Annotated in this window: 50 protein-coding genes, 1 tRNA gene and 1 pseudogene (2 of these 52 running past the window's edge); 16 read left to right on the forward strand and 36 right to left on the reverse strand. The window is 71.8% G+C overall.

Annotated features, from left to right (window positions below):
• A protein-coding gene (locus Dsi01nite_RS22085) for an adenosine deaminase (protein ID WP_203848115.1) crosses the window boundary here: on the reverse strand, nucleotides 1-592 show its 5' portion. Its footprint begins 479 nt before the window's first position; the window shows 592 of its 1071 coding nt (coding positions 1-592); its start codon is at nucleotides 590-592; its stop codon lies beyond the left edge, outside the window.
• A gap of 17 nt (nucleotides 593-609) precedes the next feature.
• Between Dsi01nite_RS22085 and Dsi01nite_RS22090 the strand changes: the two genes are divergently transcribed.
• Nucleotides 610-1434: a putative RNA methyltransferase gene (locus Dsi01nite_RS22090; protein WP_203848116.1), complete on the forward strand. Its 825-nt coding sequence runs from the start codon at nucleotides 610-612 to the stop codon at nucleotides 1432-1434.
• On the opposite strand, the gene Dsi01nite_RS22095 is transcribed toward Dsi01nite_RS22090, so the two are convergent.
• From Dsi01nite_RS22095 to Dsi01nite_RS22135, 9 genes are all read right to left on the reverse strand, one after another.
• A complete protein-coding gene (locus tag Dsi01nite_RS22095; RefSeq protein ID WP_203848117.1) occupies nucleotides 1426-2106 on the reverse strand; it encodes a DUF4272 domain-containing protein in 681 nt (226 codons plus the stop codon). The two genes, Dsi01nite_RS22090 and Dsi01nite_RS22095, sit on opposite strands and share 9 nt — an antisense overlap.
• A gap of 21 nt (nucleotides 2107-2127) precedes the next feature.
• Nucleotides 2128-2487: a cupin domain-containing protein gene (locus tag Dsi01nite_RS22100; protein WP_203848118.1), complete on the reverse strand. Its 360-nt coding sequence runs from the start codon at nucleotides 2485-2487 to the stop codon at nucleotides 2128-2130.
• Nucleotides 2487-3764 carry a thymidine phosphorylase gene (locus Dsi01nite_RS22105; RefSeq protein WP_203848119.1) on the reverse strand — a complete coding sequence of 426 codons (1278 nt, stop codon included), beginning with the start codon at nucleotides 3762-3764 and terminating at the stop codon, nucleotides 2487-2489. The genes Dsi01nite_RS22100 and Dsi01nite_RS22105 overlap by 1 nt, the downstream gene beginning before the upstream one ends.
• Nucleotides 3761-4465 carry a cytidine deaminase gene (locus Dsi01nite_RS22110; protein ID WP_203848120.1) on the reverse strand — a complete coding sequence of 235 codons (705 nt, stop codon included), beginning with the start codon at nucleotides 4463-4465 and terminating at the stop codon, nucleotides 3761-3763. Before Dsi01nite_RS22110 ends, Dsi01nite_RS22105 begins: the two co-directional genes overlap by 4 nt.
• 2 nt (nucleotides 4466-4467) lie before the next feature.
• Complete coding sequence (locus Dsi01nite_RS22115) at nucleotides 4468-5721, reverse strand: ABC transporter permease (RefSeq protein WP_239136077.1); 1254 nt, start codon at nucleotides 5719-5721, stop codon at nucleotides 4468-4470.
• Nucleotides 5718-6866: an ABC transporter permease gene (locus tag Dsi01nite_RS22120; protein WP_203848121.1), complete on the reverse strand. Its 1149-nt coding sequence runs from the start codon at nucleotides 6864-6866 to the stop codon at nucleotides 5718-5720. Before Dsi01nite_RS22120 ends, Dsi01nite_RS22115 begins: the two co-directional genes overlap by 4 nt.
• The gene (locus Dsi01nite_RS22125; RefSeq protein WP_203848122.1) at nucleotides 6863-8383 is read right to left on the reverse strand and encodes an ABC transporter ATP-binding protein; all 1521 of its coding nucleotides are present in this window, start codon (nucleotides 8381-8383) and stop codon (nucleotides 6863-6865) included. The genes Dsi01nite_RS22120 and Dsi01nite_RS22125 overlap by 4 nt, the downstream gene beginning before the upstream one ends.
• Before the next feature lie 69 nt (nucleotides 8384-8452).
• Nucleotides 8453-9511 carry a BMP family lipoprotein gene (locus tag Dsi01nite_RS22130; RefSeq protein ID WP_203848123.1) on the reverse strand — a complete coding sequence of 353 codons (1059 nt, stop codon included), beginning with the start codon at nucleotides 9509-9511 and terminating at the stop codon, nucleotides 8453-8455.
• Nucleotides 9512-9704: 193 nt separating this feature from the next.
• The gene (locus Dsi01nite_RS22135; RefSeq protein ID WP_203848124.1) at nucleotides 9705-10046 is read right to left on the reverse strand and encodes a hypothetical protein; all 342 of its coding nucleotides are present in this window, start codon (nucleotides 10044-10046) and stop codon (nucleotides 9705-9707) included.
• Between the two features lie 58 nt (nucleotides 10047-10104).
• On the opposite strand from Dsi01nite_RS22135, the gene Dsi01nite_RS22140 reads away from it, so the two are divergent.
• Entirely contained in the window at nucleotides 10105-11031 is a 927-nt protein-coding gene (locus tag Dsi01nite_RS22140; protein ID WP_203848125.1) for a MerR family transcriptional regulator, read from the forward strand.
• A gap of 4 nt (nucleotides 11032-11035) precedes the next feature.
• A complete protein-coding gene (locus tag Dsi01nite_RS22145) occupies nucleotides 11036-12478 on the forward strand; it encodes a glycoside hydrolase family 13 protein (protein ID WP_373318805.1) in 1443 nt (480 codons plus the stop codon).
• On the opposite strand, the gene Dsi01nite_RS22150 is transcribed toward Dsi01nite_RS22145, so the two are convergent.
• The 4 genes from Dsi01nite_RS22150 to trpS are packed head-to-tail and all read right to left on the reverse strand — an operon-like array spanning nucleotide 12475 to nucleotide 15646.
• Nucleotides 12475-12903 (reverse strand): hypothetical protein, encoded by a 429-nt coding sequence (locus Dsi01nite_RS22150; RefSeq protein ID WP_203848126.1) that lies wholly within the window; start codon nucleotides 12901-12903, stop codon nucleotides 12475-12477. The two genes, Dsi01nite_RS22145 and Dsi01nite_RS22150, sit on opposite strands and share 4 nt — an antisense overlap.
• 8 nt (nucleotides 12904-12911) lie before the next feature.
• Nucleotides 12912-14045 (reverse strand): YihY/virulence factor BrkB family protein, encoded by a 1134-nt coding sequence (locus Dsi01nite_RS22155; protein ID WP_203848127.1) that lies wholly within the window; start codon nucleotides 14043-14045, stop codon nucleotides 12912-12914.
• Nucleotides 14046-14049: 4 nt separating this feature from the next.
• Nucleotides 14050-14604 (reverse strand): 2'-5' RNA ligase family protein, encoded by a 555-nt coding sequence (locus tag Dsi01nite_RS22160; protein ID WP_239136087.1) that lies wholly within the window; start codon nucleotides 14602-14604, stop codon nucleotides 14050-14052.
• A 1-nt stretch (nucleotide 14605) separates the two neighbouring features.
• Nucleotides 14606-15646: a tryptophan--tRNA ligase gene (gene trpS / locus Dsi01nite_RS22165; RefSeq protein WP_203848129.1), complete on the reverse strand. Its 1041-nt coding sequence runs from the start codon at nucleotides 15644-15646 to the stop codon at nucleotides 14606-14608.
• A 75-nt stretch (nucleotides 15647-15721) separates the two neighbouring features.
• On the opposite strand from trpS, the gene Dsi01nite_RS22170 reads away from it, so the two are divergent.
• Genes Dsi01nite_RS22170 through Dsi01nite_RS22185 form a run of 4 tightly spaced genes read left to right on the forward strand, consistent with a single transcriptional unit; the run spans nucleotide 15722 to nucleotide 19343 of the window.
• Nucleotides 15722-16315 carry an RNA polymerase sigma factor gene (locus Dsi01nite_RS22170; RefSeq protein WP_239136078.1) on the forward strand — a complete coding sequence of 198 codons (594 nt, stop codon included), beginning with the start codon at nucleotides 15722-15724 and terminating at the stop codon, nucleotides 16313-16315.
• Nucleotides 16305-17591 (forward strand): sialidase family protein, encoded by a 1287-nt coding sequence (locus Dsi01nite_RS22175; RefSeq protein WP_203848131.1) that lies wholly within the window; start codon nucleotides 16305-16307, stop codon nucleotides 17589-17591. Before Dsi01nite_RS22170 ends, Dsi01nite_RS22175 begins: the two co-directional genes overlap by 11 nt.
• Nucleotides 17592-17644: 53 nt before the next feature.
• Nucleotides 17645-18160, forward strand: a complete 516-nt coding sequence (locus Dsi01nite_RS22180; protein WP_239136079.1) for an RNA polymerase sigma factor — start codon at nucleotides 17645-17647, stop codon at nucleotides 18158-18160.
• A complete protein-coding gene (locus Dsi01nite_RS22185) occupies nucleotides 18153-19343 on the forward strand; it encodes a sialidase family protein (RefSeq protein WP_203848133.1) in 1191 nt (396 codons plus the stop codon). The genes Dsi01nite_RS22180 and Dsi01nite_RS22185 overlap by 8 nt, the downstream gene beginning before the upstream one ends.
• A 27-nt stretch (nucleotides 19344-19370) precedes the next feature.
• Here the strand turns inward: Dsi01nite_RS22185 and galE are convergent, their stop codons facing one another.
• Nucleotides 19371-20342 carry a UDP-glucose 4-epimerase GalE gene (galE, locus tag Dsi01nite_RS22190; protein ID WP_239136080.1) on the reverse strand — a complete coding sequence of 324 codons (972 nt, stop codon included), beginning with the start codon at nucleotides 20340-20342 and terminating at the stop codon, nucleotides 19371-19373.
• An 85-nt stretch (nucleotides 20343-20427) separates the two neighbouring features.
• Here galE and Dsi01nite_RS22195 point away from each other — a divergent pair, with 85 nt between their 5' ends.
• Nucleotides 20428-21210: a hemolysin family protein gene (locus Dsi01nite_RS22195; RefSeq protein WP_239136081.1), complete on the forward strand. Its 783-nt coding sequence runs from the start codon at nucleotides 20428-20430 to the stop codon at nucleotides 21208-21210.
• A 12-nt stretch (nucleotides 21211-21222) separates the two neighbouring features.
• Here Dsi01nite_RS22195 and cysN read toward each other — a convergent pair whose 3' ends face one another.
• The 9 genes from cysN to Dsi01nite_RS22240 form a co-directional block, all read right to left on the reverse strand.
• Entirely contained in the window at nucleotides 21223-22512 is a 1290-nt protein-coding gene (cysN, locus tag Dsi01nite_RS22200; protein WP_203848136.1) for a sulfate adenylyltransferase subunit CysN, read from the reverse strand.
• Nucleotides 22512-23420, reverse strand: a complete 909-nt coding sequence (gene cysD / locus Dsi01nite_RS22205) for a sulfate adenylyltransferase subunit CysD (protein ID WP_203848137.1) — start codon at nucleotides 23418-23420, stop codon at nucleotides 22512-22514. Before cysD ends, cysN begins: the two co-directional genes overlap by 1 nt.
• 19 nt (nucleotides 23421-23439) lie before the next feature.
• Nucleotides 23440-24279 (reverse strand): 3'(2'),5'-bisphosphate nucleotidase CysQ, encoded by an 840-nt coding sequence (locus tag Dsi01nite_RS22210; RefSeq protein ID WP_203848138.1) that lies wholly within the window; start codon nucleotides 24277-24279, stop codon nucleotides 23440-23442.
• Entirely contained in the window at nucleotides 24279-26327 is a 2049-nt protein-coding gene (locus Dsi01nite_RS22215; RefSeq protein WP_308442081.1) for a sugar transferase, read from the reverse strand. The genes Dsi01nite_RS22210 and Dsi01nite_RS22215 overlap by 1 nt, the downstream gene beginning before the upstream one ends.
• 134 nt (nucleotides 26328-26461) lie before the next feature.
• Entirely contained in the window at nucleotides 26462-27049 is a 588-nt protein-coding gene (gene pth, locus Dsi01nite_RS22220) for an aminoacyl-tRNA hydrolase (RefSeq protein WP_203848139.1), read from the reverse strand.
• A gap of 156 nt (nucleotides 27050-27205) precedes the next feature.
• Entirely contained in the window at nucleotides 27206-27832 is a 627-nt protein-coding gene (locus Dsi01nite_RS22225) for a 50S ribosomal protein L25/general stress protein Ctc (protein WP_203848140.1), read from the reverse strand.
• A gap of 328 nt (nucleotides 27833-28160) precedes the next feature.
• A complete protein-coding gene (locus Dsi01nite_RS22230) occupies nucleotides 28161-29141 on the reverse strand; it encodes a ribose-phosphate diphosphokinase (protein WP_203848141.1) in 981 nt (326 codons plus the stop codon).
• 33 nt (nucleotides 29142-29174) lie between these two features.
• The gene (gene glmU / locus Dsi01nite_RS22235; RefSeq protein ID WP_308442082.1) at nucleotides 29175-30644 is read right to left on the reverse strand and encodes a bifunctional UDP-N-acetylglucosamine diphosphorylase/glucosamine-1-phosphate N-acetyltransferase GlmU; all 1470 of its coding nucleotides are present in this window, start codon (nucleotides 30642-30644) and stop codon (nucleotides 29175-29177) included.
• A gap of 44 nt (nucleotides 30645-30688) precedes the next feature.
• Nucleotides 30689-30763: transfer RNA gene (locus Dsi01nite_RS22240), tRNA-Gln, on the reverse strand.
• Between the two features lie 229 nt (nucleotides 30764-30992).
• Here Dsi01nite_RS22240 and Dsi01nite_RS22245 point away from each other — a divergent pair.
• A complete protein-coding gene (locus Dsi01nite_RS22245) occupies nucleotides 30993-31985 on the forward strand; it encodes an acyl-CoA desaturase (RefSeq protein ID WP_203848142.1) in 993 nt (330 codons plus the stop codon).
• A 92-nt stretch (nucleotides 31986-32077) separates the two neighbouring features.
• Entirely contained in the window at nucleotides 32078-32680 is a 603-nt protein-coding gene (locus tag Dsi01nite_RS22250; RefSeq protein WP_203848143.1) for a TetR/AcrR family transcriptional regulator, read from the forward strand.
• A 30-nt stretch (nucleotides 32681-32710) separates the two neighbouring features.
• Here the strand turns inward: Dsi01nite_RS22250 and Dsi01nite_RS22255 are convergent, their stop codons facing one another.
• From Dsi01nite_RS22255 to Dsi01nite_RS22275, 5 genes are read right to left on the reverse strand one after another with little or no spacing between them, the layout of a single operon-like run.
• Nucleotides 32711-33193 carry a DUF4383 domain-containing protein gene (locus tag Dsi01nite_RS22255; RefSeq protein ID WP_203848144.1) on the reverse strand — a complete coding sequence of 161 codons (483 nt, stop codon included), beginning with the start codon at nucleotides 33191-33193 and terminating at the stop codon, nucleotides 32711-32713.
• Nucleotides 33194-33213: 20 nt separating this feature from the next.
• Complete coding sequence (locus tag Dsi01nite_RS22260; RefSeq protein ID WP_203848145.1) at nucleotides 33214-35016, reverse strand: ABC-F family ATP-binding cassette domain-containing protein; 1803 nt, start codon at nucleotides 35014-35016, stop codon at nucleotides 33214-33216.
• Entirely contained in the window at nucleotides 35017-35967 is a 951-nt protein-coding gene (locus Dsi01nite_RS22265) for a 4-(cytidine 5'-diphospho)-2-C-methyl-D-erythritol kinase (RefSeq protein WP_203848146.1), read from the reverse strand. It abuts the gene before it with no gap.
• A gap of 30 nt (nucleotides 35968-35997) precedes the next feature.
• Nucleotides 35998-36837, reverse strand: a complete 840-nt coding sequence (gene rsmA / locus Dsi01nite_RS22270) for a 16S rRNA (adenine(1518)-N(6)/adenine(1519)-N(6))-dimethyltransferase RsmA (protein ID WP_203848147.1) — start codon at nucleotides 36835-36837, stop codon at nucleotides 35998-36000.
• Nucleotides 36834-37691, reverse strand: coding sequence for a TatD family hydrolase (locus tag Dsi01nite_RS22275; protein WP_203848148.1), 858 nt, complete (start codon nucleotides 37689-37691; stop codon nucleotides 36834-36836). Before Dsi01nite_RS22275 ends, rsmA begins: the two co-directional genes overlap by 4 nt.
• Before the next feature lie 81 nt (nucleotides 37692-37772).
• Between Dsi01nite_RS22275 and Dsi01nite_RS22280 the strand changes: the two genes are divergently transcribed.
• Nucleotides 37773-38993: a hypothetical protein gene (locus Dsi01nite_RS22280; protein WP_239136082.1), complete on the forward strand. Its 1221-nt coding sequence runs from the start codon at nucleotides 37773-37775 to the stop codon at nucleotides 38991-38993.
• Nucleotides 38994-39379: 386 nt separating this feature from the next.
• On the opposite strand, the gene Dsi01nite_RS22285 is transcribed toward Dsi01nite_RS22280, so the two are convergent.
• From Dsi01nite_RS22285 to Dsi01nite_RS22295, 3 genes are all read right to left on the reverse strand, one after another.
• Nucleotides 39380-39871: a MarR family transcriptional regulator gene (locus tag Dsi01nite_RS22285; protein WP_203848149.1), complete on the reverse strand. Its 492-nt coding sequence runs from the start codon at nucleotides 39869-39871 to the stop codon at nucleotides 39380-39382.
• Between the two features lie 24 nt (nucleotides 39872-39895).
• Nucleotides 39896-41080: a PP2C family protein-serine/threonine phosphatase gene (locus tag Dsi01nite_RS22290; protein WP_203848150.1), complete on the reverse strand. Its 1185-nt coding sequence runs from the start codon at nucleotides 41078-41080 to the stop codon at nucleotides 39896-39898.
• A 100-nt stretch (nucleotides 41081-41180) separates the two neighbouring features.
• Complete coding sequence (locus Dsi01nite_RS22295) at nucleotides 41181-42794, reverse strand: dolichyl-phosphate-mannose--protein mannosyltransferase (protein ID WP_373318806.1); 1614 nt, start codon at nucleotides 42792-42794, stop codon at nucleotides 41181-41183.
• Here Dsi01nite_RS22295 and rsmI point away from each other — a divergent pair.
• Nucleotides 42749-43609 carry a 16S rRNA (cytidine(1402)-2'-O)-methyltransferase gene (gene rsmI / locus Dsi01nite_RS22300; RefSeq protein WP_373318807.1) on the forward strand — a complete coding sequence of 287 codons (861 nt, stop codon included), beginning with the start codon at nucleotides 42749-42751 and terminating at the stop codon, nucleotides 43607-43609. The genes Dsi01nite_RS22295 and rsmI overlap by 46 nt on opposite strands.
• 66 nt (nucleotides 43610-43675) lie before the next feature.
• On the opposite strand, the gene Dsi01nite_RS22305 is transcribed toward rsmI, so the two are convergent.
• Nucleotides 43676-44638 carry a hypothetical protein gene (locus tag Dsi01nite_RS22305; protein ID WP_203848152.1) on the reverse strand — a complete coding sequence of 321 codons (963 nt, stop codon included), beginning with the start codon at nucleotides 44636-44638 and terminating at the stop codon, nucleotides 43676-43678.
• A 108-nt stretch (nucleotides 44639-44746) separates the two neighbouring features.
• On the opposite strand from Dsi01nite_RS22305, the gene metG reads away from it, so the two are divergent.
• Nucleotides 44747-46510 (forward strand): methionine--tRNA ligase, encoded by a 1764-nt coding sequence (metG, locus tag Dsi01nite_RS22310; protein WP_203848153.1) that lies wholly within the window; start codon nucleotides 44747-44749, stop codon nucleotides 46508-46510.
• Between the two features lie 10 nt (nucleotides 46511-46520).
• On the opposite strand, the gene Dsi01nite_RS22315 is transcribed toward metG, so the two are convergent.
• Nucleotides 46521-48740: an ATP-binding SpoIIE family protein phosphatase gene (locus Dsi01nite_RS22315; RefSeq protein WP_203848154.1), complete on the reverse strand. Its 2220-nt coding sequence runs from the start codon at nucleotides 48738-48740 to the stop codon at nucleotides 46521-46523.
• Between the two features lie 769 nt (nucleotides 48741-49509).
• Here Dsi01nite_RS22315 and Dsi01nite_RS22320 point away from each other — a divergent pair.
• The 3 genes from Dsi01nite_RS22320 (at nucleotide 49510) to Dsi01nite_RS22330 (ending at nucleotide 54193) form a co-directional block, all read left to right on the forward strand.
• Entirely contained in the window at nucleotides 49510-52260 is a 2751-nt protein-coding gene (locus Dsi01nite_RS22320) for a winged helix-turn-helix domain-containing protein (RefSeq protein WP_203848155.1), read from the forward strand.
• Nucleotides 52261-52401: 141 nt separating this feature from the next.
• Nucleotides 52402-53076: a PP2C family protein-serine/threonine phosphatase gene (locus tag Dsi01nite_RS22325; RefSeq protein WP_203848156.1), complete on the forward strand. Its 675-nt coding sequence runs from the start codon at nucleotides 52402-52404 to the stop codon at nucleotides 53074-53076.
• 274 nt (nucleotides 53077-53350) lie between these two features.
• Nucleotides 53351-54193, forward strand: a complete 843-nt coding sequence (locus tag Dsi01nite_RS22330) for a DUF7144 family membrane protein (RefSeq protein WP_203848157.1) — start codon at nucleotides 53351-53353, stop codon at nucleotides 54191-54193.
• Nucleotides 54194-54384: 191 nt separating this feature from the next.
• On the opposite strand, the gene Dsi01nite_RS22335 is transcribed toward Dsi01nite_RS22330, so the two are convergent.
• Nucleotides 54385-57060 carry a winged helix-turn-helix domain-containing protein gene (locus Dsi01nite_RS22335; RefSeq protein ID WP_308442083.1) on the reverse strand — a complete coding sequence of 892 codons (2676 nt, stop codon included), beginning with the start codon at nucleotides 57058-57060 and terminating at the stop codon, nucleotides 54385-54387.
• A gap of 67 nt (nucleotides 57061-57127) precedes the next feature.
• Nucleotides 57128-57420 (reverse strand): annotated as a pseudogene (locus Dsi01nite_RS22340) (formylglycine-generating enzyme family protein) (its annotated part continues 604 nt past the right edge of the window); the annotation flags it as partial.

Below are 57420 nucleotides of genomic sequence, written 5' to 3' on the forward strand. Positions count from 1 at the left end.
GCTGGAGGTATTCGAAGGCGTCCAGGTGCCGGGTGGGCGGGTAGCCCGCCTCCGCGCCGGCGATGTCGAAGCCGACCACGCCGGCGTCGCGGTACTGCACCGACAGCTCGGCGATCTCCATCGACCGGGCCGCGTGCCGCATCGCGGTCAGCAGCGTGCCGACCCGGATCGGGCTGCCGGCGGCGGCCGCCTCGGCGGAGCCCTCCCGGAAGCCGTCCAGGACCGCCTCGACCACCTCGGTCAGCACGAGGCCCTGGGCGAGGTGCTGCTCGGGCGCGAAGCGGACCTCCGCGTAGACCACGCCGTCGGCGGCGAGGTCCAGGGCGCACTCCCGGGCGACCCGGACCAGGGCGTCGCGGGTCTGCATCACCGCGACCGTGTGCGCGAACGTCTCGAGATACCGCTCGAGCGAGCCGGAGTCCGCCGCCGCGACGAACCACTCCCCCAGACCCTCCGGGGTCGCGGCGGGCAGCTCGTGGCCGATGCCGGCGGCGAGGTCGAGGATGGTGGCGGGGCGCAGGCCCCCGTCGAGGTGGTCGTGGAGGAGCGCCTTCGGCGCGCGACGGATCTCGTCGTAGGTGGGTGCAACCATGGAACGACACTAGTAGCGTGCACGCTTCCGTCATCACACATCTGCGGTGTCCGGTCTGTGCCGGGCCGCTCACGGCCGCGGACCGGGCGCTGCGCTGCGCCGCGGGTCACTCGTTCGACGTCGCACGGCAGGGCTACGTGGACCTGACCGCGGGGCGGACGGTGCACGCCGGCGACAGCGCCGACATGGTCGCGGCCAGGGAGTCGCTGCTGGACGCCGGACACTTCGACCTCGTGTCCGACGCCGTGGCAAAAGCCGCGGGAGGTGTACGGGGAGCGGGGCTGATCCTGGAAGTAGGGGCCGGGACCGGCCGGTACCTGTCGCGCGCCCTCGGCCCGGACCGGGTCGGCCTGGCGGTGGACGTGTCGAAACCTGCGCTGCGCCGCGCGGCCAGGATCGACCCCCGGGTCGGTGCCGTGCGCGCCGACGTGTGGCAGGGTCTGCCGGTCCGCGACGCGACCGCCGACGTGATCCTCGACATCTTCGCGCCGCGCTCCGGCGCGGAGTTCGCCCGGGTGCTGCGCCCGGACGGCGCCCTGGTGGTGGTCACCCCGGCGCCCGGGCACCTCGCCGAGCTGGTGGCGGCGCTGGGCATGGTCGGCGTCGACCCGGCCAAGCCCGAACGCCTCGCGGCGGGCCTGCGGCCCTGGTTCACCCCGCAGGAGACCGTGCCGCTGCGCGCGGAACTGCGGCTGGACCGCGCCGCGGCGGCCGCGCTCGTCGGGATGGGCCCGAGCGCGTGGCACACCGACCCGGCGAAGGTCACCGCCACCCTGGCCGCGATGCCCGAACCGATCACCGCCACGCTGGAGGTGCAGCTGAGCACCTGGTCGCTACGTTGACAGGTCGACGTCCTCCCAGCCGGGCGGGTCGCCGTGGTAGGGGCCGGTGAAGACGACCGCCCATTCGAGCGCCCAGCGGCGCTGGCCGATGGAGTTGGAGTCGATCTGGCCCGGCAGCGGCAGCCGGCGGCGCTCCGCCTCCAGATATGACCAGTCCAGGCAGTAATAGAGGTCAAGCTGCGTCGCGGCGTCGCCGGCGCCGCGCGGGGCGGCCAGGGTGCGCTGCCGCCACGCCGCGAAGGTCTCCCCCTGCGGCAGGTTCGGCAGGCGGTCCATGAGCCCTTCGGCGGATGGCAGCAGCGGGTCGAGGTCCATGGCGATGCCGAGCAGCCAGGACAGCGCGAAGAGCGCCTCCAGGTGCAGCGCGAAGGAGCGCTCGTCGCCGTCGCCCTCGGCGACGAACTGCCACTCGGGCGCGGTGAGCCGCTCCTCCAGCCGGGCCTCGCGCAGCCACTCGGTCGCCAGCTGGGACGGCATGCCGAAGGCCCGCGCGAGCACGACGTTGAGGATCGCGGCGCGGGCCTCGATCTCCTCGCCGGGGCGCAGCTCCACCAGGTCGCCCGGCTCCCAGGCCAGGGGGAAGTTCGGTGGTGGCAGGGGCAGCCGCAGGCGGTGCAGCGCTTCGAGGCTCGCCTCCCGCACCCGCTGCGGATCCGGGGACGTGACGGTCACCCGCGCACTGTAGCCGCCGGATCAGGCAGTGTCTCTACGGGCCAGGTCCGGTCCGAACGCGGGGAGACACACGGCGACGTACTCGGCGCCCTCCGCGGTCGGGGTGGTGTAACGGACCCGTTCCCCCGCGCGGGTGACAACGGCCTGACCTGCCTCGACGTCGAAGTGGCCGGCGTCGTGCTCGACCCGGACCGTGCCGCGGAGCACGATCGTGAACTCGTCGAACTCGGGCGTCTGGAACGGCTCCGTCCAGCCGCCGGGCGCGAGCATCCGGGCGATCGACACCGCCGCGTCGCCGGAGTTGACCCGGCCGACGTACTCGTCGATGACCTTGCCGCCGGGAACGGGGATCTGGGTCGGGGCCTTGATGATTTCGGGCATCAGGAGATCCTGTCGAGAATCAGTGGTCGGGAGGGCGGCGGCGTCTCCGCCAGGGTGACCGCGTCACGGGCCACGGACAGCGCCGCAGGCAGCAGCGCGTGGTCCTCGGCGCGCAGTTCCATGATCACATCGCCGGCCCGGACCGCCTCGCCGGGCTTGCGGTGCAGGATGATGCCGGCCGAGGCGCTGACCGGGTCCTCCTTGCGGGCCCGGCCCGCGCCGAGGCGCCAGGCGGCCACGCCGACGGCGTACGCGTCCATGGTGGCCACGAAGCCGTCGCGGGAGGCGGTGATCGTCTCGATCTCGTTGGCCACGGGCAGCGGCGCGTCCGGGTCTCCGCCCTGGGCGCGCACGAGGGCCCGCCACGAGTCCATGGCCCGCCCGTCGGCGATCGCCGCGAGAGGGTCGACGTCGCCGAGCCCGGCCGCGTCGAGCATCTCCCGCGCGAAGGCCAGGGTCAGCGCGACCACGTCCTGCGGGCCGCCGCCGGCGAGGACCTCCAGGGACTCCTCGACCTCCAGGGAGTGCCCGACGGTCCGGCCGAGCGGGACCTCCATGTCGGTGAGCAGGGCGACGGTGGTCACGCCGTGGGCCTTGCCCAGCTCGACCATCGTGCGGGCGAGCTCGCGGGCGTCGGCGACCTGGCGCATGAAGGCACCGGAGCCGAACTTCACGTCGAGGACGAGCGCGCCGGTGCCCTCGGCGATCTTCTTGCTCATGATCGAGCTGGCGATCAACGGGATGGCCTCGACGGTGCCGGTGACGTCGCGCAGCGCATACAGCTTGCGGTCGGCGGGCGCGAGACCCTCGCCGGCGGCGCAGATCGCGGCGCCGACGGTGCGCAGCTGCTCGACGAACGCCTCGTTGGACAGCTTGGTGCCGAAGCCGGCGACCGCCTCGAGCTTGTCGAGGGTGCCGCCGGTGTGGCCCAGGCCGCGGCCGGACAGCTGCGGCACCGCCGCGCCGCACGCGGCGACGAGCGGGGTCAGCGGCAGTGTGATCTTGTCGCCGACACCGCCGGTGGAGTGCTTGTCCACGGTCGGCCGGCCGACCCCGGACAGGTCCAGCCGCTCCCCCGAGGCGATCATGGCCGCGGTCCAGCGGGCGATCTCACCGGCGGTCATGCCGTTGAGCAGGATCGCCATGGCGAGCGCCGACATCTGCTCGTCGGCCACGACACCCTTGGTGTACGCGTCGACGACCCAGTCGATCTGTGCGTCGCTCAGCACGCCCTTGTCCCGCTTGGCGCGGATGACGTCCACCGCCGCGAAACTCATGTACTGCTCCAGTCCTGCTCGATGCCGGCGGGACGAGGAGTGTCTCCCGCCCAGCTGGTGGTGCCGTGCACGTCGACGACGACCACCCGTGGCGTACGGATCCTGCCCCAGGAGACCCCTTCGTCGGCGGTGGCCCAGGTCGGCCCCTCTTCCAGGATGCCCGTCGGCTCGCCGTCGGCGATGCCGGACGAACGCTCCCAGTAGCCGGTCCAGACCTGCCGTCCGTCGGCGACGTCGGGGTGGACGAACACCGTGCCCGTACCGATCTTCAACGCCAGGGCGGCCGGCACCGAGAGACCCGGTGCCGCGATCCGGCCCAGGTCGGTGTCGTCGAACGCGTGCGGCAGCAGCGCCGACATCGGCAGCGGGCCGTCGGCGTGGTCGATGAGGCAGTCCGGGCCGCCGTGCTCCCACAGCAGCTGCCGGCACCGGCCGCACGGCATGAGCGGCCGCCCGTCGCCGTCGACGCACGCGAGAGCGACCAGCCGCCCGCCGCCGGTGACCTGGAGGTTGGAGACCAGGCCGCACTCGGCGCACAGGCCGAGGCCGTAGGAGGCGTTCTCGACGTTGCAGCCGACGACCACCCTGCCGTCGTCGACCAGCGCGGCCGCGCCGACCGGGAACTTGGAGTACGGCGCGTAGGCACGCGCCATCACGGTGACGGCCGCCCGGCGCAGCGCCACCCAGTCAACGTCCGTCACGCTCAGCCTCCACGCCGGTACGGCTTGCCGTCCGCGGCGGGTGGTCGCAGGCGCTGGGCCGCGAGTGCCAGCACCACCAGCACCGTGATGTAGGGCGCGGCCTGCACCAGCGCCGTCGGGATCTTGTCCACAGAGAAGAACAATACGTAGGAGAGCACGCCGAGGACGGCGGAAGAGATCGCCACGACCCGGTTACGCCGGATGAACTCCCACACCGCTAGGGCCAGCAGCAGCGCACCGACCAGGATCAGCAGGGCGTGCACGGACTCGCTGCCGCGCCGCAGCTGCAGCGCGTCGGTGTAGCCGAACAGCGAGGCGCCGACGGCGAGGCCGCCCGGCCGCCAGTTGCCGAAGATCATCGCGGCGAGGCCGATGTATCCGCGGCCGCCGGTCTGCCCCTCGCGGTAGATCGCGGACGTGACCGTGGACAGGTACACACCGCCGAGCCCGGCCATCGCGCCGGAGATCACCACGCCGTAGTACTTGTAGCGGTAGACGTTGAGACCGAGGCTCTCCGCCGCCTGGGGGTCCTCGCCGACCGACCGGACCCGCAGGCCGAACGCGGTCTTCCACAGCACCCACGCGGTGAGCGGGATCAGCAGCACGGCGAGGATCGTCACCAGCGACACCTCGTGGAGCAGGCCGCGCAGCACTCCGGCGATGTCGCTGATCAGGAACCACTGGTGTTCCTCGAGGCCCTTGAGGCTGTTGACGCCGGGCACCGACAGGCGCGGCACCTGGTCCACGACCTGCGGGGACTGGGTGGCGCCGGCACTGCCCCAGGTGATGTAGGAGAGGTACCGCACGACGCCGGGCGCCAGGATCGTCATCGCGACGCCGGAGATGATGTGGTCGACGCCGAACGTGACCGTGGCGACCGCGTGGACGAGGCCGCCGACGGCGCCGCCGAGGATGCCGATGAGCAGGCCGATCCACGGCCCGAACTCCAGGCTGCCCCACGCGCCGAACCAGGTGCCGAGGATCATCTGGCCCTCGAGGCCGATGTTGACCACACCGGCGCGCTCCGCCCAGAGGCCGCCGAGACCGGCGAGCCCGAGGGGGACCGCCGCCTGGAGCGCGGCCTGGATGGCGCCGGACGACGTGACGTCGGGGGCGTTGGCGAGCTGGTGGACCAGGGACAGCCCGACCAGCGCACCGGCGACGATGAGCAGGATCGTGCTGGTGGACATGCGCCGGCTTCGGGGTTTCGCCGCGGGCTGCGCCGCCGCCGCCGAGAGCGTCGTGTCGGTGCTCACTTCGACTCCTCCACTACCTCGGCTGCTGCCGGGGCGGCCGCGGCGGTGGCCACGCCGACCCGCCGTTGCTGCGCGCGCCTGCCGATGCGGGCCGCGAGCTCGTAGGCGATGACGACCGACAGGACGGTGACGCCCTGCATGATCAGGATGATCTCCTTGGGAATCCCGTCGAGGTCGAGGATGATCTGCGAGCTCGCCAGGAAGCCCCACAGGATCGCACCGAGGGCCATGCCGATCGGGTGGTTGCGGCCGAGCAGGGCCACGGCGATGCCGGTGAACCCGATGCCGCCGAAGCCCTCCGTGTAGGTGTGGCTCTCCCCGAGCATCCGGGGGAGGTTGACCAGCCCGGCGACGGCGCCGGAGATCAGCATCGCGGTGATCACCATGCGCTTGGCGTTGACGCCGCTGGCGACCGCCGCGAACGGGTTGTATCCGGTGGCCCGCAGGTCGAAGCCGAAGCGGGTCCGGTTGATCACGAACCAGTACGCGGCGCCGAGGACCACCGCGATGGCGAAGAAGCCGAGGACCTTCTGCTCGGTGCCGGAGACGATCGGCAGGCCGGGCATCCAGGAGTCCTCCGGCAGGATGCCGGTGGTCTTGATCTGCGCGCCGGGCTCGGTGACGCCCCAGTGGTCGTTGAGCAGCCAGGTGACGACCAGGCCGCCGATCGCGTTGAGCATCAGCGTGGAGATGACCTCGCTGACCCCGCGCTGGGTCTTGAGCAGCGCGGCGATCGACGCCCATGCCGCGCCGACGATCATCGCGACCACGACGATCAGCACGATGCGCAGGCCGCCGGGCATCCAGTCCATGAACGACGCGCTGGCCAGGGCGCCGGCGAAGAACGCGGCGACCTTGGACTGACCCTCGACGCCGATGTTGAACAGGCCCATCTTGAAGCCGAACGCCACCGCGACCGCGGCGATGTAGAGCTCGCTGGCCTTGTTGAGGATCTCGACCTTCTGGTCGGGCTGGGTGCCGAACTCGTACATGTGCTGGAACGCGGTCAGGGGGTCCTTGTCGCTGATCAGCAGGGCGATCGAGGAGATCGCGGCGGCGATGACGAGCGCGGCGACCGGCGCGATCAGCTGCGGCAGCAACTTCCCGACATCGATGCGCCGGGCGCCCACGGCGGCCGTGGTCATGAAGGGGTCTCCTCACCAGTGGCGCCGGTCATGGCGACGCCGAGCTGCTCGGGGGTGACGGTCGACGGGTCGGCGTCGGCCACCAGCCGCCCACCGTAGATCACCTTCAGCGCGTCGGACAGGCCGATCAGCTCGTCCAGGTCGGCCGAGATGAGCAGCACACCCATGCCGGCGATCCGGGCGTTGCGGATGTGGTCCCAGATGGCGGCCTGGGCGCCGACGTCCACCCCGCGGGTCGGATGGGCGGCGATGAGGACCTTGGGCTGGTGGCTCATCTCCCGGCCGACGATGAGCTTCTGCTGGTTGCCACCGGACAGCGCGACCGCGGCGACGTCGATGCTCGGCGTGCGCACGTCGTACTCGGCGACGATCCGGGTGGTGTCGCGGCGGGCGCCACCGACGTTGATCAGGAAGCCCTTGGCGTTGGGCGGCTCGGTCTGGTGACCGAGGATGCGGTTCTCCCAGAGCGGCGCGTCGAGCAGCAGGCCCTGCCGGTGCCGGTCCTCCGGGATGTAGCCGAGGCCGGCCTCGCGGCGCCGGCGGGTGTCCCACCCGGCGATCGCGACGCCGTCGAGCTCGACGGTGCCGGCGGAGTCGCGCATGCCGATGATCGCCTCGGCGAGCTCGGCCTGGCCGTTGCCCTCGACGCCGGCGATGCCGACGACCTCGCCCTTGTGGATCGTGAAGGTGGCGTCGTCCACGATCGGCCGGCCGTCGGGGCCGCGGACCGTGAGCCCCCGCACGACCAGGACCGGCACGTCGGTGACAGTGGACTCGCGGGCCTCGGGGCTGGGCAGTTCGCTGCCGACCATGAGGGTCGCCAGCTGGCGGGCGGTGACCTGGTCGGGCTTGACGGACGCGACCGTGGTGCCGCGCCGGATGACGGTGATGTCGTCGGCGACGCCGCGGACCTCGTCGAGCTTGTGCGAGATGAACAGCACGGTCAGGCCCTCGCGGATGAGCTCGCGCAGGTTGCCGAAGAGCTCGTCGACCTCCTGCGGGACCAGCACCGCGGTCGGCTCGTCGAGGATGAGGATGCGGGCGCCGCGGTAGAGGACCTTGAGGATCTCCACCCGCTGGCGGTCTCCGACGCCGAGGTCCTCGACCAGCGTGTCGGGTTCGACGCCCAGCCCGTACCGCTGCGAGATCTCGGTGATCTTGGCCTTGGCCTGGGTGCCGATCCCGTGCAGCTTCTCGGCGCCGAGGACCACGTTCTCCGTGACCGTGAAGTTGTCGGCGAGCATGAAGTGCTGGTGCACCATGCCGATGCCGGCCCCGATCGCCCCCTGCGGCGAGGAGAACTTCACCGGGTTGCCCTCGATGAGGATCTCGCCCTCGTCCGGCGGCTGCATGCCGTAGAGGATCTTCATGAGGGTCGACTTGCCGGCACCGTTCTCACCGACGATCGCGTGGATCGTGCCCTTGCGGACGGTGAGGTTGACGTCGGAGTTCGCCACGACACCGGGGAACCGCTTGGTGATCCCCTTCAGCTCGACGGCGGGTGGGTCCGCGGTCACGAGAGGCTCCTTCAACAAGTGATGGCGGGGGACCGGATCACAGTCCCCCGCCTCACGCCCAGCTTCCGATTACTTGGTCGGCACCGTGATCGTGCCGGCGACGATGTCAGCCTTGAACTTGTCGAGCTTGTCCTTGATGTCGTCGACCTGGCCGCCGGAGGTGGAGTAGCCCACGCCGTCGGTCTTGAGGTCGAAGACGGTCGGACCGGCCTTGAACTTGTCCTCGCCGAAGTCCTTGACGAAGTTGAACACCGCGTTGTCGACCCGCTTGAGCATCGACGTCATGATGACCGTCTTCAGCGAGGCGTCGGTCACGGTGTTGTACTGGTCGGAGTCGACGCCGATGGCCAGGGCGTTCTTGGCCTTGGCGGCCTCGAACACGCCGGTGCCGGAGCCGCCGGCGGCCGCGTAGATGATGTCGGCCTTCTGGTCGTACATACCGGTGGCCGCCGTCTTACCGCCCGCGGGGTCGTTGAAGCCCTTGCAGGCCTCGGCGGGGGTCGACAGGTAGTTGGTCAGCACCTTGACGTCGGCCTTGGCGGCCTTGGCGCCGGCGGTGAAGCCCGCCTCGAACTTCTTGATCAGGTCGACCTGGCAGCCGCCGATGAAGCCGACCGTGCCGGTCTTCGACTTCAGCGCCGCGGCCGCACCGACCAGGAAGGAGCCCTGCTCCTCGGCGAAGACGAGGTCGGCCACGTTGTCAGCGGTGGTGCCGCCGTCGACGATGGCGAACTTGGTGTTCGGGCAGTCCTTCGCGGCACGTGCGAGCGGGCCGTTCTTGGCGTCCGCACCGTCGTAGACGAAGCCGACCGCGATGACCGGGTTGTAACCCGTCGTGCAGAGCAGCTTCAGTCGCGCGTACTTGTCGTTCTCGCTCTCGCCGGCGACGGCGGCCAGGTCCTTGACCTCAAGGTTCAGCTCGGACTTGACCCGGTCCAGACCGGTGGCGGCGGAGTCGTTGAACGACTTGTCGCCCCGGCCGCCGATGTCGAACGCGAGGCCGACCTTGACGCTCTTCTTCGTGGCCCCGCTGCTCGCGGTCCCCGGCGTGTCGCCCTTGTCATCGCCGCAAGCGGCCATGCTGCCCAACGCGACAATCGCCACCGCGGCGGCCGCGAGAACCTTCATCCCACGCACTCGGCGCAAGACGGTCTCCCTTCACCAAAGCACCGCCCCAACGCGGTGAATCCCAACGGCGGGAGCGTACGCCCTCCGACCGACAGTTCCGCTGTTTGCTGCCGGGTTGGGAGGAGTGCGTTATAGGGCCGTGACGTGCGAGCGGTCCCTCCAGCCTACTGAGATCGATCTTGTAACGTCCGCTTTACTTCCAAAAGACGGCAACGGCGGCGTTAACGAGCGTTAGCCCCACCAAAGCCAGGAAATGCCCACGGTTGACCTGCTCACGCTTGCGTGAGAAGAACGCCATGGCGAAGATCGCCAGCCCGATGATCGCCTTGACGGCGAGCTTGGCGGACGGCGGCTCGTCGCCGTCGCGCAACGGCGCCGACAGCGCGATGCCGGTCACCACCTGGACGATCGCACCCCACAGCATCGCGCTGTTGATGCGCAGCGTGCCGGTGAGGTACTGGGTGATCGAACCGCCGAGCAGCAGCGCGAACCCGATGAGGTGCGCATAGAGGAGGATGAGCCGCAAAGGTTCCACCCGCGCAAGGTAGCGGTTCGTTGACTCTCCCCCTGCTGGAGGGTCCACGATTGGCGGCATGAACATCGGCGAGCTGTCCAGGCTGTCCGGCCTGCCGGTCAAGACCATCCGGTACTACTCCGACGTCGGGCTGGTCCCGGAGGCCGAGCGCTCCCACGCCAACTACCGCCGCTACGACCACGACTCGCTGGTCCGGCTGGAGTTCGTGCGCACCCTGCGGGAGCTCGGCCTGGACATCGCCACCATCAAACGGGTCCTGGACCGCGGCGAGGACCTCGGCGCCGTCGCCGCCGCGCACGCCGAGGCGATCGGGGTGCAGATCCGGGTGCTGCGGCTGCGCCGGGCGGCGCTGCGCGCGGTGTCCCGACGCCCGGCCGGGGAAGGCCCCACTCCCGAGACCCTGGATCGGATGACCCGGATCGCGCAGGCCAGCACCGACGAGCGCCGGCGGATCGTGGACGAGTTCTTCGACAGCATCTTCACCGGGATCACCGACTCGCCGGAGGCCGCGCAGTTCACGGCCCGGATGCGCGGCGTGTCCCCCGACCTGCCCGACGACCCCACCGACGCCCAGGTCGACGCGTGGATCGAGCTCGCCGAGATGCTCCGGGAGCAGGACTTCCGGGCCCGGCTGCGGGAGATGAGCAAGCGCAGCTTCGCCCCGGACGAGCGCCGCCTGGTCCCAACCGACATGTCGGAAATTTCGTGGTTCACCGGTCACATCGCGGCGCACATGGACGCCGGCGTCCCGCCCGGGAGTCCGGCGGCGGTGCCGGTGGTCGCCGCCGTCCTGGACCGGTGGGGTGTCGCCGAGGCCGACCGGGACGCGCTCGTCGACCATCTCACCCTCGCCGTCGACCCGCGCGCCGAGCGCTACTGGCAGCTCATGGCGGTGATCAACGGGTGGCCGCCGGTCCCGACGACGATGCACCGGTGGGAGTGGTTCCTGAACGCCCTCCGAGCGGGCCGCCGCCCGTTAGCGTGACCTGGTGGAGTGGTGGCGGCACGCGGTCATCTATCAGGTCTACCCGCGCAGCTTCGCCGACGCCGACGGTGACGGTGTCGGCGACCTGCCCGGCATCACCGCCCGGCTCGGCCACCTCGCCGACCTCGGGGTCGACGCGCTGTGGCTCTCGCCGTTCTACCGGTCCCCCATGATCGACGGCGGCTACGACGTCAGCGACTACCGCGACGTCGACCCCGTCTTCGGCACCCTCGCCGACTTCGACGACCTGCTGGCCGAGGCGCACCGGCTGGGGCTGCGGGTGATCGTCGACATCGTGCCCAACCACACGTCGTCACGGCACCCGTGGTTCGTGGAGGGCCGGCGCGACCGGTACATCTTCCGCGACGAACCGAACGGGTGGCGGTCGCTCTTCGGCGGCCCCGCCTGGACGCAGGTCGCCGACGGGCAGTGGTACCTACACCTGTTCGCTCCCGAACAACCCGACCTCAACTGGCACAACCCGGACGTACGGGCCGAGTTCGACGACATCCTGCGCTTCTGGCTGGACCGGGGCGTCGACGGCTTCAGGGTCGACGTCGCCCACGGCATGATCAAGGACCTGGCCGGGGTGACGCTCTTCGACCACGAGGACGTCCACGAGATCCACCGCGGCTGGCGCAAGATCCTCGACTCCTACCCGGGCGAGCGGATGGCCGTCGCCGAGGTGTTCGACACCGCGCCGGACCGGGTGGCGCGCTACGTGTCCGTGGGCGAGCTGCACCAGGCGTTCAACTTCGACTTCCTGGAGGCGCCCTGGGACCCGGCCGTCCTGCGCCGGATCGTCGACGCGTCCCTGGCCGCCGCGGCGGCGGTCGGCGCGCCACCGACCTGGGTCCTGTCCAACCACGACCGGCGCCGGCACGTGACCCGCTTCGGCAGCGTCCGGCGGGCCCGGGCCGCGGTCCTGCTGATGCTCGGCCTGCCCGGCAGCGCCTACCTGTACCAGGGCGAGGAGCTCGGCCTGCCGGAGGTCCTGGACCTGCCGGACGAGGTGCGGGTCGACCCGCAGTGGGTCCGCTCCGGCGGCGCCGAGCTCGGCCGGGACGGCTGCCGGGTGCCGCTGCCCTGGTCCGGCGAAGCACCGCCGTTCGGCTTCGGGCCGGGTGGCTCCTGGCTGCCGCAGCCGGCGGACTGGGCCGGGCTGACCGTGGCGGCGCAGCGCGACGACCCGGGCTCGACGCTGCGCCTCTACCGGGAGGCGCTGCGGCTGCGCCGGCCCTCCACGACGCTGCGCTGGCTGGACGCGCCCGACGGCGTGCTGCTGTTCGAGACGGAGACCCTGCGGGTCGCGGCGAACCTGAGCCCGGCCCCGGTGCTGATCGAGGGGCGGATCGAGGGGCCGGCCACCCCGCTGCTGAGCAGCAACGAGATGGCCGGCGAACTGCCACCGGACACGACCGCCTGGTGGGTCGTGCAGGAGCGTTAGGCCGTCAGCTTCGCCGCGATCCGGGCGAACCCGGCACGGATCTCGTCGACCGACGGGGCCTCGTGCGTGTGGTCCGGGTCGTCGTGGTCGTGGTCGTGGTGATGATCGTGGTCGCCGTAGCCGGCGAGCTCGTCGTCGAGGGCCGCCGTCTCCAGGTCCTCGTTCTCGGCCGCCAGGCGGGCGGCGGCGATGTCACCGAGGATCTGCTCGGCGGTGACGTGCGGCTGGAGCGGCTCGACCACCGCCATCAGCTCCTCGTCGGCCACCACGGCCTCGGCGAGGGCGAGCGCGTGCGCCCGCTCGTAGGGCCCGCACACGACGGGCTCCCACTCCTCGTCCTCGTTCAACGGGCCGAAGGTGATGATCCACGGCAAGGTCAGCGCCGGCGCGTCGGCCGGCAGGTCCAAAGTCACTAGTGCACCCACGGCGCCCATCATGACGGGTCGCGCGGCTCCGGTGCCGCCGAACCGCCGGACGGGCCGATCCGGCGGGCCATGTCGGCGGCGACCGCCACGGCGTCCGGATCCGCCGCCCTTGCCTTGGGACGGTCCGGCGACGGCGCCCCGGACTGGTCCGCCGGCGTCGTGAGGTGGTCCGCCCGCACCGCGGCCGCGGCCCGCTCGGTGGTCTCCGCGGCCTCCTCGACCAGCTGGGCGGCGCGGACCGCCGCCTGCACGTCGCTGCGCGGCTCACCGCCGGCGAGGTCCTTGGCCCGGCCGTGCGTGTCGGTGGCCGCGAGCGCGGCGGCGAAGAGCAGCAGCTGGTGCAGCAGGTACATGTACAGCAGCAACCCGATGGTGCCGGCGACCAGCTGGTAGGCGGGGTTGTCCTCGGTCCGGGTGATGTAGAGCTTCCCGAGCGACTTGAGCACGCCGAGCCCGACCGCGAAGAGCAGCGCGGAGGGCAGCAACCGCCGCAGGGACATCCGCAACCGCGGCACGCCGGCCAGCAGCGCCATGCCCAGGACCAGGTCCACGATGCCGGACAGCAGCGTCGACGTGCCCCGCAGCGCCACCCGCACCGGGTCCTGCTCGAAGTCGCCGGCCAGCCAGTACAGCAGTTCCTGGACGCCGGCGAAGATGCCGATCGACACGATCAGCAGGATGCCCAGGGCCACCAGGACGGCCAGGTCGACCAGCCAGCGCACGAAGTAGTTGCCGGGGTGCTCCTGCAGGTGCCACAGCGCGCGCTGGGACGAGCGCAGGTTCTCCACCCAGCCGACCCCGGCGATGATCAGGCCGAGCAGGGCGATCAGCCCGATCTGCTGGCTGCCGGCGAAGATCTGGTCGGAGTGCAGCTGCGGCAGGTTGACCGCCAGGTAGCTCTGGACCCGGTCGACGACGGCCTCGCTGCCGCGCAGCACCCGGCCGAGGATGAAGAACGCCACGACCACCATCGCGAAGACGGCGAAGAAGCCGTAGTAGGCGGTGGCGGCGGCGAGGCGGGCGGCGTCGAGGTCGAAGTAGCGCTCCTGCGCCCGCCACACGTGATCGAACACACGGGAGCGACGGCGGCCGGCGGCCACCACCCGATCGAAGCCGGCTTCCAGCCGGTCAAACAGGCCCACCTTCTTATCGTCGCTGATCGGCGACGGACCGGCGCGGTGAGAGCCGGTACTGCGCGTACGGCTGCCACCGCCCGCTGGTGTCGTGCTCGAAGAGCGCGAACCCCTCGACGGGGAACTCGGCCTCGTATCCGGCCAGGTCGGCGAAGGCGGCGTCCAGCCGCTCCGGTGCCACGTTGTGCGCGACCGTCACGTGCGGGTGATACGGGAACGGCACCGCCGCCTGGATCGCGGCCGCGGTGAGGACCGCCTGGTGGAGCTGCTCGCACTCGCCGATGCCGGCCGCGACCGCCACGAAGACGACCTGGGTCAGCGGCCGGAACGTGCCGGTCCCGCGCAGCCGCACCGTGAACGGGGCGTGCCGCAGCGCGACCGCGGCGAGGTGCCGGTCGATCGCCGGCAGGTCCGCCGCGTCGACCTCGGTCGGGCCGAGCAGGGTCACGTGCGCGGGCACGTGCGCGGCGGCCGGGTCGCCCGCGGCGAGGCGGGCGGCGGTGAGCTCGCTGCCCCACGGGTCGGGGAGGTCGATCGCGACGCCGATGGTGGTCCGCACCTGCGCCACGTCAGTGGGTGGCACCCGGAGCGAGGAACCCGATCCGGTCGTAGACCGTCTTCAGGGTGGCGCCGGCGACCGTGCGGGCCTTCTCGGCCCCGATCGCGAGCAGCTTGTCCAGCTGCGCCGGGTCCTCCAGGTAGGTGTTGGTGCGCTGCTGGATCGGGCGCATGAACTCCACCACGACCTCGGCGAGGTCCTTCTTGAGGTCGCCGTAGCCCTTGCCGTCGTACGCCGCGACGAGGTCGTCGATGCTCCGCCCGGTCAGCGCCGAGTAGATCGTGAGCAGGTTCGAGACGCCCGGCTTCGCGGCCTGGTCGAAGATGATCTCGCGGCCGGTGTCGGTGACCGCCGACTTGATCTTCTTGGCCGCCTTCGCCGGGTCCTCGAGCAGCTCGATCAGCCCGGACGCGGTCGACGCCGACTTCGACATCTTCGCCGTCGGCTCCTGCAGGTCGGTGATCTTCGCCGTTTCCTTGATGATGTACGGCGCCGGCATCGTGAACGTGGCGCCGAACGTCGTGTTGAAACGCTGGGCGAGGTCGCGGGTCAGCTCCAGGTGCTGCCGCTGGTCCTCGCCGACCGGCACGGCGTCGGCCTGGTAGAGCAGGATGTCGGCGGCCTGCAGGATCGGGTAGGTGAACAGCCCGACGCTGGAGCGGTCCGCGCCCTGCTTCTGCGACTTGTCCTTGAACTGCGTCATCCGGCTGGCCTCGCCGAACCCGGTGATGCAGCCCATCACCCAGCCGAGCTGCGCATGCTCCGGCACCTGGCTCTGCACGAACAGCGTGCACCGCTCCGGGTCGAGTCCGGCCGCGAGCAGCTGCGCCGCGCTGGCCCGGGTGCGCCTGCGCAGCAGCGCCGGGTCGTGGCCGGAGGTGATCGCGTGCAGGTCGACCACGCAGTAGAAGGCGTCGTGGGTGTCCTGCAACGCCACCCAGTTACGCACCGCACCGAGATAGTTACCCAGGTGGAACGACTCGGCGGTGGGCTGGATCCCGGAGAGCACCCGAGGCCGGGCGGTGCTGACGGACGGCGACATGCGCGCCATTCTGTCAGCACCACCACAGCAATGGCGCAACCGGGAGCGCGGCACAGTGGTCTTCAACGGAGAGGGGGTGACGGGGTGGGTGAAGAGCTCGAGGCACGGGAAGCCGTCCGTGACGCGTATGAGGCGCACTACCGGCGACTCGTCGCCGCGCTCTACGCGCTCACCGGCGACCACGCCGAGGCCCAGGACCTGGTCCAGGAGGCCTACGCGCGGGCCCTGGCCCGTCCCCGGCAGTTCCTCGACGTCGCCGACCCGGAGGCGTGGCTGCGCACCGTGGCGATGAATCTCGCCCGGACCCGCTGGCGCCGCCGCCGGCTGTTCGACACACTGGTCCGCAGCGGGCGGGTCGCCCGTCCGGTGGAAAGCGTCCCGGGTGTCGACCCCAACCGGGTCGCGCTCGTCGCCGCCCTGCAGCAGCTGTCGCAGGCCACGCGGGAGACGATCGTGCTGCACCATTTAGCGGACATGTCGGTGCACGAGGTCGCCGACGCCCTCGGCGTGCCCGTCGGCACGGTGAAGGCGCGCCTGTCCCGGGGCCGCGCCATGCTCGCCGCGCTGCTCACCGACACCGAAGCCGACTACCGGGCCGAGCCCGGCGCCCCGCGCCGCCGGCCGCCGGTCCTGCCGCCGCCCCAACGCCCCGCCCAGGAGGTGCGAGATGCGCCGTGACCTGGACTTCCGCACGCTCCGGGCGCAGGTCGAGTCGGCCACCTGGATGCCGGACTTCAGCCTGCTGTACCGCCGGGCCGGCCGGGTGCGCATGCGCGACCGGATGGCCGTCGTCGGGGCCCTCGTCGGCACGCTCGCCGTGTTCGCGCCCGTCGCGCTCGCCGGCGTGTTCGGCCGGCCGGCCCCCGCCGCGCTCGGGCCCAACCCCGACCTCGGCGATCCCTGGAGCGCGCTGCCGTCGGTGTCGGCGCCGCCCAGCGGCAGTTTCGAGTCGACCCGGTCGATCCGGGCCGCCGCCGGTGACCTGCCGGGCGGCGTGATCGTCGCGGTCGACGTCTGCGTCGAGGTGCCGCAGGCCCGCCGGTGCAACCTCCAGGTGGTCGTGCTGCGAGCGGACTCCCCGCAGCGACGCGTCCCGTTCCTGCTCGACGCGTTGCGGCAGAGCCCGCTCGACAAGCTCGACCAGGTCCAGCTGACCCGGATCTCCCCGGACACGTTCATGCTCAGCGGTGAGGTCAGCGGCGGCTCCCGCACCAGCGTGAAGTTCCGCCTCGACGACACCTCGGCCAACCCGGGCGGCGCCCCGGTCATCGGCCCGGAGACCCGCGAGACGCTCGGCGCCGAGGACCGGGTGCTGCAGCTCGTGCAGTACGGCGACCTCTTCGGCGTCCGGCACAGCGACGGCATGCTCAGCCTGCTCGTCAACCAGCCGCCGATGGCGCGGCGGACCGTCGTCGCCGACCTGCCCGCCCAGGCCGGCTGGTGGACCACCGGCGCCGACCTGGGCACCGGCGCGCCCGCCATCGCGGTGAGCAAGGACCAGGGCCGGAACTGGCTGGCCCACCCGCTCAACGCCCCGCCTGGCATCGACGCGCCCACCGTCGTCACGTTGGACGGCACCACCGCGCACGCCTTCATCCGGTACAGCAAGGGCCTCCGGCACTTCCGCACCCGCGACGGTGGCAACAGCTGGCAGGAGGTGACCACGAAGATCGAGCTGCCGGCGCCGCTGAGCAACGACGGCGCCCTCAACGGTCGCGCCTTCGGCGCGCTGGTGCGCCCCGACCGGTCCGTGCTGCTGTGGGTGGCCGGCGACTCGGAAACCGTCTACCTGGAAAGTCTCGACGGGGAGCATTTCGGCATCGTCGCCGGTCCCGGCGGGTCCCTCGACCCGGTCGACAACGGCTACGCCTCGCTCGGCGCCTCGCCCAGGCTCTCCACCGACGGCCGCAACTGGCAGTCCGCGACCCTCTCGGCCACCGTCCTGCCCGACTGAACTTCGTCGGCAATACCTGGAACCACGGTGGCCGGTCGGGGATCGTGAGCGGTGTGAGCGAACTCGAGGGGGTCTACCACGCCTGCTACCGGAGGCTGGTGACACAGCTCTACGCGTTCACGACCGACCTCACCGAGGCGCAGGACGTGGTCCAGGAGGCGTTCGCCCGCGCCGCCGCCCGCCCGGGCGGCTTCACCGGCATCGACAACCCCGAGGCGTGGCTGCGCACCGTGGCGGTCAACGTGGTCCGCCGCCGCTGGCGCCGCCGGAAGCTGCTCGACCTGATCCTGCTGCGCGAACGCGCCGTCCAGCGGCACGTCGACGCCGGCCCGTCACCGGAGCGCACCGACCTGACCGAGGCGCTGGACGCCATACCCCGCACGTACCGGGAGGTCATCGTGCTGCACTACTACGCCGACCTCAGCGTCGAGGAGATCTCCGCGACGCTCGGCGTGCCCGGCGGCACCGTCAAGTCGCGGCTCTCCCGGGGACGCGCCGCCCTCGCCGAACGGCTGCCCGGCTATCGCACCCCCACCTCCGCACCCGTGAAGGAGGTGCGTCATGGCTGACGACCTGGAGACCATGCTCCGCGCCCAGCGGCTCGACTTCACCCAGCCGCCGATGGCCGCGATCACCGCGCGGGCCCGCGTCCTGCGCCGCCGGCGCCGCGCCGCCCAGGTGGGCGTGGTCGCGCTGACCCTGGCCGCGGTCGCGGTGCCCTTCCTGGTCCCCGGTGACACCCCGCCCCCGCAGGTGGCGGCCTCGTCGCCCGCGCCGCCCGGCGGCGTCTACACGGGCGGCGGGATCACCGTCAACGGCCTGCCCAACCTGCCACGGGACCTCCCCGGCACGATCGACGACGCGGAGTTCATCGACGCCGACCGGGGCTTCCTGCTGACCCGGACGTGCGCCGCCGCCTCCTGCACCGCCTGGATCAACGCCACGACCGACGGCGGCCGGACGTGGAGCACGGCCCGCGCCCCGGGCGCCTTCGGCACGCCGCCGCTGGACGCCGTGCCGTCGCTGGTCGTGACCGGCTCCCGGATCGCCCTGATCGGCCCGGACGGCACCCGGTCGAGCAGCACCGACGGCGTCTCCTGGGACACCGCCGCCGGCCCGCCCACGACGCCCGGCACCGCCCTGCCCGGCGATGCCCGCCTGATCCTGCTCGGCTCGCAGGTCGCGGCGCTGCTGCACGACGGGACGACGCTCGTCGCACCGGCCGTCCAGCCGCCGCTGACGGTGTCGTGGGTGTCGCCCGTCCGGGCCGGTGACGCCTCCTGGTGGGTCGCCGGCACGATCGACGGCCACCCCGCGGTGGCGGTCTCCCGCGACGGCGGGGTGTCCTGGACGCCGAAGACCTTCCCGGGCGGCGGCACGGCGAGGGTGTCGTTCCTCGGCCGGGACGTCCACGTCGCGCTGATCGACCCCGCCGTCAAGCCGCCCGGACTGCTGGGCGTCGCCTCCTCCACCGACGGCGGCGCGACCTTCGCCGAGCCGCGGCCGCTGACCGGCACCTCGATCGGCGGCGACCTGGTGCCGCTGCTGGACGGCCGGCTCCTGCTGGTCGACGGCGCCGGGCACTGGCTCGTCTCCACCGACCGCGGCGGCACCTGGCAGCGGATCACGGGCCTGCACCCCACCGACCGGCTGGCGAGGACGCAGACCGGCTGGGTCGCCTACGGCATGTCCACGATCTACACCGCGTACTCCGTCGACGGCACCACCTGGCAGAAGATCGACGCCCAGTAACCAGCCGGTCCGGCCGCCTCAGCTGCCTCAGCTGCGGATGAAGTCCCAGGCGTCCTGGACCATCGTGGCCAGCTCGGCGTGCCGCGGGGTCCAGGACAGCTCACGCTTCGCCTTGTCCGACGCGGCGACGAGCTGCTCGGGGTCGCCGGGCCGGCGGGGCGCCATCTCCACCGGGATCGGGTGGCCGGTCACCTCGCGGACGACCTCGACCACCTGGCGGTTGGAGAAGCCGGTGCCATTGCCGAGGTTGTACACGCGGTGGCCCGCGCCGTCCATCGTCGCCAGGGCCAGCAGGTGGGCCGCGCCCAGGTCGCCGACGTGGATGTAGTCGCGGATGTTGGTGCCGTCGGGGGTGTTGTAGTCGTCGCCGAAGAGCTGGAGCTTCTCGCGGCGGCCGAGAGCGACCTGCAGCGCGATCGGGATCAGGTGGCTCTCCGGGTCGTGCCGCTCGCCGATCATCGAGCCGTCGGGGCGGCGCAGGGCGCCGGCGACGTTGAAGTAGCGCAGGCTGACCGCGGCGATGCCGTGCCCGACGGCCTCGCCGGTGAGGGCGTGGTCGGCGGCGAGCTTCGAGGTCGCATACGGGTTCGGCGGCCGCACCGCGGCGGTCTCCGGGATCGGCACGACGTCGGGGTCGCCGTAGACGTTGGCGGTGGAGGAGAAGACCAGCCGGCGGGTGCCGGCCGCGCGCATCGCGTCGAGCAGCAGCAGCGTGCCGACGGTGTTGTTCTCCCAGTACTTCTCGGGCTTCTGCACGCTCTCCCCGGCCGCGATGAACGCGGCGAAGTGCAGGACGCCGTCGAACGCGGCGTCGCGGGTGAGCACGTCACCGATCGCGTCGTGGACCCTGCCACGGACGAAGACGGCACCCTGCGGCACCGACGACTCGTGGCCGGTCGAGAGGTCGTCGAGGACCGTCACGTCGTGACCGGCGTCGAGCAGCAGGGCGGTGACGACGCTGCCGATGTAGCCGGCGCCCCCGGTGACGAGCAGTTTCACGACGTTCCTCCAAAAGTCATCAGGAACCAACAAATTTACACGTCCGAGGTGAACGATGGAGCACCCGGCACCTACAATTTCGGGCATGCCGGAGCTTGGCCCCGGAACCATCAGGCAGACCGTGGCGGGCGTGCTGAGCCGTTGGGCGCACCGCCTTCACGCTACCAACGAGCCCCCCGACATCAGCGAGGCCGAGCTGCGGACCCTGATCGCGGTCAACACCGGCACCGGCCACGTCCGTGAGGTGATGGTCCCCCGCACCGAGGTGCTGTTCCTGGACGCGGGGCTGACGGTCGCGGAGGCGGTGACGCAGGTGCGGACCACCCGCCACTCCCGGTTTCCGGTGATCGACGGCGACCAGGACGACGTGCTGGGCTTCGTCCACGTGCGGGACCTGACGCTGCTGCCCGCGGTCGACCCGTGCCTGCGCCTGCGGGAGCTGACCCGCGAGGTGAAACGGCTGCCGGCGAGCAAGCGGGTCCTGGCGGCCCTGTCCGAGATGCGCCGGGAGGGTCACCACCTCGCGGTCGTCATGGACGAGTACGGCGGCACGGCCGGCATCGTCACCCTGGAGGACCTGATCGAGGAGCTCGTCGGCGAGATCCACGACGAGTACGACGCACCGCCCTCACCCGACGAGTCGGCCGAGGTCGACGGCCGCCTCAACCTCGCCGATCTCGCCGAGCGGACCGGCCTGGTGCTTCCCAGCGGCCCCTACGAGACGGTGGCGGGGTTCGTCATGGCCCGCCTCGGACGGCTGCCGAAATCCGGCGACGAGGTGCGCCACGACGGCTGGCACCTGCACGTCAGGACCGTTGAAGGTCGCCGGGTGGCGCGGGTTTCAGTCATCCACCCGCGCCAGCCGTAGCACGAAAAACCCTCAGCCCGCCTCGATGATCATGCCGGCGCCGACGGTGCGGTTGCTGGACTCGTCGATGATGATGAAGCCGCCGGTGGTGCGGTTGCGGCGGTACTCGTCGGCGAGCAGCGGCACCGTGGTGCGGAGCTTGACCCGGCCGATCTCGTTGAGCGCCAGGGACGTCGCCGAGTCGTCGCGGTGCAGCGTGTTGACGTCGAGCCGGTACTGCAGGCCACGGACCACGGCGCGGGCCGAGCGGGTCGTGTGCTTGATGGAGTACTTGGCGCCGACGGTCAGCGGGCGGGTCTCGTCCATCCAGCAGATCATCGCCTCGATGTCCTGGGCGACCGCCGGCGCGTTGTTCGGCCGGCAGATCAGGTCACCCCGGGCGATGTCGATCTCGTCGGCGAGCCGGATCGTCACCGACATCGGCGGGTACGCCTCCTGCAGCTCCCCGTCCGCGGTCTCGATGTTCGTGATCTTCGTGGTGAAGCCCGACGGCAGGACCATGACCTCGTCGCCCGGCTTCATGATCCCGGAGGCGACCTGGCCCGCGTAGCCGCGGTAGTCGGCGACCGTGGTGGACTGCGGGCGGATCACGTACTGCACCGGGAAGCGCACGTCGACCAGGTTGCGGTCGGAGGCGATGTGCACGTGCTCCAGGTGGTGCAGCAGCGACGGTCCCTCGTACCACGGCATGTTCTCGGAACGGCTGACCAGGTTGTCACCGTGCAGCGCCGAGATCGGGATGACCGTCAGGTCGGGCGCCTCGAGCTTCGCCGCGAACGAGGTGAACTCGTCGGCGATGCGGTCGAACACCTCCTGCGAGTAGTCGACCAGGTCCATCTTGTTGACGCACAGCACCAGGTGCGGCACGCGCAGCAGGGAGCACAGGAAGGCGTGCCGGCGGGACTGCTCCACGAGGCCCTTGCGGGCGTCGACCAGGATCAGCGCCAGGTCGGCGGTGGAGGCCCCGGTGACCATGTTGCGCGTGTACTGGATGTGCCCGGGCGTGTCGGCGATGATGAACTTCCGCCGCGGGGTGGCGAAGTAGCGGTAGGCCACGTCGATCGTGATGCCCTGCTCGCGCTCGGCCCGCAGGCCGTCGGTGAGCAGCGCGAGGTTGGTGTACTCGTCGCCGCGGGAGCGCGAGGTGGCCTCGACCGCCTCCAGCTGGTCCTCGAAGATCGCCTTCGAGTCGTACAGCAGCCGGCCGATCAGGGTCGACTTGCCGTCGTCGACGGACCCGGCGGTCGCGAACCGCAGCAGGTCCATCTGCCGCTGGGCGGGTGTCTCAACAACCGCGGTCATTAGAAGTACCCCTCACGCTTGCGGTCTTCCATGGCCGCCTCGCTGACCTTGTCGTCGCCGCGGGTCGCGCCACGCTCGGTGATGCGGGTCGCGGCGACCTCGTCGATGACCTTGTCGATCGTGTCCGCGTCGCTGCGGACGGCGGCGGTGCAGGACGCGTCGCCGACGGTGCGGTAGCGGACCCGCTCCACGAACGGCTGCTCACCGGACTTCAGCGGCAGGTACTCGTTGATCGCGTAGAGCATGCCGTTGCGGTCGACGACCTCGCGGTCGTGCGCGTAGTAGATGTCGGGCAGGTCGATGCCCTCCCGCGCGATGTAGTGCCAGACGTCCAGCTCGGTCCAGTTGGACAGCGGGAACACCCGGATCGACTCACCGGGCGCGATGCGGGCGTTGTAGAGCGCCCACAGCTCGGGCCGCTGGTTGCGCGGGTCCCACTGGCCGAAGTCGTCGCGGAAGCTGAAGACGCGCTCCTTGGCGCGGGCCTTCTCCTCGTCGCGGCGGGCGCCGCCGAACAGCGCGTCGAAGCGGTACTTCTCGACCGCGTCGAGCAGGACCGGGGTCTGGATCCGGTTGCGCATGCCGTCGCCGGACTCGCGGACCAGGCCGCTGTCGATCGCCTCCTGGACGCTGGCCACGATGAGCTGCACGTTGAGCTCGCTCACGCGGCGGTCGCGATACGCCAGGACCTCCGGGAAGTTGTGCCCCGTGTCGACGTGCATGACCGGGAACGGGATCCGCCCGGGCGCGAACGCCTTCTCCGCGAGGCGGAGCATGACGATCGAGTCCTTGCCACCGGAGAACAGCAGGACGGGTCGTTCGAACTCGGCGACCACCTCACGCATGATGAACAGGCTCTCGGCCTCGAGAGCGTCCAGATGCGAGACGCGGTATGGCGCGCGACTCATGGTTGGCGGAACCCTTTCCCTAGGGAGCGACAGACGCGCTGATCGCGGCCAGCAACTGAGGCGCCAGTGCCTTCCGACACACCACCAGGTCAGGCAGCCGTGGGTCGGGCTGGTTGTATTCCAACGTAGTCCCGTCGATCCGGGAAGCATGCAGGCCCGTGGCGACCGCCACAGCAACCGGTGCGGCGGAGTCCCACTCGTACTGCCCGCCGGCGTGGACGTAGGCGTCGACGGCACCGTCGATCACCGCGGCGATCTTGGCGCCGGCGGAGCCCATCGGGACCAGCTCGATCGGCAGCCGCTCGGCGAGCGCGCTGAGCAGCGCCGGCGGGCGGGTGCGGCTGGCCGCCAGGCGGATCGGCTCGCCCTGCACGCCGGGCATCGGCGGGAACGGCGGCGGCGCGTCGGTGCCGAGCACGCAGTGCTGCGCCGGCAGTGCCACCGCACCGGCGAGGAGCCGGCCCCAGCCGACGGCGCGCTCCGGCTGCGGGGTGCCGTCGCCGGCATACTCGGTGATCCGCGCGGAGGTGCGCCCCCACAGGGCGACGTGGACCGCCCAGTCGGCGCGGCCCTCCTCGCCGAACTCGCGGGTGCCGTCGAGCGGGTCGACGATCCAGACGCGGTCGGCACTCAACCGGGTGGCGCTGTCGGCGCCCTCCTCGGACAGGACCGCGTCGGCCGGGCGCCAGCGCTCCAGCTGGGCGACCAGCAGCTCGTGCGACAGCCGGTCACCGGCCTTGCGCAGGGCGGCCGGGTCGCCGTAGCCCGTCTCCTCGCGCAGCTTCAACAACAGGTCGCCCGCGCGCTGGGCCAGCCAGCGGGCGAACCCGCCGTCGGTGGCGGGTGGTAGGTCGGTCATCAGTACGCTCCAGCCCCTCGGGTCACCGCGCTCAACGTCCGCAGCATGATCACCAGGTCGAGCGACAACGACCAGTTCTCCACATACTGCAGGTCGAGGCGGACCGCTTCGTCCCACGATAGGTCCGACCGGCCGGACACCTGCCAGAGGCCGGTCATCCCGGGCCGCACCGCCAGCCGGCGCCGGGCGTCGTCCGGATACACGGCGACCTCCTCCGGCAGCGGCGGGCGCGGCCCGACCAGTGACATGCTGCCCCCGAGCACGTTGAGCAGCTGGGGCAGCTCGTCGAGCGAAAACTTGCGCAGAAGCCGCCCGACGCGGGTGACCCGTGGGTCGTTGCGCAGTTTGAACAGCGCGCCGCCGACTTCGTTGAGGTGCCGCAGCTCCGCGAGGCGGGCTTCGGCGTCCAGGTGCATCGTGCGGAACTTGACGATCACGAACTCACGACCGTCTTTGCCCACACGTACCTGACGGAACAGTACCGGCCCTCGTGACTCTGCGCGAACCGCAAGCGCCAGACCAGCCAGAAGTGGGCTCAGCGCGACCAGGAGCACGACCGCGCCGATCCGGTCCACGACCGCCTTCAGCACCCGCCTCGCGCCGGTCAGCGTGGGATGCTCGACGTGCAGCATCGGCAGGCCGTCGACGGGCCGGATCGTGGTCCGGCTGCCGGCCACGTCGATCAGGGTGCTCGCCACGATCAGGTCGATGTCGTCGCGTTCGAGCCGCCACGCGAGGCGGCGCAGCGCATGACCGTCCAGCTCCGGGCACGACAGCACCAGGACCGTGTCGGCCCTCGCCCGGCGCACCGCCCCGGCGATCTCGTCGAACGTGCCCAGCACCGGCACGTCCGGCACGCTGCCCTCGGCGGCGAGGCAGGCGCCGACGACCTTCAGGCCGTGGTACCGCTCCCGCCGCAGCTGGCTCGTCATCGCCTCGACGGCCAGCTCGTGGCCCACCACCACGACCCGCCGCATGCAGGCGCCGCGCGTCTTGCGGGCCCGGTGCAGCAGCTGCCGCAGCACGAACCGCGAGACCAGGCACCCGGACGTGACCAGCGGCAACGCCACCACGAACCAGCCGCGGGCGATCTGGATCTCCGCGGCGTAGGCCCCGACGATGGTCGCGGCGGTCAGCGCCAGGCCGGCCCGCAGCACCCGCTGGTACTCGTCGGTGCCGACGAACAGGTACCGCTTCTCGTAGGCGCGGTTCGCGGCGAGGGTCGCGGTGAAGGCGATCGGCAGGAAGGCGGACAGCAGCGCGTAGCGGCTGTTGTAGTTGGTCAGGACCGAACCGAACCGGACCTCGAACGCGACCAGCCCGGCGAGCACCCCGATGACGGCGTCGATCAGCAGCAGGGTCCGCAGGTAGCGGCCCTCCCACGCCCAGCGGGCCCGGTGCCGGGGCGCCCTTCCGGCCTCACCGCCGGGTTCGGTCGCCGGTTCGGCGGGCTTGGCGGCGGGCACGAACGTCGCCGCCCCCGCGACCGCGTCCTCCACCTCGGCGGCGAGCTGGGCGGACACGTGTGCGGGCGGGACGGGAGGGCCCGGCGCCGGCGAGACGGGGGCGGCGGCGGTCCGGGCCGCCGCGGACGGCAACCGCTCGGGCTGCCGGGCGGCGGTCGGACCCATCGGGCTGGGCCGCCGCCGGACGATCTGCCGCTCGACCGGCTCCGCGACCTTGACCCGCGCCACGGGCTCGGCGGCCACCGCGGAGGTCGACGGCCCGGCCGGCCTCGTGGGTTCGGCGGGCTCGGCGGGGCGTTGCAGAGTGTTGCTCTGCCGTTCCGGCCGGCGCAGGCCGCCGGAGCGTTCCTCGCGGCGGGTGCCGGCCGGCCGCTCCTGCCAGCGAAGCCCGGCGCGCGGACCGTGCTCCTCGTCGCGGCGCGGGCCGGTGGCGCGCTCCTCGCGGCGGAGCTCACCGGTGTGGTCGGAGCGGCGGAGCTCGCCGGTGCGGTCGGTGCGGCGCAGGCCACCCGGGCGGTCCTCGGGGCGGAGATGGGCCGGACGGTGGAAGCCGTCCCGCGTTCGCCCGCTGTCGACCGCCACGCACGCCTCCTCAAGTCCGCCTTCTTTGCAAAAGGTGCGACTTGGAGTACAACGTGCAACTCGGACATGCGTCACGGCGACACACGGAGCGGCATGGAAGGTTCGGACCGGACGTACGATGGACAACCGGGCCGTTACGACGCGTGATACTGGTTCTGCGCCGGCTCGAGTCCGCGCTCGATTACCATCTCCACGGCGTCGGCGGCGCGGTCCACGAAGAAGTCGAGCTCCTTGCGCTCCACCGCGGAGAAGTCTGCTAGGACGTAGTCCGCCGGGTCCTGCCGGCCGGGTGGCCGGCCGATGCCGAACCGGACCCGGATGTAGTCCTTACCGCCCAGCGAGGACGACATGGACCGCAGCCCGTTGTGCCCGCCTTCGCCGCCGCCCTGCTTGAGCCGCAGCTGCTCGTAGGGCACGTCCAGTTCGTCGTGCACGGCGATGACCTGCGCGAGGGGCACCTTGTAGAACTGGGCCAGCCCGGCGACGGGACCGCCGGACAGGTTCATGAAGGTCAGCGGCTTGACCAGGACGATGCGCGGCCCGCCGACGCGCAGCCGGCCCTCGGCCACGTCGGCGGCGACCCGCCGGTGCCGGGAGAAGCGCAGCCCGGCCCGCTGGGCGATCAGGTCGGCGATCATGAAGCCGACGTTGTGCCGGTTGCGCGCGTACGCCGGGCCTGGGTTGCCCAGCCCGACGATCAGCCAGGGCGTGGTGTCCGTCATGAGGTCCCCTCATTCAGCTTGAGTGGGAGCGCAGCGAGCATGGGGGGTGTGGGGAGGCGCAGCCCCCACGGAACCGCGAGGTGCCGGCCTCGGGGAGCTGGAAACAGACAAGGCCGCGGGTGCCTGTCAGGCGCCCGCGACCTTGTAGTGAACGACTCAGGCGTCGGCCGGCTCCGGGGTCGCCTCGGCCTCGGCGGCCTCGGCGGCCTCACCGGTCTCGCCCTCGAGCGCCTCGGCGGTCGGGGCACCGGTGACGACGGCGACGACGACGGCCGGGTCGGCGGCCAGCTCGGACCCGGCGGGCAGCTGCACGTCACCGGCGGTGACGTGGCTGCCGGCCTCGAGGCCCTCGATGGAGACCTCGACGAACTCGGGCAGCTTGGTCGCGTCGGCCAGGATCGCCAGGGTGGTGTTCTCCACCATGACGAGGGTGTCGCGGGCGGCCTCACCGGTCAGGTGCACCGGGATCTCGACCGTGACCTTCTCGCCGCGACGCACGACCAGCAGGTCGACGTGCTCGTAGGTGTCCTTGATCGGGTCACGCTGGATCGCCTTCGGCAGCGCGAGCGCGGTGCCGCCGCCGGTGATCTCGATGTTGAAGATCTGGTTCTTGCCGCCGTGCCGGATGGCGGCGGCGAACTCGCGGGCGGGGAGGGCGATGTGGCGGGGCGCTTCGCCGTGGCCGTACAGCACGGCGGGCACCTTGCCGGCCCGGCGCGTGCGGCGGGCACCACCCTTGCCGAACTCGGTGCGGGGCTCGGCGCTGATCTTTACCTCGGACACGGCAAAAACTCCTGATGCGGTTGTGCGGCGGGCACCGGCCGGCGCGACCGGTAACAGTTGTCGTGGTGCGGCGCTCGGGCGAGGAGGCGCACGGGGCACAGGCCCGGAGCACCGCGTCGATCACGGAGCCCGCGTGGCCGTCATGCCGATCTGGTGAGGACCGCTGAAACGGTCTTCACCGGAACGCACGCCCGGCCCTTGGCGCACCCTCGCCGTGGCAACCGCACAAGCTTACCCGAGACCGCTGAGCCCTCTCACATCGCACCCGTCCGGTTGTGCAGATCACGCGCCCGTGTCAACCGGACGGGCCGTGGCGCCCGCCTGAAAATCAGGACAGCCCGCCGAAAAGGGTCGTGACCGACCCGTCGTCGAACACCTCGCGGATCGCGCGGGCCAGCAGCGGGGCGATCGAGAGCTGCGTGATCTTGTCGACCTTCTTGTCACCCGGCAGTGGCAACGTGTTGGTCACCACGATCTCGCTGATCCGGCTCGCGTCGAGCCGGTCGCAGGCGGGGTCGGACAGCACCGCGTGGGTCGCGGCGACCACGACGTCGGCGGCGCCCTCGTTGAAGAGGATGTCGGCGGCGCCGACGATCGTGCCGCCGGTGTCGATCATGTCGTCGACGATCAGGCAGACCCGGCCCTCGACCTCACCCACGACCCGGTTCGCGACGATCTGGTTGGGCTTCATCGGGTCGCGGGTCTTGTGGATGAAGGCGAGTGGGCAGCCGCCGAGGCGGTCCGTCCAGCGCTCGGCGACCCGCACCCGGCCCGAGTCGGGCGCGACGACGGTGATCGGGCGCCCGGCGTACTTGGCGTCGATGTGGTCGGCGAGGGTGTTCATCGCGAACAGGTGGTCGACCGGGCCGTCGAAGAAGCCCTGGATCTGCGCGGTGTGCAGGTCGACGGTGAGGATCCGGTTGGCGCCGGCGGTCTTGAGCAGGTCGGCGACCAGCCGGGCGGAGATCGGCTCGCGGCCGCGGTGCTTCTTGTCCTGCCGTGCGTACGGGTAGAACGGCAGGACGACCGTGATCCGCTTGGTCGAGCCGCGCTTGAGCGCGTCGACCATGATCAGGCATTCCATCAGCCAGTCGTTGATCGGCGCGACCATCGACTGCACGACGAACGCGTCCGAGCCGCGCACCGACTCCCGGTAGCGGATGAAGATCTCCCCGCTGGCGAAGTCGTAGGCATCCATCGGTGTCGGCTCGACGCCGAGCACCGCCCCGATCTCCTCAGCGAGCGCGGGAAACCCCCGGCCGGAGAAGAGCATGAGGTTCTTGCGGTTCTCCGAACTGATGCTGGCCATTACGGTCGCCCGCTCCCGATCTCGTGGTTGGGCTCATTGTTCGTCGCGTGGCCCCACGTCGGCCACCTGGGCCTGGGTGACGTGGTTTTGTTCACGTGCGAGGGCGTCGCGCGCGGCCTGCGCGGCGGCTGTGCCGGGTCGCTTGCGCTCGACCCAGCCCTCGATGTTGCGCTGCTGGGCCCGCGACACCCCGAGCGCGCCCGGTGGCACGTCCTTGGTGATCACGCTACCGGCGGCGGTGTAGGCGCCGTCGCCGATGTGCACAGGTGCGACGAACATGTTGTCGGCGCCGGTCCTCGCGTGCGCGCCGATCACCGAGCGGCGCTTCTGCACCCCGTCGTAGTTGACGAAGACGCTCGCGGCGCCGATGTTGGTGCCCTCGCCGATCTCGGCGTCGCCGACATAGGAGAGGTGCGGGACCTTCGCGCCGTCGCCGACGGTGGCGGCCTTGGTCTCCACGAACGTGCCGATCTTCGACTTGCGCCCGAGCCGCGTGCCGGGGCGCAGGTAGGCGAACGGCCCGACCGACGCCTGCGGCCCGATCTCCGAGGACAGTGCGTGGGTCCGCACGACGGTGGCACCGTCGCCGACGACGACGTCGACGAGCGACGTGTCGGGGCCGACCACCGCACCCTCGCCGATGCGGGTCGCGCCGCGCAGGTGGGTGTTGGGCTCGATGACGGCGTCCCGCGCGAGGGTGACCGTGACGTCGATCCACGTGGTCGACGGGTCGATGATCGCGACGCCGTCGCGCATCCATTCGTCGTTGATCCGGTCCCGCAGGAGCGCCCGCAGCCCGGCGAGCTGCGCCCGGTCGTTGGCGCCGAGCGTCTCCGTCGCGTCCGGGGCGCGGTGCGCCACGATCGCCGCGCCGGCCTCGACGAGCAGCCCGATGACGTCGGTGAGGTACTCCTCGCCCTGGTCGTTGTCGGTGGAGAGCTTGCCGAGCATCTCGCGCAGCCGCTCGGCGTCGAACGCGTAGACCCCCGAGTTGATCTCGCGGATGCCCCGCTGGGCGGGGGTCGCGTCGCGCTCCTCGACGATGGCGACGAACTCGCCACCCCGGTTGCGCACGATGCGGCCGAGGCCGGTGGGGTCGTCGACCTCCGCGGTCAGCACGGTCGCGGCGGCCTTGGTGCTCTCGTGCGTGTGGACCAGCGCGCTGAGCGTCTCCGCGCGCAGCAGCGGGGTGTCGCCACCGAGCACGACCACCGTCCCGGTGAGCTCGGGCGTCTCGTCCAGCGCGATGCGCACGGCGTGACCGGTGCCGCGCTGCTCGATCTGGGTGACCGGCACGGCGGCCGGCGCGACCTGCTCGAGGTGGGCCCGGACCAGCTCGCCGCCGTGACCGACGACCACGGTGGCGGCACCGCCGATCGCCTCCTCGGCGGCGGCGAGCACATGCCCCACCAGGGTCCGGCCGAGCAGCGGGTGCAGCACCTTGGGCAGGGCGGACTTCATCCGCTTCCCCTCGCCGGCGGCCAGGATGATCACGTTTCGCACGGGCGCACTCCTCGACGGTGTCGGTGCGCCCCATCGTAGTCAGGTGGCTGGGGTGCCAGGATTCGAACCTGGACTGCGAGGCTCCAAAGGCCTGCGGGCTGCCGTTACCCCACACCCCAAAGATCTGCCTGTGCAGCCTACCGGGCGCATCAACCGGCCTCGTATCGAGGCCGGTTCTCTCACCCAGCGGACGGGCCCGCCGATCTTTCCGGACGAAGATCACACAAGACGGCGGGTAATCAGCTTGACACAGAGCTCGTATGGCGAACCTACGCTCCCGTAAGTTACGGTGACGTAAGCGTAGCCCGTCGATCTCCCCCGCCCGGCGAAGAGCCCGTGAGAGGTGCCATGTCCGCTGTACTCCTTGATCCCGTCCCAGGTCAGACCCCCGATCGCGGGTCAAAAGCCCTCACCGAGGGGCGTCAGAGCATCGGGATCCTGGTCGCCCTCTGGGGCTTCGTGGTTCTGCCGTTCGTCGCCCTCCTGGCCGCCGTCCCGGTCGCCTGGGGATGGGGGCTCACCTGGCTCGACGTCGCGCTCGGCACGGTCTTCTACGTGATCGGCGGGCTCGGCATCGGCTCGGGCTTCCACCGGTACCTCACGCACGGCGCCTTCAAGGCCAACCGGGGGCTGCGCATCGCCCTGACGATCGCCGGCAGCACCGCGATCGAGGGCAACCCCACGCAGTGGGTCGCCGACCACCGCCGCCACCACGCGTTCTCCGACCGCGAGGGCGACCCGCACTCGCCGTGGCGCTTCGGGGAGTCCTTCGGCGGCCTCGTGAAGGGCCTGTTCTACGCCCACGTGGGCTGGCTGTTCTTCCGTGAGCTGTCCAACCGGGAGCGCTTCGCCCCGGACCTGCTCGCCGACAAGGACATCCGCCGCATCGACAAGCTGTTCCCGGTGATCGTGGTCCTGTCCGCCACGCTGCCCGCGATCATCGCCGGCCTCGTCACCTGGTCGTGGCAGGGTGCCCTGTCGGCGTTCTTCTGGGCCGGGATCGTGCGGATCGGGCTGCTGCACCACGTCACCTGGTCGATCAACTCGATCTGCCACGTGTACGGCGAGCGCCCGTTCGAGACCCGCGACGGCGACAAGGCCAGCAACTTCTGGCCCCTGGCGATCCTGTCGTTCGGTGAGAGCTGGCACAACCTGCACCACGCCGACCCGACGTGCGCCCGCCACGGCGTCGACAAGGGCCAGATCGACATCAACGCCAGGCTCATCTGGATCTTCGAGAAGCTCGGCTGGGCCACCGACGTGCGCTGGCCGAAGCGTGACCGGCTCGATGCGAAACGGGTCGCCGCCGCCGATGGCGCGGCTGGCACGATGAGCGGGTGACCGACCTTCCGGAGGAAACACCGCACATCCCCCAACGGCTGAGCCCGCTACCAGGCCCTCCGCCACCGGTATCGCCGAAGTCACGGGTGCGGATGTCCGCCGCCCAGCGCCGCGAGCAGCTCATCGCCATCGGGCGGGCGCTGTTCGCGGAGCGGGGATTCGACGCCACCTCCATCGAGGAGGTGGCGTCGCGTGCGAAGGTCTCCAAACCCGTGGTCTACGAGCACTTCGGCGGCAAGGAAGGGCTCTACGCGGTGGTCGTGGACCGCGAGGTCCGCAACCTGCTCGACCGGATCACCAACGCGCTGACCGCGGGTCACCCGCACGAGCTGCTCGAGCAGGCGGCCCTCGCGCTGCTGGACTACATCGAGCACGAGACCGACGGCTTCCGGGTCCTGGTCCGCGAGTCGCCGGTGATGTCGCCGAACGGCAACCTCATGAGCGTCCTCAACGACGTCGCGCACCAGGCCGAGGGAATACTGGGCTCGGAGTTCAAACGTCGCGGCTTCGACCCGAAGCTCGCCGAACTCTACTCGCAGGCCCTGGTGGGGATGGTCGCGCTGACCGGCCGGTGGTGGCTGGAGGTGCGCAAGCCGCGCAAGGAGGTCGTCGCGGCCCACCTGGTCAACCTGGCGTGGAACGGGCTGTCCAACATGGAGGCCAAACCGACTCTCGTCACCCGGCAGGGCAAATAGCGGAAGGCGGCGCCGCGGCGCCGCCTTCCGTCACGCCGTCTCGCTCACCGTGCGGGGTCCGCGCCGGAACTGCTCCTCGGCCTCGGCCGCCGCGGCGCTGCCGACGCGGTCGTAGAGGCTGGCGATGCCGGTGATGCCCCCGAGGATGAACGTGACGATCACGTTGACCATCGAGAACGCGAAGATGTTGGCCTCGGTCTGCATCAGCGCGAGCGAGCCCATGCCGACGATCGTTAGCACGATGCCGGCGAGCTGGTTGATGTGGTGGGCCAGGTTGCGGCCGATGAGGTTGGCGCCGAGCACGACGACCCCGGCGACCAGCGACAGCAGCGCGAACGCGGGGTTGGTGCGCAACCCCAGCACCCACTCCGCGTCGTCCTGGGTGAAGAACTCGTTCCCCGACGTCTGGACGAAGCCGACCACGCCGAAGACCAGCATGTAGAGGCCCGCGAGGATGCAGAGCAGCCGGTACAGGGGCCGGAGGTGGTGGTTGATCGGAAAGTGAGCGGCCATGACCGCATTCTAGGACGGGGTCATCCGGCGATCTCGGCGAGGGCGAGCCATTGCTCCTCGATGAGCGCGATCTCCTCGCGGACCGCGCGCAGCTCGGCGTCCAGCGCGGTGATCCGGGTGTAGTCGGTGGCGTGCTCCGCCAGCTGGGCGTGCAGCGCCGCCTCCTTCTGGGTCAGCCGGTCCATGCTGCGCTCCAGCTTGGACAGCTCCTTCTTCGCGGCCCGCGCGTCCTTGTCCGACGCGCGCAGGTCGGCGGCCTTCTCCCGGCTGAGCGCCGGCGCCGGGTTCGTGCCCGCGCCGAAGCCCTCCCCCTCGCCGGCGATGCGCTCCAGGTATTCGTCGACGCCGCCGGGCAGGTGCACGAGGTGCCCGTCGCCGAACATGCCGTAGACGACGTCGGCGACCCGCTCGACCAGGTAGCGGTCGTGGCTGGCGACCACGATCGTGCCCGGCCACGAGTCGAGCAGGTCCTCCAGCGCGGCGAGGGTGTCGATGTCCAGGTCGTTGGTGGGCTCGTCGAGCAGCAGCACGTTGGGCTCCGTGGCGAGCAGGCGCAGCAGCTGCAGCCGGCGCCGCTCGCCGCCGGACAGGTCCGCGACCGGTGTCCAGACCCGGGCGCCGCTGAAGCCGAAGACCTCGGCCAGCTGCGACGCGGTCAGCTCCCGGTCGCCGAGCTTGACCCGCTTGGCGACCTCCTCGACCGCCTCGAGAAGGCGCAGGCCGGCCGGCAGCTCCTTGAGCTCCTGCGACAGGAACGCGGCGCGCACGGTGCTGCCGCGCTGCATCCGCCCGCCGTCGGGGTCCCGCACCCCGGCGAGCACCCGCAGCAGGGTCGTCTTGCCGGCCCCGTTGGCGCCGAGGATCGCGATCCGGTCGCCCGGTCCCACCAGCCAGTCCACATCGGACAGCAGGGTCCGATCGCCGGCCCGCAGGTCCACCTTGGACAGTTCGTAGACCTGCTTGCCCAGCCGGGTGACGGCGAGCCGCTGCAACGACACCGTGTCCCGGGCCGGCGGCACGTCCGCGATCAGCGCGTTGGCCGCGTCGATGCGGAACTTCGGCTTGCTGGTCCGGGCCGGCGGGCCGCGGCGCAGCCAGGCGATCTCCTTGCGGAGCAGGTTCTGCCGGCGGGACTCGGTCTCGGCGGCGACCCGCAGCCGCTCCGCGCGGGCCAGGGTCCAGGCCGCGTAGCCGCCCTCGTAGGCGCGCACGGTCGCGTCGGCGACCTCCCACGTGGTGGTGCAGACCGCGTCGAGGAACCAGCGGTCGTGGGTGACGACCATGAGCGCGCCGCGGCGCTGCAGCAGGTGCCGCGCCAGCCAGGCGATGCCGGCGACGTCCAGGTGGTTGGTGGGCTCGTCGAGGATCAGCAGGTCGGCGGGGCGCACCAGCAGCGCGGCGATCGCGATGCGGCGCCGCTCACCGCCGGACATCGGCCCGACCGGCGCGTCCAGCCCGAGGTGCGGCATGCCGAGCCCGTTGAGCACGGTGCGGACACCGGCGTCGCCGGCCCACTCGTGCTCGGCGGCGAACGCGGCGGGCAGCCAGGCGGTGCCGATGATGACGTCGCGGACGGTCGCGGTCGGCGGCAGGTCGAGGTTCTGCGGCAGGGCGGACACCCGCAGGTCGCGCCGGTGGGTGACGCGTCCCTCGTCGGGCTCCTCGGCCTTGGTGAGCATCCGCAGCAGGGTCGTCTTGCCGGCCCCGTTGAGCCCGACGACCCCGATCCGGTCGGAGTCGTCGACGCCGAGGGAGACCTCGTCGAAGATCCGCCCCGCCGGGTAGGTCTTGCCGACCTTGTCCAGGTTGATGATGTTGGCCATCTACAGCACTCTCGCTCCGGGCACGGGACCGGCGGCGGTGCGCACCGCGCGGCAGCAGTTGGCGGCCTCCAGGTCCGCCGCGAGCAGTGCGGCGTGCCTGGCGTCCTCGGCCAGGAAGACAACGGTCGGGCCGGAGCCGGAGACCAGCCCGGCGAGCGCGCCCGCGTCGAGCCCCGCGTCCAGCACCCCTCGCAGCTCCGGACGCAGGTGCAGCGCCGCGGCCTGCAGGTCGTTGACGAGGTGCGCGGCGAGCACGTCGGGGTCCTTCTGGCGCAGCGCGGCCAGCAGCCCGTCCGGCGCTCCCGCCTCGCTCTGGGCGCCCAACTGGTCGAACGTCTTGTAGACGGTCGGCGTCGACAGGCCCTCCTCGGCGACGGCCAGGACCCAGTGCCACGCGTGCCCGCCGGTCAGGACGGGGCTGACCAGCTCGCCGCGGCCGGTGCCCAGCGCGGTGCCGCCCAGGACCAGGAACGGGATGTCCGAGCCCAGGGTCGCGGCGATGCCGGCGAGGTCGTCCCGGGACAGCCCGGTCCCCCACAGCTGGTCGCAGGCGACCAGCGCGGCGGCCGCGTCGGCGCTGCCGCCGGCCAGGCCCGCGGCGATCGGGATCTGCTTCTTCAGGTGCAGCCGGGCGTGCGGGTCGTGACCCGTCTCGTCCGCCAGGGCCCGCGCCGCCCGGATGACGAGGTTGTCCTCGTCGAGCGACAGCTGGCCGGTGCCCTCACCCTCCATGGTGAGCGTCAGCGTGTCGCCGCGGCGGGCGGTGATCTCGTCGTAGAGCCCGATCGCGTGGTACACCGTGGTCAGCTCGTGGAAGCCGTCGGAGCGCAGCGGGCCGACGTGCAGATGGAGGTTGATCTTCGCGGGCACGCGGACCCGGACCGGTCCGTGCGCGGCCAGGCGCGGCCGGTCGAACTCCTCGTCATCGTCGGAGAAGAGCGGCTCGGTCACGTGGTGCACCCTACCTGGGCCGCGCCTCCGTCAGGCCCGCACCTGCCGCTGGCTCGCGATGCGGGCGAAGTCCTGCACCGTGAGCTGCTCCCCGCGGGCGCCGGGATCGACCGCCGCGGCCCGCAGGATCCGCTCGGCGACGTCGGGCCCGCCGGCCCAGCCCGCGAGCGCGGCCCGCAAGGTCTTGCGGCGCTGCGCGAACGCGGCGTCCACCACGGCGAACGTCGCCTTGCGGTCGGCGCCGGCGGGCGGCTCCCGCCGCGTGAACGCGACGAGGCCCGAGTCGACGTTCGGCACCGGCCAGAAGACGCTCGGCGGCACCTTGCCGGCCAGCTTCGAGGTGGCATACCAGGCGAGCTTCACGCTCGGCACGCCGTAGACGCGGCCGCCGGGGCCGGCGACGAGCCGGTCCGCGACCTCCTTCTGCACCATGACCAGACCCTTGCGCAGCGACGGCAGGGTCGCCAGGAGGTGCAGCACGACGGGCACGGCGACGTTGTACGGCAGGTTCGCCACCAGCGCGGTCGGCTCCTGGTCGACCTCGGCCCTCAGCGCGTCGCCCTCGATCACGTGCAACCGGTCCGCGTGCTCCGGGGCGAACCGGGCGGCCGTGCCGGGCAGCGCCTTGGCCAGCACCGGGTCGATCTCCACGGCACACACGGTCTTCGCCGCTTCGAGCAGGCCGAGGGTGAGCGAGCCGAGTCCCGGGCCCACCTCCAGGGCCACGTCCTCGCCGGTGAGCTCGGCGGCGCGCACGATCCGGCGGACCGTGTTGGGGTCGTGGACGAAGTTCTGCCCCAGCTGCTTGGTCGGCCGGATGCCGAGCGACGCGGCGAGCTCCCGGATCTCCGCCGGCCCGAGCAGCGTCATCGCCACTCGCCGAACGCGCGGGTGCCGTTGGCGGAGATGGCCGCGCACAGCGCGTCCAGGTCGTGCCCGGTCACCTCGGCCAGGGCGCGGACCGTCAGCGGGATCAGGTAGCTGGCGTTCGGCCGGCCGCGGAACGGTGTCGGGGTGAGGAACGGCGCGTCGGTCTCCACCAGGAGCCCGTCCAGCGGGGTGATCGCGGCGGCGGCCCGCAGGTCCTTCGCGTTGCCGAAGGTGACGGTGCCGGCGAAGCTCAGCAGGAAGCCACGGTCCAGGCACTCCCGGGCGAACGCCTCGTCGCCGGAGAAGCAGTGCATGACGACCTGGTCCGGGGCACCCTCCTCGTCCAGCACCCGCAGGATGTCCTCGTGCGCGTCGCGGTCGTGGATGACGAGGGTCTTGCCGTGCCGCTTCGCGATCCCGATGTGCGCCCGGAAGCTCTCGTGCTGAGCCTTGCGCCCGTCGTCGCCGGTGCGGAAGTAGTCCAGCCCGGTCTCGCCGATGCCCCGGACCCGCGGGTGTGCGGCGAGGCGCTCGATCTCCCGCAGCGCGTCGTCCAGGTCCGGCAGGCGCGGGGCGTCATTGGGGTGCAACGCCACCGTCGCGACCACACCGGGGTGCCGCTCCGCCACCTGTACACCCCACTGCGACGACGCCACGTCGACTCCGACCTGCACGAGCCGGTCGACGCCGGCCGCTTCGGCCAGCGCGATGGCGTCGGCCACGGTCGACGGACCGCCGACCCCGTCGTCCTCGAGGGTGATGTCGATGTGGGTGTGGCTGTCCAGCACCGCGACCGGCAGCGGCTCGGGCGGCGGAGGGAACGTGCCCTCCCGGCTGTGTTTTCTGGCACTCATCGGCGTTAAGCATGCCACCCCCGGTCCGGCGTTCACGATTCGTTCACCTGAGGTGCATCACCCCGCCTTAGCGTCGCGAATGTGACAGTCATCGGGCATGCGGAAGGGTCGGCGACCCACAGCGTGACCCTCGACGGGACCACATATCCCGCGGAGGAGATCGCGCAGGGCGCCGCCTTCGAGGTGTACGCGACCCAACCCGGCCCCGGCTTCCTGCCCAACCCGCGCCCCGGCGCCCGCTGGCCGTTCCGGCGTTTCGTGCACGCCACCGAGGTCGCCGCCTTCACGAGCCCCTCGGGCCCGGCGGGCTTCTCGGGTTACGAGGACGAGCCGCTGCTCATGCCGGTGACCCGGGCCCTGGACTGGACCGGCCTGCACAAGCTGACCCAGACCCCGTCCGCCGCCGCCCAGCTCGCCCCGATCCGCCGCACCGCGGCCATCCGGCGCGGCACCCGCATGATCAAGTTCCTGACCGGCCGCCAGCTCGGCGGCCACCTGCGCGGCTGGCCGATCAGCGGCTTCTGCTACCGCGCCTTCGACGTCGCCCACCTGCGCACCCCGATCGACCTGGCGATCCTCAGCGGCGGCATCCCGGAGTCCGACGGCGGCGTCGTCTTCGCGATCCGCTGGCGGGCCGTGGACGAGTGGGACTACGAGGTGCCCCTCGCCGACTCGTACGCCGGCCTCATCTCCATGCCACCGCACGACCGGCTCGGCTCCCCCGTCATCGGCACCGGCTTCGCCCCGAGCGGCCGGCACATCGTGCCCGAGTTCGTCACCCGCGACCTCGCCGAGCTGCCCGTCCCGGCCAACACGTCCCTGGTCGCCTACACCGGCGACGGGACCGAGGTGACGCTCTACACGTACCTGCCGGAGCAGCGCGCGTGGAGCCGCATGCACGGCCCCCAGTGGCGCCACCTGCTGCCCGAGACGATCGCCGCGGACCAGGAGTACTTCCCGACCGCCACGCCCCTGACCCGGTACGTGGGCCGCTACCGCGACAACGTGTACGAGGCGATCGTCGACCCGCCCGGCGAGTTCCGGGTCGCGGCGAAGACCCGCGCCGCCCGCTACCCCCTGGACGCCCTGGCCCGCCGCATCCCGTCGGCCACCTGGCGCAACGCGCCCTGCACCGTCATCCGCGAGGAGGGCGACTGGCTCCGCCTCCGCCTGAGCCGCCCGGACGGCGACGCCGTCGCCCGCCTCGGTGCACACTGCGTGGAGCGCGGCCTGTACGAAGCCTGGGCCCCAGGCGCCGAGGTCACCGACGCCCGCGAAGACGACCACTGGTTCGACTTGTAAGTAGGGCTGTTTCTTCCAGCCGGAAACCCGCCGATCACCAAAGTGGCAGCACCAGGGGCCTCGCGACTACCTGGTTGATCGGTGGCCCGCGGCAGCCACTCATCAACCAGGTAGTCGCCGTGTCAACAGCCCGGAGGCGGGGCAGCGCCCGGTCCGGTGGTCGGGCCCGCCTCCGTCGTCTCGCGCGCAGGGCGGGCGAGCCGGACGACAGACCTTGAGTGCCTCAAACCTCAACCCCCGGTCTTCAAATTGCCACGCGCACGCGTCCGAGTCGACCGCGCCCTCGGGGCGCAGGTCGTGCGAGCAACGCGAGCATTGGGGGTGTGGGGTGAGAATCCCCCACTGCTCTTCCGGCCGCAGGCCGCCGCGGAAGAAACAGCACAGCTTCAGCTGGCCTGCGCTTTTGTCGAGCCAGCTACGGGAGTACCCGCGGCGTGGGAGAACGACTGGAGGCCCTGGACCAGGGCGGCCCGGTCGTCCGGGGACATGCGGCGCAGGACGGCGGCGATCGTCTCCTGGCGCTGGCGGCCGAGCCCGTCCAGCAGCCGGCGGGCCGTCGGGGTCAGGACCAGCCACACCTCGCGCCGGTCGCGGTCGTCGTTGGTGCGGCGGAGCAGGTCGGCGGCCTCGAGGCGGTCGCAGAGGCGGCTGGCCGAGGAGGGCGCGGTGTGCAGCGCGATCGCCAGCTGGGTCAGGTTGATCGAGCCGGCCTGGTCCACGACGCCGAGGACGCGCAGCTGGGCGGCCGACACGCCGGAGTTGTCGTTGGCGGCGCTGGTGGCGAGGACCAGTGCCTGACCCGCGGCATCGACCAGTGCCGCGGCCAAGGAGGCCGCGTCGTCACTGCCAGCCGGGTGCGGTGAGGGTCGGCTCCGCACGTCGTCCTCCGGGGGTCGCGGGGATCACGGGTCGGCTCTGGGCGACCAGTCGAGACAGACGATCAGCGCATCGTCAGCGAGCTCGGCACCCGCGTGGTAGTCACGAAGGCTCCGCATGACGCTGCCGATGGCCTCGGCCGGTGGTTGCAACCGGGTCGATCGTATGGCACGACTCAACTCACGCTCACCGTACGCGGCCTCGTTCGGCCGGGTGGCGGCGTGCACCCCGTCGCTGACGATGAAGAGACGGTCGCCGGGTTGGAGTCGCTCCTGCTCCTCGACGTATCTGGTGTCGCCGAACATGCCCAGTGGCAGCTGCGGGTCGAGGACCATGTCGCGGACCTGGCCGCCGCGGACCAGGAGCAGGCGGGGTGAGCCGGCGTCGATGACCCGCAGCTCGCCGGTGGCGATGTTGAGCGACAGCAGGAGGGTCGCCACGTGGCGGGTGCCGCCGTACTGGGAGGCGATCGCGTCGGCGGCGAGGACGGCCTGGTCGGCGAGGTCGCCGGGGGCGCTCTGGCCGGTGGGGATGGAGCGGCGGGCGTTGCGCATGGCGTTGACCGCGAGGGTGCTGAGCAGCGCGGCGTCCAGGCCGGTGCCCATGCCGTTGAGCGCGGTGACGGTGAGCCAGTCGCCGTTGACGGACCAGTCGAAGTGGTCGCCGCCGACGGCGTACGCCGGCTCCAGCTGCCCGGCGAACTTGATCCCGGGCTGGTCGTAGCCCCGGGCGGGTAGGAGGTCCCACTGCATCTCGGCGGCCATCGTCAGCCGCCCGCCGCGCCGGCGGTCGAGGTGGTAGCGGTCGGTGCGCTTGTACGCCGCCTGCAGCGCCACCGCGAAGGTGCCGGCCAGGTCGCGCAGCCCTTCCCGGGCCTGCTGCGCCCGCTCGGCGTCCAGGACCACGCTGAGCACCCCGACGCGCTCACCCCACGCGGTGATCGGCAGGTGCACCCGCGCCAGGGCGTGGCCCTCCCGGGCGTCCACGACGACCGTCTGGCTGGCGAACGCCCTGGTGGCCGCGGTCAGCTGGCTGTCCGCGGCGTCGGGTTCGTCGCCGCTGGGCGACAGCGTGGTGGAGCGGTAGTCGGCGAGCCACACGGTGCTGCTCTTCGTGCCGTGTGCCACGCTCAGGTGTGCGTCGAGCACCTCCACCAGGCGATCAGGTGGTGTGGTGCGCAAAGCCTTCTCGATGGAGCCAACGCCGGACATGCGAGCCCTTCACCATCCACGACCGAAGCCTTTGCTTGCCGTGCGGCAAACAATATAAGGCAGTCCGTCGACTGTGGTGGTACCCAGCCACCTCGTGGTGCTACACCCAGCGCGATCCGAGCCACATCCGGGAGAACCACTCGGTGTACGTAATGTCCATACCACTATAGATTGGGTAGAAATAGAAGAAACAGGCGGCGACGAGCAGGACGTACGCGCCCGCGACGACCGCCCCGATCAGCCGGTGGTCGCTGGCGGGCTTCACGTGCCGGGGCGGGCCGATGATCGCGCCCAGCACGTACACCACCGCCAGGACCAGGAACGGCTCGGCCGGCAGGGCGTAGAAGTAGAACATCGTGCGGTGCTCGGGCATCGACTGGAACCAGGGCACGATGCCGGCGAGGGCGCACACCATGATGAGCCAGGCACGGCCGTCGCGGCGGGCGATCGCGAGCCAGCCCAGCGCGATCAGCGCCGGCAGGAACGACCACCACAGCACCGGCGTGCCGAGCAGCAGGATCTCCGAGGCGCAGCTGCTCGCGTCGCACGGCCCGTCGGTGTTCCAGTAGAACGCCACCGGGCGGCCCAGCAGCAGCCACATCCAGGGCCAGGACTGGTACTGGTGTTTCGTGCTGAGCCCGGTGTGGAACTTGTACGCCTCGTGGTGGTAGTGCCACAGGTTGTACAGCGGGTCGATGATCGGCCGGTCGCTCGAGAGCCCGTTGGTCTGCGCGTACCAGTGCCGGAAGTAGCCGTCGTCGGAGAGGAACCAGCCGGTCCAGGTCACGAGGTAGGCGGCGAGCGCGAGGCCGAACACGGCGAAGATCCAGCCGCCGTCGTCGAGGATGCCGTCGCGGATCGAGTGCCGCGAACCGGCCGCGCGGCGGGCGCTGATGTCGAAGATCAGCGTCAGCGCGACGAAGAGCAGCACGTACCACAACGCGCTCCACTTGACGCCGCAGGCGAGGCCGAGGGAGACGGCGCAGGCCAGCCGGTACCAGGGGATCCCGAGGTGGGGCCGGTTGCCGGCACCGGGCCGGCTCGGGTCGACGCCGCGCTCCAGGGCCGCGAGCCACCTGGCCCGGCGCTGCTCGCGGTCCAGGACCAGGAAGTAGAACGCGACCACGATCCAGAACATCAGGAAGATGTCCAGCAACGCCGCCCGCGACAGCACGAAATGCATGCCGTCCAGCGACATCAACAACCCCGCCGTCGCCGCCAGCAACGTCGAACGGAACAACCGCCGCGCCGCCAGGACGATCAGCAGGATCGACACCACCCCGACCGTGACCGCCGCGATCCGCCACCCGAACGAGTTGTACCCGAAGATCTGCTCGCCGAGCCCGATCATCCACTTCCCCAGCGGCGGATGCACCACATACTGCGGGGTGCTGTCCTCCGGGTTCCACTCCACCCCGTGCTGCAACAGGTCCCACGCCTCGTTCGCGTAGTAGACCTCGTCGAAGATCGTCTCCTTCGGATGCGACAGATTCACCATCCGCAGCAGCAGACCGATCCCCGTGACCAGGATCGCCGCCAACCAGAACCCCGGCGTCGCACGCGCCGGCCGGGCGAGCCGGCGACGCACCGCGTCGTCAACCGCATGGACCGGGGAAGGCTCAACCGCCGGCGGCGGCGTCTGGCTTGCGTCGGTCAGCACCGAGGTCATTGCGCGATCGTAGGCGGTGGGATGCCACCATCGCACATGTGCCATTGATTCTGCTCGGAGCTCCGCTGGGCAATCCCGAGGACGCCTCGCCCAGGCTGCGGTCGGTCCTCGCCACCGCTGACATCGTCGCCGCCGAGGACACCCGCCGGCTGGGCCGCCTCGCCCAGGCCCTCGGTGTCACCATCGGCGGCCGGCTCGTCAGCTATTTCGAGGGCAACGAGGAGCGCCGCACGCCCGAGCTCGCGGACCTGCTCGCCGGCGGGGCGACCGTCGCGGTCGTCACCGACGGCGGCATGCCCAGCGTCTCCGACCCCGGGTTCAGGCTGGTGCGGGCGGCGGTGGCGTTGGGGGTACCGGTGAGCGTCGCACCCGGTCCGAGCGCCGTCACGACCGCCCTCGCCGTGTCCGGGCTGCCCTGCGACCGGTTCTGCTTCGAGGGGTTCCCGCCCCGGAAGCAGGGCGAGCGGCGCGCGTACTTCGCGTCCCTGGCGGCCGAACCACGGACCCTGGTCTTCTTCGAGTCCCCGCACCGCGTCGAGGACACCATGCGCGACCTGGCCACCGCCTTCGGCGCGGACCGCCCGGCGGCACTGTGCCGCGAGCTGACGAAGACCTACGAGGAGATCCGCCGCGGCACGCTCGGCGAGCTGGCGCAGGACGCGGCGTCGGCCCGCGGCGAGATCACCCTGGTCGTCGGCGGCGCGCCCGCGGTCCAGCAGGAGCGCCCGAGCGATGAGGCCCTGTCCGCGTCGGTCGCCGCGCTGGTCGCCGCGGGCGCGACGAAGAAGGACGCGATCACGGAGGTGGCGACCCGGTTCGACCTGCCGAGACGCGAGGTGTACGCGGCCGCCCACGCCTGAAACTTCCACGTCCGGTTGACCTTGGACACTTTGTCACCCAGGACCCGACAAAGTGTCCAAGGTCAACTAGTAGCTGGCGATCAGCACGCCCAGGCCGAGGACGAGCGGCGCGGCGACCGTCACCGCGTAGGCCGCGAGGCGGGTCCGGAGGCGGCCCAGGCGGCCGGCCCCCGTGGCCCAGCACAGCGCGGCGCCGCACAGCAGGATCAGCGCGAGCCCAACCGTCCAGCGCACGCGCAGCCCCGACGGGTTGCCGGCGTACGCGATCCGCCCGCCGGCGCGCATGCGGGCGTCGAGGGTGGTGCCGGGGGCGTCGTCGGCGCCGACGAGGGGTACCCCCGCCACCGCCGCCCGGACGTCGGACTGGAACGTCGCGTAGCAGCGGCGCAGGACGCCGTCGCCCTTGCAGCGGGTGATCTGGGCGTGGCCGTGCTCGCCCTGGCCCATGTCGAGCCAGAACGGTTCGGCGCTGGTCCACGCGAAGAACCCGGCCAGCAGGGCGATCACCAGCATCGCGGGCAGGCCGAAGGCGGGGTTGCGCAGGCGGCGGACCTTGCGGGGCGAGCGTTTCGGCGGCGGCGAGGTGACCGCGGCGTCGCGCGGCCGGCGCATGACGCGCATCGCGGGTGGGGGCCAGCTCTCGCCGGCGTCGGCGAGCTGCGCCGCGGTCTCCTCCAGGCGGGTGGTGGCGACCTGGAGGTGTTCGACGACCGCGGCGGCGCCGGCGTCGTGGGCGGCCGGGTCGACGAGGTCGTGGGCGAGGCCGGCGGGCACGACGGCGGTCCCCGGCACACCGGCGGGCTCGGTGCCGGGCCCACTGCCGGACTCACTGCCGGGCCCACTGCCAGGCTCACTGCCGGACCCGCTGTACTGCGAGTCGTACTGCGAGCTGGAGTGCTCACCGTCGGGCGAGGGTGCCCGGACCGTGGTCGTCGTCGTGGTGGGCCACAACGGGAACCCGTCGGAGTCTGGGGCCTTGGGCGGGATTCCGGCGGCCTGGCCGCGCCACCACGCTGCTTCGTCGTCCACGTTCCCATTGGACAACGGGCTTTATCCGAAATTTCGGACTTACCCTAGCGTGTCGGGAGAAACTATCCGTTCGCCGAACGCGGGGACGGGTCACTACGCTTGCAGGTCATGAGTCGTGTTCTCGCCGCGGTCGCCTGGCCTTATGCCAACGGGCCGCGCCACATCGGTCACGTGTCCGGCTTCGGGGTCCCCTCCGACGTGTTCAGCCGCTACATGCGGATGGCCGGTCATGACGTGCTGATGGTCTCCGGCACCGACGAGCACGGCACCCCGATCCAGGTCCAGGCCGACGCGGAGGGGGTGACCCCGCGCGAGCTCGTCGACCGGTACAACCGCGTCATCGTCGAGGACCTGCACGGGCTCGGCCTGACGTACGACCTGTTCACCCGCACCACCACAGGTAACCACTACCAGGTCGTCCAGGAGCTCTTCCAGGGGCTGCACGACAACGGGTACATCATCGCGAAGACCACCCTCGGCGCCCGGTCGCCGTCGACGGGGCGGACGCTGCCCGACCGGTACATCGAGGGCGAGTGCCCGATCTGCCACTACGACAGCGCCCGCGGCGACCAGTGCGACAACTGCGGCAACCAGCTCGACCCCGACCAGCTGATCAACCCCCGGTCGAAGATCAACGGTGAGACGCCGGAGTTCGTGGAGACCGAGCACTTCTTCCTGGACCTGCCCGCGTTCGCCGACCAGCTCAACGCCTGGCTCGACACGCGTGACGGCTGGCGGCCCAACGTGCTGAAGTTCTCCCGCAACCTCATCGCCGACCTCCAGCCGCGGGCGATCACCCGGGACCTGGAGTGGGGCGTGCCGATCCCCCTCGACGGCTGGCGCGACCGCGACGACAAGCGCATCTACGTGTGGTTCGACGCGGTCATCGGCTACCTGTCGGCGTCGGTCGAGTGGGCCCGCCGCACCGGTGACCCCGAGGCGTGGCGCAAGTGGTGGCAGGACCCGGACGCCGAGGCGTTCTACTTCATGGGCAAGGACAACATCGTCTTCCACTCGGTGATCTGGCCGTCGATCCTGCTCGGCTACTCGGCGCCGAAGCCGGGCTCGCTCGGCGCGCTCAACCTGCCCACCGAGGTCGTCTCGTCGGAGTACCTGACGATGGAGGGCAGGAAGTTCTCCTCGTCCCGCCGGGTCGTCATCTACGTGCGGGACTTCCTGGAGCGCTACGACGCCGACGCGCTGCGCTACTTCATCGCCGTGGCCGGCCCGGAGGCGACCGACACCGACTTCACCTGGTCGGAGTTCCGCCGCCGCAACAACGACGAGCTGGTCGCCGGCTGGGGCAACCTGGTCAACCGGTCGATCTCGATGGCCGCGAAGAACTTCGGGGAGATCCCGGCCGCGGGCGAGCTGACCGCCGAGGACTCCACGCTGCTGGCGGCGGTCCGCGCCGGCTTCGGCAGCGTCGGCGACCTGCTGGCCAAGCACCGGCAGAAGGCGGCGATCAACGAGGCGATGCGCATCGTCGGCGAGGTCAACAAGTACTTCTCCGACCAGTCGCCGTGGAAGCTCAAGGACGACAAGGACCGGATGGGCACCGTGCTGCACGTCGCCCTGCAGGCGGTGCGTGACTGCAACACGCTGCTCACGCCGTTTCTGCCGCACGCGGCGCAGCGGATCCACGAGCTGCTCGGCGGCGCCGGGGTGCACGCGCCGATGCCGCGGATCGACGAGGTCGAGGACCTGGACAACGGCATCACGTATCCGATCCTGACCGGCGACTACACCACCGGCGCGACCTGGACCCCGCAGGAGATCGTCGCGGGCACCGCCCTGGCGGCGCCGACGCCGGTGTTCAAGAAGCTCGACGAGTCGATCGTCGAGGAGGAGCTGGCCCGGCTGCAGGGCTGACGCACGCGGTTCAGTGTGGGCGGAGCGGGATCTCCGCCCACACGATCTTGCCGTCGGCGACCACGCGGGTGCCCCAGCGGTCCGAGGTGGCGCGCACGATGTGCAGGCCGCGGTGGTGCTCGTCGTCGAAGGCCGGCTCGATCAGGAACGGCAGCCGGTTGTCCTGGTCGAAGACCTCGACCGCGATGTGGGCGGGCAGCAGGTGCAGGCGCAGCTCGACCGTGCGGGTGCGGGCGTGGGTGGCCGCGTTGGCGAACAGCTCCGCGACGGCCGAGACCGCGGTGTCCACCCGCTCGCCGGGGACGCCCCACCCGAGCAGGGTCTGCTCCACGAAGCGCCGGGCGGTCCGGCTCCGCTCCGCCGACGCCGGGTAGGTCGCCCGGGCGGTGAGCGGCACCTCGTCCGGCGGCTGCCGGACGTAGAGCACCGCGATGTCGTCCTCGTGGTGGGCCGGGTCGACCATCCCCGCGACGAGGTCGTCGAGCGCGGCCAGGGACGGTCGCGGGTGCAGGGCGACGCGGACCTGCAGGTGGGCGAGCCGGTCCTCGATGTTGCTGTCGCGCCGTTCGACCAGGCCGTCGGTGTACAGCAGCAGCGCCTCGCCGGGCGGCACGGCCACGACCTGTTCCGTGTACGGGAAGTCGACCGTGCCCAGTGGCGGCCCGACCGGCCCGGTCAGCAGCCGCGACGGCTGGCCCTCCAGGACCCCGACGGCCGGCAGGTGCCCCGCGTTGGCGTAGCTCAGGGTCCCGTGCACCAGGTCATAGACGGCATACAGGCAGGTCGCCATCTCCGTGTCGAGGTCGGTCGCGAGCAGCGTGTTCAGCTGCCGCATCAGCCGGCCCGGGGACAGGTCCAGCGACGCGTACGAGCGGATCGCCGTGCGCAGCTGCCCCATGACGGCGGCCGCGCGGATGCCCTTGCCCATGACGTCACCGACGACGAGGGCGACCCGGCCGGCCGACAGCGGCACCAGGTCGACCCAGTCGCCGCCGACCTCGACCCCCTTCGCCGCCGGCAGGTACCGCGAGACCACCTCGAGCCCGTCCAGCCGCGGGATCCGGGGCAGGAGGCTGCGCTGCAGCTCGACCGCGGCGTTGCGCTGCCGCAGGTACATGCGGGCGTTGTCGAGCGCGACGGCGGCGTGCGCGGCGACGCCGACGGCGAGGCGTTCGTGCCGCGCGGTGAAGCGGGCTGGTCGCGGGTGGCCGAAGAAGAAGCCGCCGAGCACCTCACCGGTGGAGGACACGACGGGCACGGCCAGGTAGCTCACGACCGGCAGGTGTCCCTCGGGGACGCCGAAGAACGGTTCGTTGCGTCCGTAGCGCGGGTCCTTGGTGATGTCGTCGCTGCGCAGGTGCCCGACGCCGCGGAACGTCGGGTCGAACACCTTGGTGTTGCGTGGCATCGGGAACTTCGCGAACGACTCCCTCGGCACCCCGGAGAGGGTGTAGAGCAGGTAGGACTCGCCGACCTCGTCGGTGACGTTGTAGAAGAACGAACCGAACGCCGCCCCGGTGAGGCTCGTCGCCACGTCGGTGGCGCGCTGGACGACCCGGTCGACGTCGAGCTCCGAGGACAGGTCGGTGCCGACGGCGTGCAGCGCCTCGACGAGGCTGGTCTCATCCCGCAGCCGGGCCTCCCGCTCGCGCAGTTCCTGCTGGCTGCGGCGCAGCCGGCCGGCGGCGTCGCCGAGCTCGGCGACGGTCTGCTCCAGGCGGGTCGCCTGGAGCGCCGCGGCCCGCTCCACGGCGGCGAGGAGGTCGCCGAGCGCCTCCTCGCGCTCGGCCGGGCCGGTGCCCAGGTGCCGCTGCAGGCCGATCCACAGGTTGCCGCCGATCAGCTCGAACAGCTGCGCGGTCTCCGGGTCCAGCCGCGCGGTGACCCCGGCGAGGAGCCGGTAGCCGGCGCCGCCGACCGCGAGCACGACCCGGACCGGATAGTCGTCGGCCTCGTGCAGCGTGACCCCCCGCGGCGCGGCGAGGGCCGCGGCACCGGCTGCCGGCGGGCCGCCGACGGTGATCGCCTCGCCGCCGGCGGCGAGGTGCAGCCAGGCGAACGCCGGCCCGTCGCGGCCGCCGCGGCCGTCCCCGTCGCGGATCCGGTCGCACAGCAGCGCCGCGACGGCCCGCAGCGCCGCCGGCAGGTCATGCGCCGCGGCGGCGGCCGCGCGGACATCCGTCCCGCAGCGCACGATCTCGCTCAACGAGAGGCTGTTGAGGTCGTACACCGGACCTCCGGTCCTGGAACATTCGCGGACGAACCATCCAAACCGACGACCGGGCGGAGGCGCAACGGCGGCGGCGGCCGCGCCGGTCACAGCGTGCGCCTGGAATGCCCTCTATGCCGGTTGTCAGGACGTGCAACTTGCAGAATGGCATGCGTTTGAGCAACGGTTCCGACACCTATGAGGAGTGTTGCTGATGACACCGTTGTAATTATCCGCAACAAAGTCGTCTTTGCGGCGCTGTCGTAAGTAGTTAGGAACGATGACCTCAGTAGCATCGCGTGGCGACACGCCGGGTCGGCAAGTGGGAGGATCTTCGCAGTCGTGCAGGACGGGTCCGCCACGGGTCGAAACGGGCCATTCCCCCCAGCTCTGCGAGGCACCCCGGATGCCGTCCAGCCCCGGGATCACGCTGTGTAGCCACAAGACGCGCAGTAACAACTGACGCTCACAGCAAAACCGGACGAAGTGCGCCTATCGCGCCACCCGCCGCGCACACGGCGTACGGCAAGACCCTGTTATCAATCGACATTTATCGACACGTAGAGCGCTCAACTGTACGATGGTCGTCAATGTTTGTAGCTATGCAATCGACGCAGGCGAATGTGAGGCTCCCCTCCGGACGGGTCGGAGTTCTATGGTGGTCGGCGTCAGTTGTCCGACCATTACCACCCTCCGGGAAGGGCTGACCGGCACGTCGGAAACCGCGTCTTCGGGAGTGACGGTGCAAACGAGCCATCACGGCGTTCCACGCGAGAGCACTCTTGACATATTGGCGCACAACGACGCGGCCGAACGGTTCCGCAGCTGGAACGCGCCGCACCGGCCGGTCGAGGCGCCGCTGGTCGCACCGCGTGGCGACACGCCCGCGCTGCCGACGGTACACCTGAGCCGGGACCGCCTCATGGAGCACCTCGACGCCGCCGTGTCGCACCCGGTCACCCTGCTCTGCGCGCCGACCGGCTGGGGCAAGACCGCCCTGGTGGCGTCGTGGATCCATGCCGGTCGCGCGCCCGGCCGGGCCGCCTACGTGCGGTTCGAGGTCAACTGCGGCGCCACGGCCTGGCGGCAGCTGACCAACGCCCTCACCGCCGCCGGCATCGCCGTCGACCCGGCCACCTACGCCTGGACCAACGCGAGGAGCAACGCCCACCACCACGAGCGCGCCGTCGTCGTCCTCGACGACCTGCACCACGTCACCAACCACACCGTGCTGCGCCGGCTCGAGCGGCTCATCACCCGCCTCGGCGACCGGATCAGCTTCCTCATCCTCGCGCGGACCGAGCCGCCGCTGTCGCTCTACCGGTGGCGGGTCCGCGGCCAGCTGCACGAACTGCGCACCGACCACCTGGCGCTCACCCAGGACGAGGTGTCCGGCCTCGCCGAGGGCTACGGGGTCCGCCTCGCCCAGCACTTCCGCTTCGCCCTGTGGCACGTGACCGAGGGCTGGCCGGCGGCGGTCGCGGTGATCCTCTCCGCGATGGTCGGCCGGCACGAGCCGGAGCGGATGGTCACCGACATCATCCTCGGCCAGGCGGGGCTCAACGAGGAGGTCGGGCTCAGCGAGTACGTCCGGCGCGAGATCCTGCAGCACCTCGACCCCGAGATACGCGAGGTCATGCTGCGCACGTCCATCCTGGAGACGGTGTGCCCGGGCCTGGTCGAGGCGCTCACCGGCAGCCGCGGCGGCGCCCGCCTGCTGGCCCAGATGAGCCGCGCCAACGCCCTCGCCAGCTTCTACGGCGGCTCGCACTCCTGGTACCGCTACCGCCGGCTGCTGCGTGCCATGCTGCGTGCCGAACTGCGCAGCACGCTGCCCTTCGCCGAGGAGCGGGCGCTGCACCGGGCCGCCGCCGGCTGGTACGCCGCCAACGGGCTGCCCAGCGACGCCCTGACCCACGCCATCGCCGGCAGCGACTGGGTCTCGGCCGAGCGATTATTCGTCCAGTACTGGCCTGAGCTGGCCGGGTCGGGACCGCGGGCGATGACGGCGCGGGACGGGACCCAGCCGCCGCCGGACATCGCCGAGCGGCCCATGCTCGCCCTCGCCCTCGCCCTGTACTGCCGGGACACCGGCGACCTGGTCGGCATGTCGGCGTTCATCCGGCTCGGGGAACGCGGTCTCGGCGAGGCGCCGACCGCCGTGCAGGCCGAGGTCCTCGCGGCGATGCGGCTCGCGGAGGCGGTCGCGGCGGAGAGCCCGGAACGCGCCGGCGCGGCGGCGGCGCGGCTGCTGGAGCGCACCGAGGACGCGGCGGACGAGCACGTCTACGCGGACTTCACCGCCGCGGCCCGCGCCGTCGCGCACCTGACCTTCTCCGGTGCGGCGGTGGCCGACGGACGGCTCGAAGAGGCCGACGAGGCCCTCGAGCACGGCGCCGACCTGGCCCGCAAGTCCGGCTTCAACCTGCTCACCGTGCAGGCCAACCGCCTGCAGGCGCTCACGCACCTCAGCCGCGGGCGGCTGTCGGCGGCGGCGGCCTGCGCCCGGCGGGTCCTGGACAGCTGCCGCGACGCGGGGATCGCCGAGTCGCGCAACATCAGCTACGCCCGCCTGGTGCTGGCCACCGTCTGCCGGGAGCGCGGCCAGCTGGACGAGGCCCGCTTCCACATCGAGGAGAGCGTCAACGCCAACGCCGTGCCCGACCCCAACGGGTGGGTCAGCGGGGCGATCGCGCTCGCGCTGCTGCTCTTCGACCGCGGCGACCACGGCGGCGCCCTCGAGGCCCTCGAACCGCTGCTGGACAGCCGGGTCGGCGCGATGCCCCGCTACGCGGACGTCACCGCGCGGGCGCTGCACGCCGAGCTGTGCCTGCACGACGGCCGGCTGGACCGGGCGCACGCGGTCATCGCCGAGGCGCTGCGGCACTGGCCCGAGGCCGACGAACCGCTGCTGACCCTCGCCCGCCTGCACCTGGCCGACGGCCGCCCGGCCGCCGCCGCGCAGGTGGCCGACCGGGTCCTGGTCAACGGGCCCGGCTCGCTGGTCACCGTCGTCACCGCGACGGTCGTGCTGGCCCAGGCCCTGCGGCAGCTCGGCGACGTCGCCGGCGCGTCGGACCAGCTGGACCAGGCGCTGCGGATGGCCGGGCCGGAAGGCATCCGCCGGCCGTTCCAGGGGCACGCCACGTGGATCGCGGAGGTCCTCGCGTCGCCGCCGGTGCTGGCCGTCACCCACCCCCGTGAGCTGGAGCGGGACGAGCGCTCCGGCCTGGCCGACGACCGGGCACAGCCGCCCGCCACCCCGCCGCCCGCCACCGTGCCGCCGGAGGAGCCGGTCCCGGACGGCCTGGTGGCGTGGTCCGCGCCCGGCGCCGCCGGCGCGATGGCCGACCCGCTCACCGAGAAGGAGTCGCAGGTGCTGCTGTACCTGCGCAGCATGCTGTCCATCGCGGAGATCGCCGCCGTGCTCAGCGTGTCGACGAACACGGTCAAGACCCACGTCCGGCACGTCTACCGCAAGCTCGGCGTCAGCCGGCGCCGGGACGCGGTGCGCCGGGCCCGTGAACTGAGCCTGATCTGAGGCCTCACCCGGTGGTGTGGCGCGACCACCACCGGCAACCACCCTTTCCGGGCGAGCCACCCACCCGGTCGTGAGGGCCACGATATGGGCGGTTGCCGGTGCTCCGGCCGTCGACCGACGAAGGCTCAGGGGTGTGACGTGGTGACGACGGATGTTGCGGTCAACGGTGTGCGGGTCGGCGTGCGATACGCGGTCGCCGACACGATCGCCGGCGTCGGCGGGGACTGGTTCCTCGGCATCGCCCTGCCGGGCGGCGACGTGATGCTGGCCGTCGGCGACGTGATGGGCCACGGTCCCGACGCGGCGGGCACGATGCGTCAGCTGCGGGCGTCGATGACGTCCCTCGCCCTCGCCGGTGACGAACCCGGCACGATCCTCGCCTCCCTGAACCGGATGCTGTGCCGCCGCCGCACGACGATGCTCGCGACCGCCGTCTGCGGCCGGTTCAGTCCCGCCGACCGGATGCTCGTCTGGGCCCGCGCCGGCCATCTGCCGATCCTGCGGGCCAACGCCGACGGGGTCTGGCCGCTGCGCCAGCCGCCGGGCATGGCGCTCGGGGTCGAGGCCGGCGCCGCGTACCCGCACGCCGCCGTGCGCATCGAACCCGGCGAGCTGCTCTTCATGTACACCGACGGCGTCGTCGAGCGCCGTGACCAGGCCATCGACCAGGGGGTCCAGGGTCTGGTCGACGACGTGCGGGCGGCGATGCGCGCCTCCGCGCCGGACGAGCGCATGGACCGCGCCCTCGACGGCGCCCGGCGCGGCAACCCCGACGACGACGCCTGCCTGTTGGCCGCCGAGCCGGTCGCCAGATGACCCGGAACCTCACCCATCGAGGGTGATCCCTGCTCACCCGCCTACCTCCAATCATGTTCCCAGGCACGACGTGGACGTTCCGGGCGCGCGGGCGGCGCGTTCGGCAACGTCCATCCGGGCCTGTTCCGGGGGGAACAGATAACAACGGGGGAGATAGGCCGTGCCGGTCCTGGTTTCGACCGGGGCCGGCACGGCCCGCACGTATTTCCCGCTTGTTTATCCCCTGGTGAAACCGATTCAGCAGACGGCAGAGGCAGTAGGGAGAGTACGGCGGATGGACAGCGGCGGCGGTGTGGTGAAGGAATGGACCATGTTCGGGACGACGATGCTCGCGCTCGTCGGCACGTTGAACGTCTCGCAAGGATTGCTGGTGGGATTCGCCAGTGGCGGCATCGGCTTCGACAAGAATGACGTGGCGTTCACCAGCGCCACGACCTGGGCGGCCGCGACGGTGACGCTCGGTGTGCTGCTCGGCGCGACCGGCCTCGCGCTGCGCGCCCGCAAAGGCAGCGCCCGGGCCGCCGCGATCAGCGTCGTGGCCCTGCACGCGATCTCGCAGCTCGCCATGCTCCGGGCCTACCCGGCGTGGTCGCTGCTCATGGTCACGCTCGACGTGATCATCCTGTTCATCCTCACGGTCGCGAGGAGCAAGGCGGCCGGCCCCGACGCCGAACCGGCCGAGATCCCCATCGCCTCGGTCACGAAGCTCGCGCTGCGGCGCAACAGCCGCTCCGACCGGTACCGGGGCCGTCACAAGGCCGGCCGCCCGATCGTGCGCCACGAGGACGTGATCCTGGTGGACATCGTCGAGGAGCTCGAGCCGGCCGTCGAGGCGCTGCACGTCGACGTGGACCTGGACGTCATCGACTTCGACTCGCCCACCTCATGGGTCCGCGCGGTCGGCCACGCCACGGTCCCGATGGCCCTGGCGGAGCCGGTCGAGGAGTCGCTGGTCCCCGTTCAGCGCGCCTCGCTCGACCCGCTGATGGACCCGCTGCCGGTGCTGATCGCCGCGACCGCCGACACCGCGATCATCGAGGGTGTGATGGTCGAGGACGACGAGGAGATCGCCGACGAGCTCGCCGCCATCGGCGCCCGGCCGTACGTGACCCAGTAGTTCGGAACAGCCCCACCGCCGACGGCGGCGCCCACAACGACGTGGGCGCCGCCGTTCTTTTGTCGGGTGCGGGCGCGCACCGGGCCCCCCTCTCCTTTCCTCTCGGAGCCGCACTCCCCACCCACCCCACGCCGAAAAGGGCGGCCCCCGGGAATTCCCGGGGGCCGCCCTTCGTGGGTCCGGTGAACCGCCTACAGCAGGTTCAGTTCCCGGGCCCGCTCGATCACCTCTCGCCGCCTGCCGACCCCCAGCTTGCGGTAGATGTTCTTCATGTGCGTCTTCACCGTGTTGACGGACACGTAGAGCATCGAGGCGATCTCGCCCGCGGACAGGGTGCCCTGCAGGTACCGCAGGACGGCCAGTTCGCGTTCGGTGAGTGGTTCGGCCAGTTCTCCCGCCACCGCGGCCGGGCGGCCGAAGCCGTTGAGCTCGGTCGCGATGTCCTCGGCGACGCCGCGGTATCCGCTGCCCGCCGGCAGGTAGGTCACCAGCAGCTCCCGGACCGGCTGGCCGCCGGCCACGAACGGCCAGCGGATGCCTTCGTCCTCGGCGCAGCGCAGCGCCTGTTCCAGAGCGCGGCCGGCCTTGGACCGGTCACCGAGCGCCCGCAGTGCCCGGGCGCAGGTGAGGTTCGCGTCGACCGTCCACACCAGCGAGCCGGTGGTGTACTCCAGGAACGGCTGGACCGCGCCGAGGGCCGCCGCCGGCCGACGTTCGGCGAGGTGGGCCTTCGCGCGGACGACACCCAGCCACGGCGCGAGGAGCTCGACCGGTTCCAGGTTGAGCAGCCGCTTGGCCGCCTCCACGTCGCCGGCGGCCAGCCGCAGCTCGGCCTCGGCGAGCGTGACGCAGTGCTGGAGCCGGGGCGTGTACCGCCAGTCCGCGAGCTGCCGCCGGATCGCGGCGAGCTCGGTGCAGGCGGCCCTGGCGTCGCCGGCGGCGGCCCGGATGTGCGCCCGGGACATCGTCGCCACCGCCACCAGGCCCGGGTCGGCGAGACCGCCGCCGTCCAGGGCACGGTCCAGGTAGTGCTCGGCCGCCCGGACCCGGGCCTGCAGGTAGCAGACCTCGGCGACGGTCAGCTGGGCCCAGACCACGTCACTGCCCTGGGTCTGGCCTTCGCGGTCGGCGAGGGCCAGGGCCTCCTTGCCGTAGCGCATCGCCGCGGACAGCCGGCCGCGGGTCGCGTTGAGCTGCGCGAGCTGTCGCAGCGCGGCCAGCTGGGACTGGACGCCGCCGCAGCGCCGGGCCAGGTTGAGCGCCTCGGTGAGCGCGAGCTCCGCCGCCGCCAGGTCACCCTGCAACAGCCGGGCACCGCCGACGGCGACGAGCGCCAGGGCCCGCATCCGGGCGGTGTCCTGGTCGTCGAGGCCCATGTCGTCGCGCAACAGCATCGGTGCCGTGGCCAGGATCAGCTCGGGCTTGCCGGACTGGTGTGCCTCGGCCATGCGGAAGCTGTCGACGATGGGTCGCAGCGCCACCCGGGCCGACTCGACGAGGGTGTGCTGGGAACGGTCGACCAGGTGCAGGAACGTCTCCGTGCCCTGCGGGTCGCTGGCGTCCAGTCGCTCCGCCGCGAACGCCAGGGCGAGCCGCGGGTCGTTGCGGACCTCCTGCGGAGGCGGCGGGACCAGTTCCTTGATGGTCCGCAGCCGCGCCCCGGGCACCAGCTCCTGCCAGCTCGCCGCGAGCAGGTCCGAGGCCTGGTCCCAGTTGCGGGCGGCGAGCGCGTGCCGCAGCGCGTCGGCCGGCAGGTCGTGCGCGGCGAACCAGTCCGCGGCCCGCCGGTGCAACTGGCGGACCTGCTCGGGCCGGCGGTGGCGAAGCTCGTCGTAGAGCATGAGACCGAACAGCGGGTGGCACCGGTACATGCCGGCGTTGCCACTGCCCTGCACCACGAACAGGTTCGAGTGCTCCAGCTGCGCGAGGATCCGCGCGCCGTCGACCCGGCCGGTGAGTGCCTCCACGAGCTCCGCGCTGACCTGGTCGAGCACCGAGGTGCACAGGACGACCTCGCGGATGTCCTCCGGCAGCGTGTCGAAGACCTCGCCGACGAGGTACTCGCCGAGCGCCCGGTCCTGCAGCGCGAAGCGGGGCACCAGGCTGTCGGGTTCCGGGTGCCCCTGCACGGCGAGGGCGGCGAGTCGCAGTCCCGCCGCCCAGCCTCGCATCACCGCGTGCAGCTCGACCAGCGCCGACTCGGCGAGCCGGACGCCGTGCGCGTTGAGCATCTGCGCGGTCTCGTCGAGGGTGAAGCCCAGCGTCCCGTTGCGCAGCTCGGCGAGCGCTCCGCGGATGCGGAAGCGATACAGGGTGAGCGCCGGGTCGGTCCGGCAGGCGATGACGAGACGCAGGCGGTCACCCGCCTGGGAAAGCAGCGTCTCGAGCTCACCCCACACCCGCGGGACGGACAGCTCCTGCAGGTCGTCCAGGATCACGACCACCGGCGGACCCGGCCGGCGCAGCAGCACGATCAGTTCGTCGAGTGCCTCGCCACCGTCGGCGGGTGCCGCGGTGACCTGGTGCTCCGCGGTCGCCGCGGCGACAGCACCCAGCACGTGCTCCCAAAAGCGTGGGCCATGGTGCGCCTCGACCGTCAACCACGCCAGCGGCCAGGGTGATCGCCCCGCCGCCACCCACTCGGCCAGCAGGGTGGTCTTGCCCCACCCCGCCGGAGCTGAGATCAATGTCAAAGGCCCCGCCACCGCCCGATCCAGCGCGTCCAGAAGACGCGGTCGTGGCACGTGATAGCGGGGCGGCTCAGGCACTGCGAAGTGCAGCGCGGGACGGGTGATCGTGTCTACAAGCGTCTTCTGCCCCAACGTATTTCGCCCCCTCCCACCCACCGCAGCACGGCGGATGACCACGGGATTGTGAGGCGATTAAAGGTGAGGACGCCTCACCCGTAGGGGGTGAACAAATGACGCTGCGTGCTCACCCGAGGCGACGGACGCAGCGGAAGCCGACGTGGCAGCTGCCGTTGTCGACCGCCTCCGGCTGCCGGGCGGCGGGACGGAACCGGTGGTCATAGCCGGTGGAGCACAGGTAGGAGCCACCCTTGACGACCCGGCTGGCATAGACGGCCGCCCCTGCCGGGGTGTCGACGCGGGGGTTGTCCGCGATCTCACCCTGCGGTTGCAGCGGGTCGTCACCCAGATCGAATCTCGCGTTGCCGGACCGGTAGTAGTCCGACGTCCACTCCCACACGTTACCGACCACGTCGAAGA

Origin of the sequence: Dactylosporangium siamense, from assembly GCF_016862795.1 — a bacterium.
Lineage (GTDB): Bacteria > Actinomycetota > Actinomycetes > Mycobacteriales > Micromonosporaceae > Dactylosporangium > Dactylosporangium siamense.

Excerpts from the sequence above, each read along its gene's own strand:
- Dsi01nite_RS22100 (WP_203848118.1), bottom strand. The coding sequence starts at position 2,487 with ATGCCCGAAATCATCAAGGCCCCGACCCAGATCCCCGTTCCCGGCGGC.
- Dsi01nite_RS22210 (WP_203848138.1), bottom strand. The coding sequence starts at position 24,279 with ATGACCGACCTACCACCCGCCACCGACGGCGGGTTCGCCCGCTGGCTG.
- Dsi01nite_RS22245 (WP_203848142.1), top strand. The coding sequence starts at position 30,993 with ATGTCCGCTGTACTCCTTGATCCCGTCCCAGGTCAGACCCCCGATCGC.
- cysN (WP_203848136.1), bottom strand. The coding sequence starts at position 22,512 with ATGACCGCGGTTGTTGAGACACCCGCCCAGCGGCAGATGGACCTGCTG.
- Dsi01nite_RS22140 (WP_203848125.1), top strand. The coding sequence starts at position 10,105 with ATGAACATCGGCGAGCTGTCCAGGCTGTCCGGCCTGCCGGTCAAGACC.
- Dsi01nite_RS22330 (WP_203848157.1), top strand. The coding sequence starts at position 53,351 with ATGGACAGCGGCGGCGGTGTGGTGAAGGAATGGACCATGTTCGGGACG.
- cysD (WP_203848137.1), bottom strand. The coding sequence starts at position 23,420 with ATGAGTCGCGCGCCATACCGCGTCTCGCATCTGGACGCTCTCGAGGCC.
- Dsi01nite_RS22290 (WP_203848150.1), bottom strand. The coding sequence starts at position 41,080 with ATGTCCGGCGTTGGCTCCATCGAGAAGGCTTTGCGCACCACACCACCT.
- Dsi01nite_RS22120 (WP_203848121.1), bottom strand. The coding sequence starts at position 6,866 with ATGACCACGGCCGCCGTGGGCGCCCGGCGCATCGATGTCGGGAAGTTG.
- trpS (WP_203848129.1), bottom strand. The coding sequence starts at position 15,646 with ATGGCGCGCATGTCGCCGTCCGTCAGCACCGCCCGGCCTCGGGTGCTC.
- pth (WP_203848139.1), bottom strand. The coding sequence starts at position 27,049 with ATGACGGACACCACGCCCTGGCTGATCGTCGGGCTGGGCAACCCAGGC.
- Dsi01nite_RS22275 (WP_203848148.1), bottom strand. The coding sequence starts at position 37,691 with ATGAGTGCCAGAAAACACAGCCGGGAGGGCACGTTCCCTCCGCCGCCC.
- Dsi01nite_RS22185 (WP_203848133.1), top strand. The coding sequence starts at position 18,153 with ATGGCTGACGACCTGGAGACCATGCTCCGCGCCCAGCGGCTCGACTTC.
- Dsi01nite_RS22295 (WP_373318806.1), bottom strand. The coding sequence starts at position 42,794 with ATGGCACATGTGCGATGGTGGCATCCCACCGCCTACGATCGCGCAATG.
- metG (WP_203848153.1), top strand. The coding sequence starts at position 44,747 with ATGAGTCGTGTTCTCGCCGCGGTCGCCTGGCCTTATGCCAACGGGCCG.
- rsmA (WP_203848147.1), bottom strand. The coding sequence starts at position 36,837 with ATGACGCTGCTCGGGCCGGCGGAGATCCGGGAGCTCGCCGCGTCGCTC.
- Dsi01nite_RS22105 (WP_203848119.1), bottom strand. The coding sequence starts at position 3,764 with ATGAGTTTCGCGGCGGTGGACGTCATCCGCGCCAAGCGGGACAAGGGC.
- Dsi01nite_RS22230 (WP_203848141.1), bottom strand. The coding sequence starts at position 29,141 with ATGGCCAGCATCAGTTCGGAGAACCGCAAGAACCTCATGCTCTTCTCC.
- Dsi01nite_RS22195 (WP_239136081.1), top strand. The coding sequence starts at position 20,428 with ATGCCGGAGCTTGGCCCCGGAACCATCAGGCAGACCGTGGCGGGCGTG.
- Dsi01nite_RS22175 (WP_203848131.1), top strand. The coding sequence starts at position 16,305 with ATGCGCCGTGACCTGGACTTCCGCACGCTCCGGGCGCAGGTCGAGTCG.
- Dsi01nite_RS22250 (WP_203848143.1), top strand. The coding sequence starts at position 32,078 with ATGTCCGCCGCCCAGCGCCGCGAGCAGCTCATCGCCATCGGGCGGGCG.
- Dsi01nite_RS22260 (WP_203848145.1), bottom strand. The coding sequence starts at position 35,016 with ATGGCCAACATCATCAACCTGGACAAGGTCGGCAAGACCTACCCGGCG.
- Dsi01nite_RS22130 (WP_203848123.1), bottom strand. The coding sequence starts at position 9,511 with ATGAAGGTTCTCGCGGCCGCCGCGGTGGCGATTGTCGCGTTGGGCAGC.
- Dsi01nite_RS22255 (WP_203848144.1), bottom strand. The coding sequence starts at position 33,193 with ATGGCCGCTCACTTTCCGATCAACCACCACCTCCGGCCCCTGTACCGG.